Here is a 57,671-nt window from a genome sequence, read left to right as displayed (position 1 = left end):
TCCGCTGGAGCTGGCTGGCGCTGGTGGCCGGCTGCGGCGCGTTGCTGTGGCTGGCGCCGATGGCGCTGTTGCTGGCCACGGTGGGCTGGCAGCACACCTACACGCAGATGGCCTGGTTCTTCACCAAGGCCGCCATGCTGACCTTCGGCGGCGCCTACGCGGTGCTGCCCTACGTCTACCAGGGCGCGGTGGCGAATTACGGCTGGCTGAGCGCGACGCAGATGATGGACGGCCTGGCGCTGGGCGAAACCACGCCCGGCCCGCTGATCATGGTGGTGGCGTTTGTCGGCTTTGTGGGCGGTTATGGACAGGCGCCATTCGGCGCGGCGCTGCTGCCGCTGGCGGGCGCGGTGGCGGCGGTGCTGGTGACGTGGTTCACCTTCCTGCCGTCGTTCGTGTTCATCCTGGCCGGCGGTCCGCTGGTCGAAGCCACGCGCGACGACATCAGCTTCACCGCGCCGCTGACCGGCATCACGGCGGCGGTGGTCGGCGTGATCTTGAACCTGGCGCTGTTCTTTGCCTACCACGTGCTGTGGCCGGCGGGATTCGGCGGCGCGCCAGACTGGGGGGCGGCGTTGATCGGCGTGGGAGCGGCGGTGGCCTTGCTGCGCTACCGGCAAAAGGTGCCGCGCGTGATCGCCGCGTGCGCGGTGGCGGGCTTGCTGTTTAAACTGCTGGTGCCGGCATTGTGATTGACGGGCGGCGCCGCTGGCGCTCGCCCGTCAACACAGGCTTAGCCGCCGCAGGCGTCTTCGCAGGCGGTGAGCTCTTCGTTGCACTGGTCGGCAGGCTGGCCAGACTTCATGCACGCCTTATATTCGACGACGCAGTAATGGATGCAGCTGGCCATGGCCGGGGCTGAAGCTGCGCCGATACCGATTGCAAACAAAAACAGTTTCAGTTTCTTATTCATGTAGCTCTCTCCCAAGTGGCTGGACGTGGATGATGCCTGCAACCGTGCTGTCCACACACACGGTCCCCGAATCGGATGCCGCTCAGCCGCCGGCCGGCTTGAGTTGCTGGAGCGCGGCCTCGATGGCCGGCACCTTGTAACCGGTGATGCGGCGGTTGCCGATCAGGATCACCGGCACGGCGGTCTCGCCGAAGCTCTGGTAGTCCCGCTGGCCCTTGCCGCCCTGGCTGATGTCGATATCGGCGTAGGGGATGTGGTGCTCGCTCAGGTAGGCGCGCGTCTGGGCGCAGTAGGGGCAGGTCTTGGTGCCGTACACTGCCACCCTGGTGGCGGCGTCGGGATAGTAGGCCTGGTAGTTGCCTTCGACGTAGGACGGCGCCAGCCATTGCGGCACCCTGGAGGCCACGCGGCCCACACCCAGGCCCAGCGCGAGGATCGCAACGTAGACCAGGCCGGTCTTGATCTTGTTGATGTGCATGCTATTCATATGGCCCTTTGTAAGAGACAGAAGCACATGCCGGATAGGCATTATTGTCTTAGCGCATAAGATTATGCATTCTTCAATTATGCCGATTCTATTGAATTGTCACGCGGCGGCGCGGGTGTAGGAGTTCTGCAACACTTGCTGGAAGGTAGGGACGAAAAAAAACCCCGCAGGGCGAGGTTTTTCACATCTGTTGCTTAAAGAATTAAGCGGACTGGATGTTGGAAGCTTGCTTGCCTTTAGGGCCTTGCGTGACTTCGAATTGAACTTTTTGACCTTCTTTGAGGGTCTTGAAACCGTTCATGTTGATTGCGGAGAAGTGAGCGAACAAATCCTCGCCGCCGTCATCTGGAGTGATGAAGCCAAAACCTTTGGAATCATTGAACCACTTAACTGTACCTGTTGCCATAAAAAGAACTTTCAAAATTAAAACGGATCACACGAGCCATAAAAGCAAGAAGCTTCTTGCCCCCTCCTCACGCCTCACTTCTTATCACCTTGTACATTTCTGCACGCAGTCGATAACGCATTGTTAGCGGACCAAATTCTAAAGTCAAGCAGATTTGTATGCATTTTGCTACTTTTAACCTAATTGGCGAAAAAGCAACTCTTGATTTTGGCTAATGGGTCGCCATCTGCGTCAAGTTCAGAAAACGCGTAAGATGGAAAACAATTGGATGGGCAGTGTGAAATGCCCATTGCATCAACCCCGAAAGCATTAGAATATAAGCGTATGGCAACCAAGCATGACACCGAAACCCTCTTGGAGCGGCAAGCGCTGAAGCCGCCACCTTTGTACCAGGTGGCGTTGCTCAATGATGACTACACCCCGATGGAATTCGTGGTGGCCATCATCCAGGAGTATTTCAACAAAGACCGTGAAACGGCCACGCAGATAATGCTCAGTGTTCATCGCTACGGCAAAGGAGTGTGCGGCGTGTTCTCAAAAGATATAGCCTGTACCAAAGTGGAGTTCGTTTTAACGCATGCACGCAAGGCGGGGCATCCCCTGCAATGTGTGATGGAGGAAGTATGATTGCGCAGGAATTAGAAGTAAGTTTGCACATGGCGTTTGTCGAAGCTCGGCAGGCACGGCACGAATTCATCACGGTGGAGCACTTGCTGCTGGCCCTGCTTGACAATCCTTCGGCCGCCGAAGTGTTGCGCGCTTGCGCCGTCAACATTGAAGACCTGCGCAAAACCTTGACCAACTTCATCGGCGACAACACGCCGACCGTGCCTGGCACGGGCGAAGTGGACACCCAGCCTACGCTCGGCTTCCAACGCGTGATCCAGCGCGCCATCATGCACGTGCAGTCGGCGTCCAATGGCAAGAAGGAAGTCACCGGCGCCAACGTGCTGGTGGCCATCTTCGGCGAGAAGGACTCGCACGCGGTCTACTACCTGCACCAGCAGGGCGTCACGCGCCTGGACGTGGTCAACTTCATTTCGCACGGCGTGCGCAAGGACCAGCAGTCCGATGCCGCCAAGGCCTCGGAAGGCGTGGAAGAGGGCGCCCCGGGCGGCGAAGGCCAGACCAAGGAAAGCCCGCTCGACCAGTTCACGCAAAACCTGAACAAGGCCGCCGCCGAGGGCAAGATCGATCCGCTGATCGGCCGCGAAGATGAGGTCGACCGCGTGATCCAGATCCTGTGCCGCCGCCGCAAGAACAATCCGCTGCTGGTAGGCGAAGCCGGCGTGGGCAAGACCGCCATCGCCGAGGGCCTGGCCTACCGCATCACCCAGAACGACGTGCCGGAAATCCTGCAGAACGCCATCGTCTACTCGCTGGACATGGGCGCGCTGCTGGCCGGCACCAAGTACCGCGGCGATTTCGAGCAGCGCCTGAAGGCCGTGCTGAAACAGCTCAAGGACAATCCGAACGGCATCCTGTTCATCGACGAGATCCACACCATCATCGGTGCCGGCTCGGCCTCGGGCGGCACGCTGGACGCGTCCAACCTGCTCAAGCCAGCCCTGGCCAACGGCCAGCTGAAATGCGTCGGCGCGACCACCTACACCGAGTTCCGCGGCGTGTTTGAAAAAGACCACGCCCTGAGCCGCCGCTTCCAGAAAGTGGACGTCAACGAGCCGACCGTCGAGCAAACCGTGCAGATCCTGCGCGGCCTGAAGTCGCGCTTCGAGGAACACCACGGCGTGAAGTACTCGTCGTCGGCGCTGTCGACTGCAGCCGAGCTGGCGGCCCGCTTCATCAACGACCGCCACCTGCCGGACAAGGCCATCGACGTCATCGACGAAGCCGGTGCAGCCCAGCGCATCCTGCCGAAGTCGAAGCAGAAGAAAACCATCGGCAAGACCGAGATCGAGGACATCATCGCCAAGATCGCGCGCATCCCGCCGCAGACCGTCAACCAGGACGACCGCAGCAAGCTGCAGACCATCGACCGCGACCTGCGCAACGTGGTGTTCGGCCAGGATCCGGCAATCGAAGCGCTGGCCTCGGCGATCAAGATGGCGCGCGCCGGCCTGGGCAAGACCGACAAGCCGATCGGCTCCTTCCTGTTCTCCGGTCCGACCGGCGTCGGCAAGACCGAGGTGGCCAAGCAGCTGGCCTTCATCCTCGGTATCGAGCTGATCCGCTTCGACATGTCCGAGTACATGGAGCGTCACGCCGTGTCGCGCCTGATCGGCGCGCCGCCGGGCTACGTTGGTTTCGACCAGGGCGGCCTGCTGACCGAAGCCATCACCAAGAAACCGCACGCGGTGCTGCTGCTGGACGAGATTGAAAAAGCCCACCCGGACATTTTCAACATCCTGCTGCAGGTGATGGACCACGGCACGCTGACCGACAACAACGGACGCAAGGCCGACTTCCGCAACGTGATCATCATCATGACCACCAACGCGGGCGCCGAGAGCTTGCAGAAGACCTCGATCGGCTTCACCAATTCCAAGCAGGCAGGCGACGAGATGGCCGACATCAAGCGCATGTTCACGCCGGAGTTCCGCAACCGTATCGACGCCACCATCAGCTTCCGTGCGCTGGACGAGGAAATCATCCTGCGCGTGGTCGACAAGTTCCTGATGCAGCTGGAAGAGCAGCTGCACGAGAAGAAAGTCGAAGCGGTGTTCAGCGAGAAGCTGCGCAAGTTCCTGGCGAAGAAGGGCTTCGATCCGCTGATGGGCGCGCGGCCGATGGCGCGCCTGATCCAGGACATGATCCGCAAGGCGCTGGCCGACGAGCTGTTGTTCGGCCGCCTGGTCACCGGTGGCCGCGTGACGGTCGACCTGGACGACAAGGACCAGGTCAAGCTGGAATTCCCGGAACCGCCGGACGCCGCGCCGACGCTCCCGCCGGAGACCGTCGAAGTCGAATAAGCCGCCCAGGCTCGACAAGAAACCCGCCCACGCAAGTGGAGCGGGTTTTTTTTATGCCCGTTGCCATATCGCAAAAAGCATACGGGGTGAAATAAACGTTATTCCGTTTGCACAAAGCTGTGCCAGAATTGTCGTTCCATTTGACAAACATTGAAACTGTCCCATGACCCTGTCCCGCCCGCTCTCCCTGATGTTCATGTCCGCCGGCCTGCTGTCCGGCACCGCCTCCGCCGCTGACGCCTATTACCGCTATCCCGCCATCCGTGGCGAAACCGTGGTCTTCACCGCCGAGGGCGACCTGTGGAAGACCGGCCTGCACGGCGGCGCCGCGCAGCGCCTGACCACCCACCCGGCGGCCGAGACCAACGCCGCCATCTCGCACGACGGCAAATGGATGGCCTTCTCGGCCTCCTACGAAGGCGGGCAGGAAGCCTACGTGATGCCGCTGGACGGCGGCCTGCCCAAGCGCATCACGTTTGAAAACAGCGCGGTGAATGTGCTGGGCTGGACCGCGCAGGGCGAGGTGCTGGTGACCACGCTCGACACCAAGGGCCCGTCGCGCAACAACGTCATCGCGGCGGTCAAGCCGGGCGACCTGCAGCGTCGCGTGTTCCCCGTGGCCGACGCCAACGACGCCGTGCTCGACGACGCCGGCAAGACGCTGTACTTCACCCGCAACGGCCTGGCACTGACCAACGACAACGTGAAGAACTACCGGGGCGGCGCGCACGCGCGGCTGTGGCGCTACGACTTGTCCGGCGGCGCGGAAGCGGTGCCGCTGCTGGCCTCCGACGCCGGCAACAACAAGCGGCCTATGTGGTGGCAGGGCCGCCTGTATTTCATCAGCGACCGCGGCGGCTCCGACAACCTGTGGTCGATGGCGCCCGACGGCAGCGATCCGCGCCAGCTGACCAACCACACCGGCTGGGATGTGCGCAACGCCGCATTGGGCGACGGCCGCATTGCCTACCAGCTGGGCGCCGACCTGCACGTGCTGGACCTGGCGGCCGCGAAGGACGAGCAGCTGGCCATCAACCTGGTCTCGGACTTCGACCAGCAGCGCGCCCGCCAGATCCGCTCGCCGCTGGACAACCTGACCAACGTCCAGATCTCCGGCAAGGATGAACGCCTGGTGCTGACCGCGCGCGGCCGCGTGAGCGTGGCCGGCACCGGCTCGCTGCGCCGGGTTGAAATCGCCGTGCCGCCTGGCGCGCGCGCCCGCGAGGCGGTCTTCAGCCACGACGACAAGTGGGTCTACGCCATCGTCGACAGCACTGGCGAAAACGAGATCTGGAAATTCGCCGCCGACGGTTCCGGCAAGGGCGAGCAGCTGACCAAGGACGGCAACAACCATCGCTGGCAGCTGTATCCATCACCGGACGGCCGCTGGCTGGCTCACACCGACAAGAAAGGCCGCCTGTGGATGCTGGACCTGGCGACCAAGGCCAACACCGTCATCGACGATGGCAGCAAGGCCGGCAACGACCGGCACGAGGACATCCAGTGGTCCGGCGACAGCAAGAACCTGGCGCTGGTACGCGCCGCCAGCATCGAGCAGCGCAACCAGATCGGCCTGTACAACCTCGAATCGAAACAGCTGGCCTTCGTCACCGGCGACCGTTACAACTCGGTCTCGCCAGCGTTTTCGCCGGATGGCAAATGGCTGTACTTCCTCTCGGCCCGCAACTTCCAATTGGCGAACGGTTCGCCGTGGGGCGACCGCAACATGGGGCCGGTGTTCGACAAGCGCACCGGCGTGTACGCGCTGGCGCTCCAGCCGGGCAACCGCTTCCCCTTCAAGCCGGACGATGAACTGAACAAGCCGGGCGACAAGCCGGCCGAGGGCGCGGCGGAAAAGGCCGTCGAGCAGGCCGCCGAGAAGGCGGTGGAAAAAGCCGTGGCCAAGGCCGTGCCGGAAAAGAAAACCGGCAAGGCGCTGCCGGCCATCGTCTACGCGGGTCTGGCGGACCGGCTGTACGAAGTGCCGCTGGCCGCCGGTAACTACCGCAACCTGGAGCTGGACGAGAAGCGCCTGTACTTCCTCGACGCCGACGGCAACGATGGCAAGGCCAATTTGAAAACGCTGGCGATCGCCGCCAACGGCCCGCAGCCGGAAGTCTTCGTCAGCGGCGTGCGCGAATACGACCTGGCCTTCGACAAGAAGCACCTGTACTACCGCACCTTCGCCGCCAGCGGCCCTGGCGACATGCTGGTGGTGGAGGCGGGTGCCAAGGTGCCGGCCGACGTCTCCAAGGCCAAGGTCAAGGTGGATGACTGGACCTTCACCTCCAACCCGCGCCTGGAGTGGACGCAGATGTTCAACGACGCCTGGCGCATGCATCGCGACTTCCTGTACGACGCCAAGATGCGCGGCGTGAACTGGACCGGCGTGCGCGCCAAGTACGCGCCGCTGGTCGAGCGCGTGACCGACCGCGCGGAACTGAACGACGTGCTGGGCATGATGATCAGCGAAGTGGGCGCGCTGCACTCGCAGATCGCGCCCGGCGACGTGCGCCGTCCAGCGCCGGAAGGCGCGCCTGCAGGACTGGGCGCGCTGCTCACGCGCAGCGCGGATGGCTACCGCGTCGACCACATCTACCGCAGCGAACCGGAGCTGCCGTCCGAACGCGGCCCGCTGCTGCAGCCGGATGTGGACGTGAAGGAGGGCGACGTCATCACCGCCGTCAACGGCAAGCCGGTGCTGGAGGCGCGCGACATCGCCGACCTGCTGCTGAACCAGGCCGACAAGCAGATGCTGCTGCAGGTGAAGCGCAAGGAAGGCGGCACACGCTCGGTCATCGTCACGCCGGTCAACATGGCCAAGCAGGCAGGCCTGCGCTACAGCGACTGGGAGCAGAGCCGTGCGCGCCAGGTGGATGCCGCGTCCAAGGGCCGCATTGGCTACCTGCACCTGCGCGCCATGGGCCCGCGCGACATCGCCTCGTTCGCGCGCGACTTCTACGCCAACGTCAATCGCGAAGGCCTGATCATCGACGTGCGCCGCAACAACGGCGGCAATATCGACAGCTGGGTGATCGAAAAGCTGCTGCGCAAAGCCTGGGCCTTCTGGTCGTCGCCGGGCGCGCTGCCGGCGCCGAACATGCAGAACACCTTCCGTGGGCATCTGGTGGTGCTGGTCGATGAATATACCTATTCGGACGGCGAGACTTTCGCGGCCGGCATCAAGGCGCTGGGACTGGCGCCGCTGGTGGGCAAGCGCACGGCGGGCGCCGGCGTCTGGCTCAGCGATAACAACCGCCTGAGCGACAACGGCATGGCGCGCGTCGCCGAGAACGGCCAGTTCAACACCGCCGATGGCCAATGGCTGATCGAAGGCGTGGGCGTATCGCCGGACGTGGAGGTGGACAACCTGCCGCACGCCACGTACCAAGGCCAGGACCGCCAGCTGGAGGTGGCGCTGGAGCTGTTGGACAAGAAGCTGAAGGAGCAGCCGGTCAAGCCCTACCAGCCGCAAGCCATCCCCGCACTGAAATAGCCCCGGTCATTCCCGCGCACGCGGGAATCCATGCTGAGTCAATGAACACGCTGCCTATGGATTCCCGCCTGCGCGGGAATGACGGGCGGCTGAGGAGACGAAATGAAGCACATAATATCCGTCGCCGCCGCGCTGCTGACGATCAGCCACGGCGCGCTGGCGCTGCCCAGCACCACCGACACGCGCATGCTGACCGAGCCCGCGCTGTCGGCGCAGCACCTGGCCTTCATCTACTCGGGTGACGTGTGGCTGGCGAACCGCGACGGCTCGTCGCCGCGACGGCTGACCTCCGATCCGGGCGAGAAATCCAACCCGGTGTTTTCGCCCGACGGCAAATCGATCGCCTACAGCGCGCAGGTCGACGGCAATATCGACGTCTACCTGCTGCCGGTTGAAGGCGGAGTACCGAAGCGCCTGACCTACCACCCCGGCGCGGACGTGGTGCAAAGCTTCACGCCGGACGGCAAGGCGGTGATGTTCACATCCCCGCGCGCGGCGTTCAACAACCGCTATCGCAAGCTGTTCACAGTGCCGGTGCCTGGCGGCGTGGAGACCGAACTGGAAGTGCCGAACGCCGCCCGCGCCGGCTGGTCGCCGGACGGCAAGCAGATCGTCTACAACCCGTTCTCGCCGGCCTTCATGCAGTGGAAGCACTATCGCGGCGGCACCAACTCCATCCTGTGGCTGTTCAACCGCGCCGACAAATCGGTGCAGCAGATTCCGCAGCCCGCCACGCATTCGAACGACGTCGATCCGGTTTGGGTTGGCGACACCGTCTACTTCCGCTCCGACCGCGACGGCGAATTCAATCTCTACGCCTACGACACCAGGAGCAAAGCCGTGCGCGCGTTGACCCAGCATACCGACTTCCCGGTGCTGAACATCGCCGCCGGCGGTGGCGGCATCGTCTACGAGCAGGCGGGCTACCTGCACGCGCTGGACCTGGCCAGCGGACAGTCGCGCAAGCTCACCATCGGCGTGAACAGCGACCTGGGAGCCTCGCGCCCGCGCTGGGTCAGCGGCGCCAAGTACATCCGCAATGCATCGATCTCGCCGTCCGGCGCGCGCGTGGCGTACGAGTTCCGTGGCGAGATCGTCACCATCCCCGCGGATAAAGGCGATGTGCGCAACCTGACCCATACGCCGGCCGCGCACGAGCGCTCGCCGGCATGGTCGCCGGATGGCCGCTCCGTCGCCTACTTCTCGGACGAATCGGGCGAATACGCGCTGCACATCCGCGCGCAGGACGGCAAGGGTGAACCGCGCAAGTTCAAGCTCACCGGCGCTGGCTTCTACGACAACCCGGTCTGGTCGCCGGACAGCAAAAAGATCGCCTACACCGACAACGCCTGGACGCTGTATGTGATGGACGTCGCCACCGGCACGATCAAGAAGATCGCCAGCGAGCCGCTGTACGGCGTGAACAAGACGCTGCGCGCCGCATGGGCGCCGGACTCGCGCTGGATCGCCTACGCGCTCAATTCGATGACCTACACCCGCAGCGCCTACATCTACTCGCTGGAGCAGAACAAATCGTGGCCGGTGACGGACGGCTTGTCCGACGTTGTCGATCCGGTGTTCGACAAGAGCGGCAAGTACCTGTACTTTTTCGCCTCGACCAACGCGGGGCCCAGCAACAACTGGTTCTCGCAGCAGAACGAAGACAACCGCGTCACGCGCACCATCTGGATGGCGGTGCTGCGGCGCGACCTGCCGTCGCCTCTGATCAAGGAGAGCGACGAAGAGAAGAGCGCGGCTCCTCCCGCGCCGGCGGCCGCGAAGGAAGCGGCCAAGCCGGAAGCGCCCAAGGTCGATCCGAAGACGGGCCGCGACGATCCGAAAGTGGCGGTCGCGCCGGTGGCGCCGATCTCGATCGACTTCGACGGCATCGAAACGCGCATCGTCGACCTGCCGGTGCCGGCCGCCGCGCTGTCCGAACTGGGGACGGGTGAGGCAGGGCAGATCTTCTTCCTGCGCGAGAACGACGGCAAGAAAGCCATCCAGCGCTTCGACCTGAAAGACCGCAAGGCCGAAACGCTGCTGGCCGAAGCCGACGATTATGAAGTCTCCTCCGACGGCAAGAAGATCCTGTACCGCCTGAAGGAAGCCTGGGCCATGGGCAGCGCCACCGCCAAGGCGCTGACGCCGGGCGAAGGCAAGATCAAGGTCGAAGCGATCGAGGTCCACGCCGAGCCGCGTGCCGAGTGGCCGCAGATCTTCAACGAAGCCTGGCGCATCAACCGCGACTTCTTCTACGACCCCGGCATGCACGGCGCCGACTGGAACAAGATGCGGGCCAAATACGCGCAGTTTCTGCCCGAGCTGTCCAGCCGTGGCGACCTGAATCGCGTGATCCAGTGGCTGTGCAGCGAGATCGGCGTCGGCCACCATCGCGGTGGCGGCGGCGATTTCTTCAACGACGCCAAGCCGGTGCCGGGCGGCCTGCTGGGCGCGGACTATGAAGTCAGCGACGGCCACTATCGCTTCAAGAAAGTCTACGGTGGCTTGAACTGGAACCCGGCGCTGCGGGCGCCGTTGACCGAGCCTGGCCTGAACGTCAAGGCCGGCGAGTACCTGCTGGCGGTGGACGGCCGTCCGCTGCTGGCGCCGACGAACCTGTACAGCGCCTTTGAAAACACCGCAAATAAGGCTATCGACATCACCGTCGGCCCGAACGCGGACGGCAGCAAATCGCGCACCATCACCGTGGTGCCGGTGGCGACAGAGGACGCGTTGCGCAACCGCGACTGGATCGAAGGGAATATCCGCAAGGTGAACGCCGCCACCGGCGGCAAGGTCGCGTATGTGTATGTGCCCAACACCGCCACGCTGGGCCACACCTACTTCAAGCGCTACTTCTTCCCGCAGGCCGACAAGGACGCTGTCATCATCGACGAGCGCTTCAACGGCGGCGGCAGCGTGGCCGATTACTACCTGGAGATTTTGCAGAAGAAGGAAATCGCCTGGTGGACCATGCGCTACGGCGCCGACATGAAGACCCCGTCGGCCTCGATCCAGGGACCGCGCGCGATGCTGATCGACGAGACGGCGGGTTCGGGCGGCGACCTGCTGCCGTGGATGTTCCGCAAAAATCAAATGGGCCCATTGATCGGCAAGCGCACATGGGGTGGGCTGGTTGGCATTCTCGGCTTCCCCGTGCTGATGGACGGCGGCGGCATCACCGCGCCCAACCTGGCGTTCTGGACCCGCGACGGCGGCTGGGGCGTGGAGAACGAAGGCGTCGCGCCCGACATCGAAGTCGACCAGAATCCGGCCGACGTGATCGCCGGCCGCGACCCGCAATTGGAAAAGGCGATTGAAGTCATCAAGGCCGAACTGGCGAAGAACCCGCCGGTACGGCCGGTGCATCCCGCCTTCCCGATCAAGGTGAAGTAAGTGTTCGGAAGTGAACGTTATAGCTGTTCACTTCCGGACACCGGCCCCGCACAAGCAGCCGCCGGGGCGCACAAACAACCGTGGCATGGATGTTGCAAACGCCAGAGGTTTTCCATACACGGATTTTCGATCCATGAAGCTAAGAGACTTTCGCATCGGCTGGCGCGCGCTGATACAGGAACCGGCCTACACGCTGGCGGTGGTGCTTGGGCTGGGCGTGGGCCTGGCCGCGTGCCTGCTGCTGCTTGGCTTTGTGCGTTACTCGATGGAGTACGACGCGCACCTGCCGGACGTGGACAGGATCTACGTCGCCAAGCAGCATTTCAATATCGATCCCGCGTCGCCGCTGCACGAAGTGGTGCCGATGCTGCTGCGCGAGCCCGCGCTGAAGATGCCGGGCGTTACCGGCGCCGCGCTCTTTATTCCGGCGCGGCCGGAGATCACGCCGCTCACGGTACGCATCAACCGCGACATGTTCGCGGTGCGCGGCCTGACGGTGATGCCCGGCTTTACCGAAATGCTGGGAATGCGGGCAGTGCAGGGCGACCTGGCCGGCGCGCTGGACAAGCCTGACCGCTTTGTCGTCACCGAGGCCGGCGCGCTTCGCCTGTTCGGCACGACCAATGCGCTGGGCCGCACGATGCTGGCGGAAGGGAATGCGGTGCAAGTCGGCGCCGTGGTGCCGACGCCGCCGGCCAACACGACGATTCCGTTTGAGGTGATCTTCGGCGTCAATTCGGTGGTGGCGGGGCCGGACATACGGCACGAGATGCTGACCGGCGAACATGGCTGGATGGGCAAGATGCTGATACGCGTGCAGCCCGGTGCATCGCTGCCTGCCATCATCGACCGCTTGCAGAAAGTGGTGGATGCCGCCCCGAGCCTGCATCAGTACCCACCGGAGACCCGCGCGCGCCTCGGCACGCGCAAGGCGATCGAGCTGACCATGTCGCCGCTGCGCGACGCCTACTTCGACTACAAGATGCAGAACAGTTTCATATCGATGCCGGGCGACCGCGCCAATCCGGTGCTGGTGGCTGGCCTGGCGGCGCTTGCGTTGCTGATCCTGCTCATGGCTGCGATTAACTACGTCAACCTGAGCATGGTGCGCGTGCTGCGTCGCCAGCGCGAGGTGGCGATGCGCAAGGTGCTGGGCGCCGGCGTCGGGCAGATCATGCTGCTGTTCCTGTTCGAATCGCTGCTGGTGGCGATGACGGCCGCCGCGCTTGGATTGATGCTGGCGTGGCTGGCGCTGCCGGTCTTTTCGCAGCTGGTCAACCGACAGCTGGACGGCTTGTTCACGTTGCAGAATATTGTCGCGGCGTTTGGCATAGGCGGCTTGCTGGGTGTGCTGACGGCGATCTACCCGGCATGGGTGGCGCTGCGCGTGCATCCGACGCAGGTGCTGGCCGGTCGTCCCGATACGGAGTCCCGGGGCAGCATGCAATGGCGGCGCGCGCTGACGGTGCTGCAGGTGTCGGTGGCGATGGGCTTTGCCGCCGTGACCATCGCGGTGGCGTGGCAGACCCACTACGCGATGCACGTCTCGCCAGGCTTCGATCCTGGGCCGTTCGTCATCGTCGATATGCCCGAGCGGGTGAGGGACAGCGAAAAGGCGCGGCGCTTCTATTCGACCCTGGCGGCGCAGCCGGGCGTGGCCGGCGTGGCGATATCGGAGGATCCGGTAGGACGGCTCGATTGGGTTTGGTCCCGGGAGTTGAAGCGTCCTGGCGGCCAAGGGGCGACGATGGAGATGAAGTCGGTCAGCGCGAATTTCTTCGAACTGTATGGCATAGCCCCATTGGCCGGCCGCCTGTTCCAGGCCGCGTGGGACAAGGAGGACGACCGCGTGCCGGTGGTGCTGAACGCGGCAGCCGTGCGTGAGCTGGGTTTCGCCAGCGACGAAGCGGCGATTGGCCAGACGGTGCTGTTCACGGGGTTCGACAACAAGGTGATTTCAAAGCGCATCGTCGGCATCGCCCCCGATCTGCGATTCCATTCGCTGCACGATGCGCCGCGCGCGACCGCCTACGAACTGTGGACGGCGGGGACGGTGCTGAGCGTGCGCGCCGCAAGCGATCCGGCGGCGGTGGAGCGCAGCGTGCAAGCCTTGTGGCCAAGCTTTTTCCCGGATGCGATTCCCAAGGTGGTGCGCGCCGGCGACGTCCTGGCGCGCAATTATGCCGACGATGCCCGACTGGCCAAGCTGATGTCCGTCGCCACCGGTATCGCCCTGGCGATCGCCGCCTTCGGCACCTACGTGCTGTCGGCGAACACGGTGCAGCGGCGTGCCAGGGAGATCGTGCTGCGCAAGCTGCACGGCGCGCGCGGCGCTGACATCGGCGTGCTGGTGGTGCGTGAAATCGGCGCGCTGGTGCTGGCTGCGGCGGTGATAGCGTCACCGCTGGCGGTGGCCGCCATCCGCCGCTATCTCGCTGGCTACGTCGAACACGCGCCGATAGGGTATTGGACGCTGCTGATTGCGCTGTCGCTGACGCTGGCCATTGCCCTCATCGCCATCGCCCGCCACACCTGGATCGCCATGCGCATGGCGCCCGCCGAGGCGTTGCGCACTTAGAGGCTGGCCAGGCTTTTGAACTGGGCGGCGCGGCGGCGGGAGACTTCCACTTCGAGGTCGTCGCGCAGCAGCAGATCGAGGCCGCCGGCGTCGTTCGGCGTGACCTGGTCGACGTAGTCCAGGTTGACGATGTGGCGGCGGCTGGCGCGGAAGAAGCGTTGCGGGTCCAGCCGCTCTTCCAGCTGGTTCAGGGAACGCAGCATCAGCGGCTTGTGCTGGTCGAAATAGACGCGCGTGTAGTTGCCGTCCGATTCGAACAGCCGCACATCCTGCAAACCGACGAACCAGCATCGCTCGCCGTCCTTGATGAACAGCTTCTTGGCCGCCATCGGCGCCACAGCCGGCACGCCGGCCGCCGCATACGCCAGCGCGCGCCCATGGCGCAGCGAACAGCGCTGCAGTGCCGCCGCCATGCGCGCCGCCTGGATCGGCTTTTGCAGATAGTCCAGCGCATTGACCTCGAACGCCTGCAGCGCGTACTGGTCGAACGCCGTCGTGAAGATCACCTCGGGCGCCTCGTCCAGCGCGGCCAGCATATCGAAGCCGCTACCGCCCGGCATCTGCACATCGAGGAACACCAGGTCCGGTTTGAGGGCGGCGATCTGCTGGATGCCGTCGGCCGCGTTGGCGGCCTCGCCGACGATTTCCACCTCAGGATGCGCCGCCAGCAAACGGCGCAGTTCCGCGCGCGCCAGGCGCTCGTCGTCGATCAATATTGCGCGCATCAAGCGGCCTCCGGTAAAGTCATCGTGGCGCGCACCCAACCACTGTTTTCAGTCAGATCCAGGCTGGCATTCGAACCCAATGCCAGCGCCAGGCGTTTACGGGTGTTCACCAAGCCCACCTTGGTGGAATTGGCAAACGGCAGAATCGCGCCAAGGTTGGCGATTTCGATGTGGATCTTGCCGTCGTCCATGCGCTGCGCGCGGATGCGGATCTCGCTGCCGGTGGGGCTGGCCTCGACGCCGTACTTGACGGCGTTCTCCACCAGGGTCTGCAAAGCCATGGGCGGAATTCGCACCTGCTCAAGACCCAGGTCGATTTCCACGCGGACCCGCATGCGTTCCTCGAAACGGATTTTTTCAATCGCCAGATAGGCTTGCACGGCTTCGATCTCCGCCGCCAGCGGCACCGTATCGTGCTGGCCCGATTGCAGCGCATAGCGCATCACGCTTGCCAGCTGGTCGATCATCAGCGCGGCCGAATCCCTGTTCTCATAAATCAGCGCACGCACGCTGTTCATGCTGTTGAAGAAAAAATGCGGATTGACCTGCGCCTGCAGGGCGCGCAGTTCGGCGTCCTTGGCGCTGATCTCCAGCCGCAGCGCCTCCTGTTCCAGGCGATTGGCGCGGCGCAGCGACTGCACCGCCATGTAGAACGTGTTCCACACCAAATAGACGCCCCACCAGAACATCAGCGCGCCCGGCACCCAGGCCACGCCGTGCACTTCGCCGAAAGGCTTGATGACCAGGTAGCCGACCGTCTGCACGGCGGTATGAATGGTCCCTAATACCAGGATGGCGGCCATCATTGCTTTCCAGCTGGCGCGCACGCCGTTCTGGATCTGGCGCTTGAGCAGCCGGTGCCAGGTGTCCGAGATCACCAGGCCGGTCACCACGCCCCACATGGAGATGCCCAGCATGCGGGGCGTGTGGCTGTCGACCGGCGTCATGGCGATCAGCAGCACCGGCAGGAACAGCCAACCCGCCAACTGGAACAACCAGTACCAGTTCAGGCGCGCGATGAGTGGACGGTCGTCGGTCATGATGGAATCACTTCAAAAAGTTATCGATGCGATCATACATCCAAGCCGGATCGTCGTACATGATGAAATGGCGGGCGTTGTCGGCAAGCTCCACTTTGACGTTGGGCAGTTGCTGGTACTGGCTCTTGTACATCTGCTCGAACATCGGCTTGCTGCCATAATCCTTGTAGGCGATCCAGGAGCCCAGCACCAGCGTGGGCGCCTTGATGCGGCTAACCTCCGGGCGCATATCCTCGCTCATCATCTCGACCATCGCGTTGGTGACGGTGGCGGGGTCGGATTGCTTGCCCCAGGCAGCGGCGCGGTCGATGTCTTCCTGCTTGGTGATCATGGAATGCAGGGTCTTCATCTGGTTGGCGCGTTTGGCTTCCGCGTCCATGGACTCCATGCGGGTCCGCAGGCCGGCCGCCATTTCCTTCATCTGCGCGCCGGTAATGCTGGGCATCTGGACCGCGGCCAGCGCCGGCAAGGTGTCGACGATGACCAGGCGGCCCACCTGGTCTGGATGGTCGGCGGCCAGCTTCATGCCGACGAAACCGCCCAGGCTATGGCCGATGATGATGGGGTGGTCGAATTTATTGGCGGCGATGTAGTCGCTCAGTTGCTGTTCCACGGCCGGCAGCAGCGGGCCTTCGATGGCGGGCACGCCGGCAAATCCAGCCAGGGTGACGACGTGGCACTGGCGGCTGCCGCAGTAGTGGGCGACGGTGCCGTCCCACACTTCGCCGGACGATGCCAGGCCGGGGATCAGGATCACGGGCGCACCTTGGCCGGTGACTTGCACCTTGAAGGCGGGATGCGAAGGCGCGGCGGAAGCGCCGGCGGAGTAGGCCAGCGCCAGGCTGGCGGCAATGGTGGCGATACGTTTGATGAACGAGCGTGGCATGCTGACCTCCGTTGTTGTGATTAAGTGAGGCCATGCTATCGAACCGCCATCGCGCCGGCGACGGCTACTGGATGAGCGGTTTTTTGAAAGGATGAACGGTATCCGCCTAGCGCCGTCTGCGGCGCTCACGCAGCGGCAGGATGAACCAGAGCGTCAGCAGCAGTGCCAGCGACACCGCGGCGGCCGCAGTGCCTGCCACCACCGAGCCGGAGACCACATGGCAGACCACGAACATGTCCAGCGCCAGCCCCACCGCCAGTGGGAACAGCGCGGCGCAGATCATGCGCGAAGAGAGTTTGACGATCGATTCCGACACGCGCTGAGGCGACACGATGCGGTGCCAGGCGGCCGGCGTCATGATGAGGGCGATGGCGATGACCACCGTCGCCAACGCCAGCAGGTGCACGGTCTGCACGGCGGCGGGCAGGTCGTCGAAGCGCTGGTTGAAGACGGCGATGGTCTGGAAACCGAACAGCGCCTGTATGCCGGGCAGCACCATGCGCGCCTCTTCGATGATGTTGCGCAGTTGTTCCTTCAGCGAGTTGGGTTCCGGCGGCGTCATGCCGGAATTCTAGCGCTGGACACCTGGCGCCGGCGCACGGCTAGGCAGGCGCTATTCGCCGGCCTCGGCGCGCAGCTTGCGCCAGAGTGTGGTGCGGCTGATGCCGAGATAGTCGGCGGCCGCGTCACGCCGGCCGCCAAAGCGGGCCAGCACGTCCGTCGCGCTTTCGGCGGACCGGCGGGCAGCCGGTAGGGTGTGCGGCTGCGCGCCGGCGGCGGAATCGGAGGCGAAACCGGAGGCGGAACCGAAGGCGTCGCCGATGGCGGGACCGGCTGTGGAACCGGCGGCTAACGGCGGGGCCGCGCGCCTGCCCAGTTCCGGCGCCACGCTGAGGACGAAGGCGGGCGTCAACGCCTGCAGCGGCTCGGCGGCGAGGAACAGCGCCAGGCGCTCGGTCAGGTTGCGCAATTCGCGCACATTGCCCGGCCAGTCGTAATGCTGCAGCAGCGGCGCGCAGGCCGCCATCTCCGCATGCAGGTTGGGATGCGGCCGCGCGCCCAGTGACGCCAGCGCATTCTTGAGCGACAATTCGGCCAACGTCATCACGTCCTCCAGCCGCGCGCGCAGCGGCGGTATCGTCAGGCGCAGCACCGCCAGCCGGTAGAACAGGTCGGCGCGGAAGCGGCCCTCGCGCACGCGCTGTTCCAGGTCGCAGTGCGTGGCGCTGATGATGCGCACGTTGACCGCGATTGGCCGCGTGCCGCCCACGCGCACCACCTCGCGTTCCTCCAGCACGCGCAGCAAACGGGTTTGCAGCGTCAACGGCATCTCGCCTATCTCGTCGAGGAACAGCGTGCCGCGGTTGGCTGCCTCGAACAGGCCCGCATGACCGCCGCGCCGCGCACCGGTGAAAGCGCCTTCCTCGTGGCCGAATAACTCCGATTCCAGCAGCGACTCCGCGATCGCGCCGCAATTGACCGCGACGAAGGGGCGGTTCTGGCCCAGCGTGCGTGGGCTCTCGCGGTGGATGGCCTGCGCCACCAGCTCCTTGCCGCAGCCGGTTTCCGCCTGTATCAGCACTGTGGCTGGGGATTTCGCATACAGCACCACCGACTGGCGCAGCGCCTCCATCGCGGCGGAGTCGCCACGCAGGTCGTTGATGCCATGCTTGGCGCGCAGCGTGTCCGCCACCACCGCGCCGCGCGTGCGGCCGCGGTTCGATTCGAGCTGCGTCAGCCGCGCCATTTCCAGCGCGTCGTCGAAGGCGTGGCGGATCGAGGCGGCGGAGTAGACGAATACGCCGGTCAGCCCCGCTTCCTCGGCCAGGTCGGTAATCAGGCCGGCGCCGACGATGGCCTTGATGCCGGCCGCCTTCAGGTCGTTGATCTGCGCACGCGCGTCCTCCTCGGTGGCGTAGGTGCGCTGCTCGACGTCGAAGCCGAAGGTATTGGCGAATTCGGCCAGCTCCGGCAAGCGGTCCTGATAGGTGACGATGCCGATGCGGTCCGACACGCGGCGTGCCCGCGCCAATGCCTGCATCACATCGAAGCCGCTGAATTTGGCGATCACCACCGGCACCGACAACCGGCCCTTCAAATACGCGGCATTGGAGCCGGCGGCGATGACGGCGTCGCAACGCTCGGTGGCCATGCGCTCGCGGATGTGGCGCGCCGCCTCGTCGAAGCCCAGGTTGATCGGTTCGATCGTAGCCAGGTCGTCGTATTCCAGCGTGATGTCGCGGAACAGGTCGTACAGGCGCGAGACGGAAACCGTCCAGATCACCGGTTTGTCGTTGGCGTCGAAGGGCAGGGGCGTGGAATGGCGCATGTTTCAATTGTAGTTCATCTGTTTCGATGTTTCAAATTGAAACATCGCTGTAACATCATTATTTCGTAAGTCGTTGATTTATATGGTGTGTCTGTCTGGCACGCCGCTTGCAGAGCATAGCCCAACTTCACTGCAACATTGAAAGGTCAGAACATGAGTCAATACTCCGCAGGCGCCGCGTTCCGCAAAGCCGTCCAGGAAGAATCCCCATTGCAGGTGGTCGGCGCGATCAACGCCAACCACGCCCTGCTTGCCAAACGCGCCGGTTTCAAGGCGATCTACCTGTCGGGTGGCGGCGTGGCGGCTGGTTCGCTCGGCCTGCCGGACCTGGGCATCTCCAATCTGGACGACGTCCTGACCGACGTGCGCCGCATCACCGACGTGTGCGACGTGCCGCTGCTGGTCGACGTCGACACCGGCTTCGGCGCCTCCGCCTTCAACGTGGCGCGCACCGTCAAGTCGATGATCAAGTTCGGCGCCGCCGCCATGCACATCGAAGACCAGGTCGGCGCCAAGCGCTGCGGCCACCGTCCGGGCAAGGAGATCGTCACCAAGCAGGAGATGGTCGACCGCATCGCCGCCGCCGTCGATGCGCGCACCGATGAGAATTTCGTCATCATGGCCCGCACCGATGCGCTGGCCGTCGAAGGCCTGGACGCCGCCATCGAGCGCGCCGTCGCCTGCGTCGAAGCCGGCGCGGACATGATCTTCCCGGAGGCGATGATCAGCCTCGATATGTACAAAAAATTCGCGGCCGCCGTCAAAGTGCCGGTGCTGGCCAACATCACCGAATTCGGCTCGACGCCATTGTTCACCGTGGACGAATTGCGCGGCGCCGACGTGGGCCTGGTGCTGTATCCGCTGTCCGCCTTCCGCGCGATGAACAAGGCCGCGGAAAACGTCTACGGCGCGATCCGCCGCGACGGCACCCAGCAGAACGTGGTCGACACCATGCAAACCCGCGCCGAACTGTATGAACGCATCAACTACCACAGCTTCGAGCAGAAGCTGGATGCACTGTTCGCCGCGCAGAAAAAATAATCGATTCGAGGAGACCCTGAAATGACCGAAGCTACCTTCAAACCAAAAAAATCCGTCGCCCTGTCCGGCGTCACCGCAGGTAACACCGCACTGTGCTCCGTCGGCAAAACCGGCAACGACCTGCACTACCGCGGCTACGACATCCTCGACGTCGCCAACACCTGCGAGTTCGAAGAAATCGCCTACCTGCTGGTCCACGGCAAACTGCCGACCAGCGCCGAACTGAAAGGCTACAAAGCCAAACTGCGCTCGCTGCGCGGCCTGCCGCAATCGCTGAAAGCCGCGCTGGAAGCACTGCCCGCATCGGCCCACCCGATGGACGTGATGCGCACCGGCGTCTCGGTGCTCGGCTGCACGCTGCCGGAAAAGGACGACCACAATGTGCCGGGCGCGCGCGACATCGCCGACCGCCTGATGGCTTCCTTCGGCTCGATGCTGCTGTACTGGTACCACTTCAGCCACAACGGCAAGCGCATCGACGTGGAAACCGACGACGACTCCATCGGCGGCCACTTCCTGCACCTGCTGCACGGCGAGAAGCCTTCCGACAGCTGGGTGCAGGCGATGCACACCTCGCTGATCCTGTACGCGGAACACGAGTTCAACGCCTCCACCTTCACCAGCCGCGTGATCGCCGGCACGGGTTCGGACATCCACTCCGCCATCACCGGCGCGATCGGCGCGCTGCGCGGCCCCAAGCACGGCGGCGCCAACGAATTCGCCTTCGAGATCCAGAAGCGTTACGAAAACGCCGACGAAGCCGAAGCGGACATCCGCAACCGCGTCGCCAACAAGGAAGTGGTGATCGGCTTTGGCCATCCGGTGTACACCATCTCCGATCCGCGCAACGTCGTCATCAAGGAAGTGGCGCGCAATCTGTCGCAGGAAGCCGGCTCGATGAAGATGTTCGACATCGCCGAGCGCCTGGAGACCGTCATGTGGGACATCAAGAAGATGTTCCCGAACCTGGACTGGTTCTCGGCCGTGTCGTACCACATGATGGGCGTGCCGACCGCGATGTTCACGCCGCTGTTCGTCATCTCGCGCACGTCCGGCTGGGCCGCGCACATCATCGAACAGCGCATCGACAACAAGATCATTCGTCCAAGCGCGAACTACGTCGGTCCTGAAGACCTGAAATTCGTGCCAATCAAGGACCGCAAATAATGAACACCCAATTCCGCAAATCCCTGCCGGGCACCAAGCTCGATTACTTCGACGCGCGCGCCGCGGTCGACGCGATCCAGCCGGGCGCCTGGGCCAAGCTGCCATACACCTCGCGTGTGCTGGCCGAGAACCTGGTGCGCCGCTGCGATCCTGCGACGCTCAACGCCTCGCTGTCGCAACTGATCGAGCGCAAGCGCGACCTGGACTTCCCATGGTTCCCCGCGCGCGTGGTCTGCCACGACATCCTCGGCCAGACCGCGCTGGTCGACCTGGCCGGCCTGCGCGACGCCATCGCGCTGCAAGGCGGCGATCCCGCGCTGGTCAACCCGGTGGTGCCGACCCAACTGGTGGTCGACCACTCGCTGGCCGTCGAATGCGGCGGCTTCGACCCCGACGCCTTCGACAAGAACCGCGCCATCGAAGACCGCCGCAACGAGGACCGCTTCGATTTCATCAACTGGACCAAGAAGGCGTTCAAGAACGTCGACGTGATCCCGCCGGGTAACGGCATCCTGCACCAGATCAACCTGGAGCGCATGTCGCCGGTGATCCAGGCGGTGGACGGCGTGGCCTTCCCGGACACGCTGGTCGGCACCGATTCGCACACGCCGATGGTCGATGCGCTGGGCGTGATCGCCATCGGCGTCGGCGGCCTGGAAGCGGAGAGCGTGATGCTGGGCCGCGCATCGTGGATGCGCCTGCCGGACATCATCGGCGTCGAACTGACGGGCAAGCCGCAGCCCGGCGTCACCGCCACCGACACCGTTCTGGCGCTGACCGAATTCCTGCGCAAGCAGAAGGTCGTATCGTCCTACCTGGAGTTCTTCGGCGAGGGCGCATCGCACCTGACGCTGGGCGACCGCGCGACCATCTCCAACATGGCGCCGGAATACGGCTCCACCGCCGCGATGTTCTACATCGACGAGCAGACCATCAAGTACCTCAAGCTGACCGGCCGCGATGATGAACTGGTCAAGCTGGTGGAAACCTACGCCAAAGAGACCGGCCTGTGGGGCGAAGCCCTGAAGACCGCCGAGTACGAGCGCGTGCTGAAGTTCGACCTGTCGTCGGTGGTGCGTACCATCGCCGGTCCGTCGAACCCGCACAACCGCGTGCCGACCTCCGAGCTGGCCGCGCGCGGCATCAGCGGCGTGGTGGAGAACGAGCCAGGCCTGATGCCGGATGGCGCGGTGATCATCGCCGCCATCACCAGCTGCACCAACACCAATAACCCGCGCAACATGATCGCTGCCGGCCTGCTGGCCCGCAACGCCAACGCGCGCGGCCTGACCCGCAAGCCATGGGTGAAAAGCTCGCTGGCGCCCGGCTCCAAGACTGTGACGCTGTACCTGGAGGAAGCAGGCCTGATGCCTGAGCTGGAGCAGTTGGGCTTCGGCGTGGTGGCGTATGCCTGCACCACCTGCAACGGCATGTCCGGCGCGCTTGATCCGGTGATCCAGAAGGAAGTCATCGACCGCGACCTGTACGCCACCGCCGTATTGTCGGGTAACCGCAATTTCGACGGCCGCATCCACCCCTACGCCAAGCAGGCATTCCTGGCATCGCCCCCGCTGGTGGTGGCCTACGCCATCGCCGGCACGATCCGCTTCGACATCGAGAAGGATGTCCTGGGCATCGACGCCAACGGCCACCCGGTCACGCTGAAGGACATCTGGCCGACCGACGAAGAAATCGACGCGCTGGTCGCGTCCAGCGTCAAGCCGGCGCAGTACAACAAGGTCTACATCCCGATGTTCGCCAAGCAGGAAGACGACGGCGTGAAAGTGAAGCCGCTGTACGACTGGCGTCCGCAGACCACGTACATCCGTCGTCCGCCGTACTGGGAAGGCGCATTGGCCGGCGCGCGTCCGCTGAAAGGCATGCTGCCGCTGGCGCTCCTGGGCGATAACATCACCACTGATCACCTGTCGCCATCGAACGCGATCATGTTGAACAGTGCGGCCGGCGAGTACCTGGCCAAAATGGGCCTGCCGGAAGAGGACTTCAACTCCTACGCCACCCATCGCGGCGACCACCTGACCGCGCAACGCGCCACCTTCGCCAATCCGACGCTGAAGAACGAAATGGTGCGCGATGCCGACGGCAAGGTCAAAGCCGGTTCGCTGGCCCGCGTGGAGCCGGAAGGCAAAGTCACCCGCATGTGGGAGGCCATCGAGACCTACATGGAACGCAAGCAGCCGCTGATCGTGATCGCCGGCGCCGATTACGGCCAAGGCTCGTCACGCGACTGGGCGGCCAAGGGCGTGCGGCTGGCGGGCGTGGAGGCCATCGTGGCCGAAGGCTTCGAGCGCATCCACCGCACCAACCTGGTCGGCATGGGCGTGCTGCCGCTGGAGTTCCAGCCTGGCGTGAACCGTTTGACGCTGGGACTGGACGGCACCGAAAGCTACGACGTGATCGGCGAGCGCACGCCGCGTTCGACGCTGACGCTGGTGGTCAACCGCCGCAACGGCGAGCGCGTCGAAGTGCCGGTGATCTGCCGCCTCGATACGGCGGAAGAGGTGTCGATCTACGAAGCGGGCGGCGTGCTGCAGCGCTTCGCCCAGGACTTCCTTGAATCCGCGAAGGCTGCATGATCATGGCGCATCAACCGCAAATCAAGATCCCCGCCACTTATATGCGTGGCGGTACCAGCAAGGGCGTTTTCTTCCGGCTGCAGGACCTGCCGGAAGCCGCGCGGCAACCGGGCGCCGCGCGCGACGCCTTGCTGCTGCGCGTGATCGGCAGCCCGGACCCGTACGGCAAGCAGATCGACGGCATGGGCGGCGCAACCTCCAGCACCAGCAAGACGGTGATCCTGGCCAAGAGCAGCAAGCCGGATCACGATGTCGACTACCTGTTCGGCCAGGTCTCCATCGACAAGGCCTTCGTCGACTGGAGCGGCAATTGCGGCAACCTGTCCGCCGCGGTCGGCGCCTTCGCCATCAGCGGAGGCCTGGTGGACGCGGCGCGCGTTCCGCACGACGGCATGGCCGTGGTGCGCGTATGGCAGGCCAACATCGGCAAGACCATCATCGCCCACGTACCGATGACCAACGGCGAAGTGCAGGAAACCGGTGACTTTGAACTCGACGGCGTGACTTTCCCGGCGGCCGAAGTGCAGCTGGAATTCATGGACCCGGCGGCGGAGGAAGAGGGCGCCGGCGGCTCCATGTTCCCTACCGGCCAGCTGGTCGACGAGCTGGAAGTGCCCGGCGTCGGCACCATGAAGGCGACCATGATCAACGCCGGCATCCCGACCATCTTCGTCAACGCGGAAGATATCGGCTACCTCGGCACCGAACTGCAGGACGCCATCAACAGCGATCCCAAGGCGCTGGCGCGGTTCGAGCTGATACGCGCCCACGGCGCGCTGCGCATGGGCCTCATCAAGCATATCGACGACGCGGCCACGCGCCAGCACACGCCCAAGGTGGCCTTCGTCGCCAAGCCGGCGCCGTACACCTCGTCCAGCGGCAAGCAGGTCGCCGCCACCGACGTGGACCTGCTGGTGCGCGCCATGTCGATGGGTAAGCTGCATCACGCGATGATGGGCACGGCGGCAGTCGCCATCGGCACCGCCGCGGCGATCCCCGGCACGCTGGTGAACCTGGCGGCGGGCGGCGGCGCGCGCGAGGCGGTGCGCTTCGGCCATCCGTCCGGCACCTTGCGGGTAGGCGCGCAAGCGACGCAGCAGAACGGCGAATGGAGCGTAACAAAAGCGGTCATGAGCCGCAGCGCCCGCGTGCTGATGGAAGGCTGGGTACGCGTTCCCGGCGATTCGTTCTAAGACACAGCTAAGCGACACATACATAACGGAGGAGACATGAACTACGCTGATTTCTATCGGCGCTCTATCGACACGCCTGAACAATTCTGGCAGGACGAGGCAGCGCTCATCGACTGGAACGTCCCATGCACCAAGGTGCTGGATTATTCCCATCCTCCGTTCGCCAAGTGGTTCGTCGGCGGGCAGACCAACCTGTGTCACAACGCGGTGGACCGCTGGTGCGCCACGCAGGGCGACCGCGCCGCGCTGATCGCCATCTCCACCGAAACCAACACGGAGCGCAGCTACTCGTTCAACGAGCTGCGCACCGAAGTCGAACGCTGCGCCGCGATGATGCAAGCGCTGGGCGTCGGCCGTGGCGACCGGGTGCTGATCTACATGCCGATGATCGCCGAGGCGGCGTTCGCGATGCTGGCCTGCGCCCGCATCGGCGCCATCCACTCGGTGGTGTTCGGTGGCTTTGCCGCCAACAGCCTGGCCAGCCGCATCGACGACGCCAAGCCGGCGCTGATCGTCTCCGCCGACGCGGGTTCGCGCAACGGCAAGGCGATCCCCTACAAATACCTGCTGGACGAAGCGATCACGCTGTCCACCGCCAAGCCGGCCAAGGTGCTGCTGGTGAACCGCAACCTGGCGCCGATGGAAGTGGTGGCCGGCCGCGACGAGGACTGGGCCAGCCTGCGCGCCGCCCACATGGATGCGCACGTGCCCGTGACCTGGCTGGAATCGAACGAGCCTTCGTACATCCTCTACACCTCCGGCACCACCGGCAAGCCGAAGGGCGTGCAGCGCGACGTCGGCGGCTATGCTGTAGCGCTGGCCTCGTCGATGAAGTACAACTTCTGCGGCAATGCCGGCGAGACCTTCTTCGCCACCTCCGACATCGGCTGGGTGGTCGGCCACTCCTACATCGTCTACGGCCCGCTGATCGCCGGCATGGCGACCATCATGTACGAAGGCCTGCCGATCTGCCCGGACGCCGGCATCTGGTGGAGCATCGTCGAGAAGTACAAGGTCACGCGCATGTTCTCGGCGCCGACGGCGATCCGCGTGCTGCGCAAGCAGCCGCCGGAGTTCATGCGCAAGTACGACCTGTCGTCGCTGCGCGCACTGTACCTGGCCGGCGAGCCGCTGGACGAAACCACGTCGAAGTGGATTTCCGAAGAGCTGGGTGTACCGATCATCGACAACTACTGGCAGACCGAAACCGGCTGGCCCATCCTGTCGATCGCCAAGGGCGTCGAGGATCTGCCGACGCGCCTGGGCAGCCCCGGTGTGGCGATGTACGGCTACAAGGTCAAGCTGCTCAACGAATCCACCGGCGAGGAATGCGGCGCCAACGAGAAGGGCGTGGTGGTGATCGACGGCCCGCTGCCGCCTGGCTGCATGCAGACGGTGTACGGTGACGACCAGCGTTTCATCGACACCTACTGGTCCACCTTCGACAGCCAGCAGGTCTATTCGACCTTCGATTGGGGCGTGCGCGACGCCGACGGCTACTACTTCATCCTCGGCCGCACCGACGATGTGATCAACGTCGCCGGCCATCGCCTCGGCACGCGCGAGATCGAGGAATCCATTTCCAGCCATGCCAACGTGTCGGAAGTGGCGGTGGTCGGCGTGGAGGACAAGCTCAAAGGCCAGGTGGCGGTTGCCTTCGTCATCGTCAAGGATGCGACGCGCACCGCCGACGACGCGGGCCGCGCCGCGCAGGAGCGCGAGATACTCGGCGTGGTCGATCACCAGTTGGGCGCTGTGGCGCGGCCATCGCGCGTGTACTTCGTGCCGCAACTGCCCAAGACCCGATCCGGCAAGCTGCTGCGCCGTTCGATACAGGCCATCTGCGAAGGCCGCAATCCCGGCGACCTCACCGCGATCGAGGATCCGGCTTCGCTGCAGCAGATACAACACGCGCTGCATGGAGATGTGAAAAAGTAGTTGTGCGCGTAAGGGGCCGGTAAGCATGGCGGTTTATTGTGGAGTCAAGCTCGAAAAGAAAAGAGCATAGGCTGCAGATAAACTATAGGAGACAAGTCATGCATGACGATCTGGTTCAAAAAATAAAGCGCGACCCCAGCTACCACCAGCTGGTCAAGACGCGCTCCCGCTTCGGCTGGGCGCTGACCGCGGTAATGATGTTGGTTTATTACGGCTACATCCTGCTCATCGCTTTCGACAAGGAACTGCTGGCGTCGAAGACCGGTGGCGGGGTGATGACCTGGGGGATGCCGATCGGCCTGTTCGTGATCGTGTTCACGGTGCTGATCACCGGTGCCTACGTCCGCCGCGCCAACAAGCAGTTCGACGACCTGACCCAGGCCATCCACGAGCGGGTGAAAGCATGAACGCCGCCAAGCGTGGCTTGCTTAGCCTTCGCGGCCTTGCCGCCCTGACGCTGCTGGGCGCCAGCGGTGCGGCGCTGGCGGCCGGTGCGGATCTCGGCCAGGCGGTCAAGCAGCCGATCAACTGGACCGCGATCATCATGTTCGGCGCCTTCGTCATCTTCACGCTGTTCGTCACCAAGTGGGCGGCGGCCAAGACCAAATCGGCGGCCGACTTCTACACCGCCGGCGGCGGCATCACCGGTTTCCAGAACGGCCTGGCCATCGCCGGCGACTACATGTCGGCGGCGTCCTTCCTCGGCATTTCCGCCGCCGTGTTCCTGAACGGTTACGATGGCCTGATCTACGCCATCGGCTTCCTGGTCGGCTGGCCGGTGATCACCTTCCTGATGGCGGAGCGCCTGCGCAACCTGGGCCGCTTCACCTTCGCCGACGTCGCCGCCTATCGTTTCAAGCAGGCGCCGATCCGCATCTTCTCCGCCTCCGGCACGCTGGTGGTGGTGGCCTTCTACCTGATCGCGCAGATGGTCGGCGCGGGGCAGCTGATCAAACTGCTGTTCGGCCTTGAATACTGGATCGCCGTGGTGCTGGTCGGTACGCTGATGATGGTCTACGTGCTGTTCGGCGGCATGACCGCCACCACCTGGGTGCAGATCATCAAGGCCGTGATGCTGCTGGGCGGCGCCACCTTCATGGCGGTCGTCGTGCTGGCGCAGTTCAACTTCAGCCCCGAGGCGCTGTTCGCCAAGTCGGTGGAAGTGCACGCCAAGAAGGACGCCATCATGGGCCCAGGTACCTTCATCAAGGACCCCGTGTCGGCGATCTCGTTCGGCATGGCGCTGATGTTCGGCACCGCAGGCCTGCCGCACATCCTGATGCGCTTCTTCACCGTCCCAAGCGCCAAGGAAGCGCGCAAGTCGGTGTTCTGGGCCACCAGCTGGATCGCGTACTTCTACATCCTGACCTTCATCATCGGCTTCGGCGCCATCGTCTTGGTGAGCACCAATCCCGAGTTCAAGGACGCCGCCGGCAAACTGCTGGGCGGGAACAACATGGCCGCTATCCACCTGGCCAAGGCCGTGGGCGGCAACGTCTTCCTGGGCTTTATCTCCGCCGTGGCTTTCGCCACCATCCTGGCGGTGGTGGCCGGCCTGACCTTGTCCGGCGCATCGGCGGTGTCGCATGACCTGTATGCCACTGTTATCAAAAAGGGCAAGGCCACCAGCGCGAAGGAACTGTATGTATCGCGCCTGACCACCGTCGCACTGGGCATCGTCGCCGTGGTGCTGGGCATCGTGTTCGAGAAGCAGAACATCGCGTTCATGGTGTCGCTGGCCTTCGCCATCGCCGCCTCGGCCAACTTCCCGGTGCTGTTCATGTCGGTGCTGTGGAAGGATTGCACCACCCGTGGCGCCACCATCGGCGGCTTCGTCGGCCTGATCACCGCCGTGGTGCTGACCGTGGTGTCGAAATCGGTGTGGGTCGATGTGCTGGGTAATACCGACGCGCTGTTCCCTTATGCGTCGCCGGCCATCTTCTCGATGCCGATCGCCTTCGTCAGCATCTGGCTGGTTTCGCTGATGGACCGCAGCGCGCGTGCACGCATCGACCGCGCCGGCTACGAGGCGCAGGAAATGCGCTCCGAAACCGGCATCGGCGCCGCCGGAGCCAGTGCGCACTGATGTAATTGTCAAGCAGTCGGATGACAGCAATGCCCGGTTCGCCGGGCATTGTCGTTTTTAGGGCCGCCGCCGGTATGGGCGATGGCTAATGCGCCCATTGTGGTTTATGATCTGCCAACTATGCTGCCGAGAAGTAACTGGCAAGGTGGCATCTTAGAATGGGTGCCTTTGGTGTACATGAACCGAGTTTCGACCAATCCTGATTTTGTAGCCGAGGCGCTGGCGCTGATCGGCGTTCCCGCGTGCGCCTACGGCACCGATGGCATGGTGTTGGCCGCGAATCAGGAACTGGCGGACTTGCTGGGCTTCGACCCATGCGGCAAGCCATTGGCCGACCTGTTCGCGCGCCATGTGCGCGCCGCCAGCATGAAGGCGCTCGACGCGGCGCTGGGCGCGGCCAACGCGGGACAGCGCTGGGACAGCTGCCTGACCTGCGCCAGCGGCCAATACCTGTCGGTGCAGGCCTGGAGCAAGCCGCTGCCGGCCGGCGCGGCGGTGCAGGGCGCCACGGTGGTCTTCCACGACGTCAGCGCGGCGGAGCGCGACCAGCGCGCGTTGCGCAAGACGCTGCTGGAGCAGCAGGCCATCCTGGAGAATGCCGCCGTCGGCATCCTGTTCACCAAGGACGGCGTTATCCAGGAATGCAATATCCGCTGCGCCGAGATGCTGGGCTACAGCCGCCATGAGCTGGAGGGCATGGCCAGCGTGACCGTGTATCCGAGCGAGGCGGACTTCCTTGAATTGAGCCGCAACGCCCGCCCGCCGCTGTCGCAGGGCCTGCCCTTCATGCAGGATACGCGGATGCGGCGCAAGGACGGCTCGGTGTTCTGGGCCCGCCTGTACGGCCGCGCCATCGATCCCGTGCAAACCGCCGAGGGCACGGTGTGGATCATGGAGGACATCAACGATCACCGCATCGACGTCGAGAAGCTGCGCCGCGCGCTGCTGGAGATGCAGGCCATCATGGACAGCGCGCCGCTGGCGATCGGCTTCCAGCGCGATAACCGCATCCTGCGCTACAACCGCCGCTTCGCCGAATTCTTCGGCTTCAACGACGACAGCGGCGTGGGCCAGTTGACGTCGACGTTGTATCCGTCGCAGGACGCGTTCGACGCGGTGGTGAAGAAAGCCCGTCCGCTGCTGGCGCGCGGCAAACCGTACCAGGCCGAGATGGAGATGCGGCGCCAGGACGGCTCGACCTTCTGGGCGCACGCCTTCGGCTATGTGATCAATCCGGGCCGCACGCAGCAGGACACGATCTGGATCTTCGACGACCGCAGCGCGCAAAAGCGCCACGAGGAAGAGACCCGGCAACTGCTGCTGGAGCAGAAGGCGATCCTGGACAACGCCTCGGTCGGCATCCTGTTCAGCAAGGCGCAGATCATGTTGAGCTGTAATCCGCGCATGGCCGAGATGTTCGGCTATGACATCGACGAGATGCTGGGGCAGCCGTCGGCGATGGTGTTCCCGTCGGCGGAGCACTACGAGGAATTCGGCCGCGAGGCGGCGCCGCTGCTGGGCGCGGGCCAGCCGTTCGAGAAGACGGAATACCAGTTCAAGCGCAGGGACGGTGGCCTGTTCTGGTGCCGCGTGCGCGCCAAGGCGGTGGACGACGAGCATAGCGACGGCGGCACCATCTGGATCCTGGAGGACGTGACCAGCACGCGCCAGACCCAGATGGAGGTCGAGGCCATCATGACCAACGCCTCGATGAGCATCCTGTTTACCAAGAACCGCATCATCACGCGCTACAACCGCGGCTTCGCGGAGATGTTCCGCTACGACGGCGACTCCGGCCTGGGCCTGCCCGGACGCGCGCTGTACCCGTCGCAGGAATCGTACGACAAGCTGGGCGAGCAGGCCTATCCCTATCTGTCGGTCGGCAAGCCGTTCCAGGTCGAGATGGAACTGCGCCGCGCCGACGACACGACACTATGGGCGCAGCTGATCGGCTACGTGGTCAATCCCGACGATCCGACCCAGGGCACGATCTGGGTGATCGAGGACCGCACCGAGCAAAAACGCGCCGAGGAATCGCTGCGCAACGCGCTGCTGGAAAACCAGGCCATCCTGGACAGCGCGGTGCTGGGCATCTCGGTGGTGGAGCATGGCCGCAACCTGCGCTGCAACACCAAGATGGAGGAACTGTTCGGCTACGCGCCGGGCGAGATGAACCAGCTGAGCGTACAGGCCTTCTACGCCGACAAGGGCGCGTGGGAACAGGCGCGCGCCGCCACCGCGCTGGACTTCCACGCCGGCCGCGTGCACGCCTCCGAATACCAGCTGGTGCGCAAGGACGGCAGCACGTTCTGGGGCCGCCTGTCGGGCCGCCCGTTCGACCTGGCGCAGGCCACCGGGCGCTCGGTGTGGCTGGTGGACGACATCACCGAGCGGCGCGAGGCGGCGGAAGCGGTGAGCCGCGCGCGCGACGAGCTGGAAGTGCGGGTGCTGGAGCGCACCGCCGAACTGGCCGGCGCCAATGCGCTGCTGCAGGGCGAGATCGTCGAGCGGCGCCAGGCCGAGGCGCGCGTGCACCACATGGCTTACCACGACAGCCTGACCGGCCTGCCGAACCGCGCGCTGCTGTCGGACCGCCTGGACCGCGCCATGCTGGCGGCGCAGCGTTCGGAACGCCGCCTGGCCGTGATGTTCATCGATCTTGACCGCTTCAAGACCATCAACGATTCGCTCGGCCACATGACCGGCGACCAGCTGCTGAAGGAAGTGGCGAGCCGCCTGTGCCGCGCGGTGCGCGCCAGCGACACCGTGGCCCGCCTGGGCGGCGATGAATTCGTGGTGCTGGTGCCCGGCATCCGCTCGGCCGAGGAGGCCAGCCACGTGGCCGAGAAGATCATCGAGGCCTTGTCGGAGAGCTTCCCGCTGGAGGGCCGCAACCTGCACATCACGCCGTCGATCGGCATCTGCGTGTACCCGGACGACGGCGGCGACGTCGAGACGCTGATGCGCCACGCCGACGCCGCCATGTACCACGCCAAGGCCAGCGGCAGGAACAACTACCAGTACTTCAAAGAGGCGATGAACCAGACGGCGGCGCAGCACTTCGAGCTGGAGTCCAGCCTGCGCGGCGCGCTGGCGCAGGACGAGTTCGAGCTGCACTTCCAGCCCATCATGGACATCGGCACGCGCCGCCTGCACACGATGGAGGTGCTGCTGCGCTGGCGGCGCGGCGGCGGTACCGGCCAGCTGGTGCTGCCGGACCACTTCATCCCCATCATCGAGGAGAATGGCCTGATCGTGCCGATCGGCGAATGGGTGATACGCCAGGCCTGCCAGCAAAGCATGGCGTGGCTGCGCGCCGGGCTGGCGCCGGTGCCGCTGGCGGTGAACCTGTCGCCGCGCCAGTTCATGCATCGCGGCCTGATCGAGTCGATCCGCGCCATCCTCGACGAAACCGGCATCGATCCGTCGCTGATCGAATTCGAGATCACCGAGACGGCGCTGATGCAGCACGGCGAGCAGACGCTGGACATCCTGGGCCAGATCAACGCCATGGGCATCCGCTTGTCGATCGACGATTTCGGCACCGGCTATTCGAGCCTGGCGTATCTGAAGCGCTTCCCGGTCAAGAAGATCAAGATCGACCGCGCCTTCATCAAGGAGCTGGAGGAAAGCGCGGAAGACCGCGCGATCGTGGCGGCCATCATCGCGCTGTCGGACAGCCTGCAATTGTCGGTGGTGGCGGAGGGGGTGGAGACCGAAGGGCAGTATGCGTTGTTGCAGCGCAACGGTTGCCAGTACGCGCAGGGATATTTATTTTCGCAGCCGGTGCCGCACGCGACGGCCCAGCTGCTGCTGCCGCGTATCTAGTTAGTCGAGCGTGGCGATCACCGGCGCGTGGTCGGACGGCTGTTCCCATTTGCGCGGCACGCGGTCGATCACGCAGGCGCTGCAGCGGGCCACCAGGGCCGGCGACAGCAGGATGTGGTCGATGCGCAGGCCTTTGTTGAGGCGGAACCCCAGGGCCCGGTAGTCCCACCAGCTGAACGACTTTTCCGGCTGTTCGAACAGGCGGTAGGAATCGGTCAGGCCGATGTCGAGCAGGCGGGTGAGGGCGGCGCGCTCCTTGTCGGACACCAGCACCTGGCCCGCCCACGCGGCCGGATCGTGGACGTCGCGGTCTTCCGGCGCGATGTTGTAGTCGCCCAGCACCGCCAGTTGCGGGTGCAGCGCGGCTTCTTCCTTGATCCAGTCGTGGAAGGCGGACAGCCAGCCCAGCTTGTATTCGTACTTGTCGGAATCGACGCTCTGGCCGTTGGGCACGTAGGCGCACACCACGCGCACGCCGTCGATGGTGGCGGCCAGGATGCGCTGCTGCGCGTCCTCGTAGCGCGGGTTGTTCTTGATCACGTCGGTGATCGGCAGCTTGGACAGGATGGCCACGCCGTTGTAGGTCTTTTGTCCACTGTAGACCACATGGTAGCCGGCGGCCTCGATCGCGGCGGCTGGAAACTTGTCGTCAGTTAATTTTGTTTCTTGAATACAGAGGATATCGATGGGATTTTCCTCTAGCCATTTCAAGACGTGCGTCAGCCGAACGTTGAGTGAGTTAACATTCCATGTGGCTATTTTCATCTGGGTCAGTATCCTTGCGGGTTTTCGGGGAGGCGGTTGCCTACATGAACGAATCTTACAACATCTTGATTTAACACATGAGATTGTTAATTTGACGATTTTTATAAAAAAACATGAAAAACTCTTTCGTGCGCGCACTGACAGCGCCTAAAATGTTGCAAAATGTGTGAAATCAAAAAATAATTGCTAGGAGTGTCTCGTTGTTGTCAAAATAGAACGGTAAATAAAGACAAAGTAAGCAAAAGAGAAATATACTGATACAAATTACGCGGAGAACTTGTATTTCCGCAACGCAATTAAAAATAGTAGCTGGCCGGGGTCATTTTAGTGTTGTGGTTTAACAATAAATGGTACTATACGGAAATTACTTGTGGTTTTAACAGTGAATTGCGCGTAGCGCATTTACAAAGGAATAAAAAAATGCGAGCTGCATTTGAGACGTGGGCGCAGAAAGACGGTCACATCGTCCGACGCCGGGAAGACAAACCAGAAGAATACCTGGTTTTTGAAACGCAACGCCGCTGGGTCATCTGGCAGGCCGCGTTAGAGCACGGCAAAACGCCTGGCGGCCGCAAGACCGCCGCGCAAAAGGAAGCCGCCGCGCTGGAGAAGGCCAAGGCCGCCGTGCAACGGCCGCCTGTCATCAATTCCGACGAGGCTGCGGTGCGCAACCAGGTGCTGAACGAAGTGCTGGATGCGTTCTCCACCCTGGGCGGCGAACGCGGCATGGACGACATCCTGAAAGTGGTACAGGGTCTGAAGAAGAAGCAGCAGGAGCAGGCGGATGTTCGCACTGCGGCTGCCGCACCGGAACGGCATAACGCCTGATCCCGGATGCGTTTCAGGCACTACAAAGGGGGCCTCTACGAGCTGGTGTGCGAGGCCACCCTGGAATCCGATCTGAGTACCATGATCGTTTATCGCGCCGCCAACGGTTCCATCTGGACCCGGCCGAAAGACGTGTTTTTTGAAATCCTGGAAGTCGATGGCGTAAAAGTGCAACGCTTTACGCCCCTTGATTGACCATATAGATCCGCTTGCGGGCTGCTACACTGGTCTGACCCACTAACCCTGAGGCAGACCATGTATTTCCGCCCCGTTGCCGGCGTCTCCGCGCTGCTGGCCTTGCTGTCCGGCTGCGCTTCCCTGACTGAAACCACCCAACAAAACGTGCTGGTGCAAACCGTGCTCGACCACCGCGAAATCGCCGGTGTCGGCTGCGTGCTGTACAACGACGTCGGCAAATGGTTTGTGACCACGCCCGCGCGCGTCACCTTGCGCAAGAGCTCCGCCCCGCTGCGCATCGATTGCCAGAAGGAGGGCACCGCGTGGGCCTACGAAAAGGTCGACTCCAAGGCGGACGGCAACCTGTGGGGCAATGTGGTGCTGACCGCCGGCGTGGGCTATTTCATCGACAAGAACACCGGCGCCGGCTACGACTATCCGGCCACGCTGACGGTGGTGATGCACGCGGATGCCCAGCGCGATGGCTTGCCCCCGCCGGCCGCCGGCGTGACGCTGTACTGAGCCGTCGCCACGCCGTGCGTGTAGGATTATTCCTACTACAGTAGTCCAATTCCTATGCCTGAATAGGAAAATTCCTACATTTGCCACTCGGCAATATTTGTTACTATTAGTAATGTTGAATGTGTAAATATTATTAATTGTTACAGATATGAGGCGGTGTATGCGTGATTCGGGCATGAGGGTGGTAACACGGTTGGGCATGGGGTTTGGTTTGGTGGCGCTGTTGCTGGCCATCGTGACGATGTTCGGCATCCTGCGCATGGGGCGCATGCAGGAGCGGGTGGACGAGATCGTCGACGTCAACAGCGTGGAGTCCAAGCTGGTGGCGAAAATGGATTTGACGGTGACCGAGCGCGCGCTGGCGCTGCGCAACCTGATCCTGCTGCCCGAGGATCAGCGGGACGAGATCCAGATCGAGCTCAAGCGCATCGCGGCGCAGAGCGATAAATACGACGAAGTGCAGAACAAGCTGGGCGAGATGTTCTCCGCTCACAACAGCGCCACGCCCGAGGAGGCCGCGTTGTACGCCAAGATCCGCGCTCAGGCGTTGCTGGCCGCGCCCTTCATCGCCAAGGCGAAGGAGCTGATCCAGGAAAAGAAAAACAGCGAGGCCTATCAACTGCTGCGCTTCGAGTTCCGTCCGGTGCAGAAAAAGTGGTGGGAGCTGCTACGCGAACTGGCCGCCATCGAGGAAACACAAAACGTCGACGGCGCGGCCGCCATCAAGCAGGCCTACCAGGAAACCCGCTCGCTGATGCTGGTGCTCGGCGCGCTGGCGCTGCTGTGCAGCGTTATCGCGGCGGTGCTGATCACGCGCAGCCTGCTGCGGCAACTGGGCGGCGAACCGGCGTATGCGGCCGGCATCGCCACGCGCATCGCGGCCGGCGACCTGAGTGTCGCCATCGACACCGCGCCGCAGGACCGCTCCAGCCTGGTGTTCGCGATGAAGACCATGCGCGACAGCCTGGCCGGCATCGTCGGCCAGGTGCACGACCGTTCCGGCGCGATCGAATCGGCGTCGGTGCAGATCGCGGCCGGCAATCTCGATCTGTCTTCGCGCACCGAACAGCAGGCCGCCGCGCTGGAGGAAACCGCGTCGTCGATGGACGAACTGGCGTCGACCGTCAAGCAGAACGCCGACAGCGCGCGCCTGGCCAATGACCTGGCCATGTCGGCATCGGCCATCGCGCTCAAGGGCGGCGACGTGGTGGCGCAGGTGGTCGGCACCATGGGCTCGATCAACGAATCGGCCGGCAAGATCGGCAACATCATCGGCGTCATCGACGGCATCGCCTTCCAGACCAACATCCTGGCGCTGAATGCTGCGGTGGAGGCGGCGCGTGCCGGCGAGCAGGGACGCGGCTTTGCCGTCGTCGCCACCGAGGTACGCAACCTGGCGCAGCGCAGCGCGGCGGCGGCACACGAAATCAAGGTGCTGATCGGTGATTCGGTGGAGAAGGTGGAGGCGGGATCGAAGCTGGTCGACCAGGCCGGCGCCACGATGGGCGACATAGTTGACAGCATCCAGCGGGTCACCGACATCATGGGTGAGATCACCACGGCCACGCAGGAGCAGAGCGCAGGCATCGACCAGGTCAGCCAGGCCATTACGCAGATGGATGAGGTGACGCAGCAAAATGCCGCGCTGGTGGAGGAGGCCAGCGCCGCCGCCGCGTCCTTGCAGGATCAGGCGGCGGGACTGGTGCAGATGGTTGGCGTGTTCAAGCTGGAAGGAGGACGCGCCGGCGCACCGGCGGCGGTGCTGCCCCTGGTCCGCAGGGCGCCGGCCAAGCCGGCCAGCCTGCCGGCGCCGGACCGGCTGGCGCGCGGCCGCATGGCAGCCGGCGCCGAAGGGTGGGAAGAGTTCTGACCGTGCTTACGCGCGGTTGATCAGGAAGTTCGACAGCAGCGGCACAGGGCGGCCGGTAGCGCCTTTCGCGCCGCCCGATTTCCATGCGGTGCCGGCGATGTCCAGGTGCGCCCAGGTGTACTTGCGGGTGAAGTTCTCCAGGAAGGCCGCAGCGGTGCACGACGCGCCGCCCGGCGTGCCGATGTTGGCCAGGTCGGCGAAGTTGGACTTGAGCTGCTCGTTGTACTCCTCGCCGATCGGCAGGCGCCACGCGGTGTCGCCTGCTGCCTTACCGGCCGCCATGATCTCGTCGGCCAGCTTGTTGTGCACCTCGTCGTCGCGCGTGAACAGGCCGCTCTTGTGGTGGCCCAGGGCGACGATGCAGGCGCCGGTCAGCGTGGCGATGTCGATCACCGCGGCCGGGTTGAAGCGCTCGGCGTAGGCCAGCGCGTCGCACAGCACCAGGCGGCCTTCGGCGTCGGTGTTGAGGATCTCGATGGTCAGGCCGTTCATCGAGGTGACGATGTCGCCCGGCTTGGTGGCGCGGCCGGAAGGCATGTTCTCGCAGGCGGCGATCACGCCGATCACGTTCAGCTTCAGGTTCATCTCGCCGATGGCGCGGAAGGTGCCCAGCACCGAGGCGGCGCCGCCCATGTCGTACTTCATCTCGTCCATGCCAGGACCGGCTTTCAGCGAGATGCCGCCGGTGTCGAAGGTGATGCCTTTACCGACCAGCACCACCGGCGCGTCCTTCGGTTTGCCGCCCATGTGCTTGAGGATGATGAACTTCGGCGGCTGCTCGCTGCCGTTGGTCACCGACAGGAAGCTGTTCATCTTCAGCGCTTCGAGCTGTTTGCGGTCCAGCACTTCAACGTCGAACCTGTAGTCCTTGCCGAGTTTTTTGGCGGTGTTGGCCAGGTAGGTCGGGGTGCAGACGTTGGCCGACAGGTTGCCCAGTTCCTTGGTCAGGTCCATGCCGTTGGCGATCGCCACGGCCTGGGCCAGCGCCAGCTTGGTGGCGGCGGTGTTCGGGACCGCCAGCGCGATTTTCTTCACGCCGGCCGGCGCAGGATCCTTCTTGCTCTTCTGGCCGTCGGTGCGGAACACGCTTTCGTGCGCGCTTTGCACCACGCAGCGGATCGCCCAATTCACATCGCGCTCTTTCACTTCGGTCATCGGCAGTGCGATAATAGCGTCGCTCGCGCCCAGCGCGGAGAAAGCCTTCAGCGCCGCGGTCACGCCGCTGGCGAAATTCTTCTCGCTGACGGCATCGTCGCTACCCAGGCCCACCAGCAGCACGCGCTCGGCGCTCGCGCCTTTCGCGCCGCGCAGCAGCAGGGTGGTGCCGGCCTTGCCGGAGATGTCGCCGGACTTCAGCGCAGCCGTGATTTCACCGGAACCGTCCAGCGCCTTGGCGGCCTGCGACAGCTTCTTGTTCTCAAAGACCGCGACGGCGACAACGCCGGCTTTGGCCGAAGCGATGGTGTTTTTTGTGTCGAATGCTTTTATGCTAAAGTCCATTTGATTCTCCGTGTCGTGTACGAATTGCCAGCCTGTTTGTCAGGCTGTTATTTAAACTTGTGGCCCAGTGAGGCCCTTAACTACCGAATTATAACTTTCGAATGATCTTTCAACGCGCCTTGAGACGTGAAATGGCAAGTGCCGCCGGCGCCACCTTCACCGTATTGTTCAGCATCTGCGTCACCTGGACCCTGATCACTGTCCTCGGCATGGCCGCCGGCGGCAAGGTGGCCTCCGGCGACGTGCTCGCGCTGATCGCTTTCGCAGCCTTGAATTATCTGCCAACTCTTGTGATCCTCACCAGCTTTATTTCGGTGCTGATGGTCGTCACGCGCACCTATCGCGATTCCGAGATGGTGGTGTGGTTCGCCTCGGGGCTGAGCCTGACCCGCTGGATCGCGCCGGTGCTGGTCTTCGGCCTGCCGCTGGTGCTGGCCACCGCGGCGCTGAGCTTCATCGCCACGCCATGGGCCAAGCAGAAAAGCTCGGAGTACGTGGAGCGCTTCGAAAAGCGCGAGGACTTGCAGAAGGTTTCGCCGGGCCAGTTCAAGGAGTCGGCATCGGCCAACCGCATCTTCTTCGTTGAAGGCGTGGCCGGCAAGAGCGCCGTGGTGCAGAACGTGTTCGTCAACACGATCGACGAACACGGCACCGCTGTCATCGTCGCGCGCGAGGGCGTCGTCAACACCGGCGCCAAGGGCGAACGCTATCTGGTGCTCAAGAACGGCCGCCGCTACCAGGGCACGCCCGGCCAGTCGGACTTCCAGACCATGGAGTTCGAAAGCTACAGCATGCGCGTGACCAACCAGACCCAGGACCTGGAGTCCGAGCGCAATGTCGCCGCCGTGCCGATCATGGAGCTGCTGTACGACGCCACGCCGGCCGGCCGCGCGGAACTGTTGTGGCGCATCGCCTCGCCGGTCACCTGCCTGGTGCTGATACTGCTGGCGATTCCGCTGGGCTTTGTCAATCCGCGCGCGGGCAGCTCGGCCAACCTGATCATCGCGGTGCTGATCTTCTTCAGCTACAGCAATCTGGTCAAGCTGGTGGAGGCCAACGTCAAGCAGGGCAAATCGGTCTTCGCGCTGTCCTGGTGGCCGCTGCACCTGATCGTCATGCTGCTGGTGGTCGCGCTGTTCGCGTGGCGCCTCAATCTCAACCATCGTTACCATCCGCTGGCGTTGCTGGCGGCGCTGAAGCGCTCGCGCGCCGCTGACAAGAAAGCCGTATCGCCATGAAGATCCTGCAACGCTATTTCGCCGTCACGATTTTCCAGGCGGTGGCATTCCTGGTGGTCGCCCTGCTGGCGCTGCAGGCGTTCTTTGACCTGACGGGCGAGCTGCCGTCGGTCGGCAAGAACGGCTACACCATCCAGTACGCCTTCCTGTATGTGCTGGTGCGCCTGCCGGCCCACGTGTACGAGGTGATGCCGCTGGCGGCGCTGATCGGCACCATCTACACCATGGCGCAGTTCGCGGCGACGTCCGAGTTCACCATCATGCGCGCGGCCAGCATGTCGACCGGAATGGTGGGATGGATGCTGGCCAAGATCGGCTTCGTGCTGGTGATCGTCACCTTCATCTTCGGCGAGCTGGTGGCGCCGCGCACCGCGCCGCTGGCGGAGAAAATCAAGTTGAGCGCGCGCGGCGCCGCGATCTCGTCGGAGTTCCGCTCCGGGCTGTGGACCAAGGACATCGTCAAGTCGGACGGCATGAGCGGGACCGTGACCGGCTCGCGCTTCTTCAACGTGCGCCAGGTGCAGCCGGACGGCACGCTGGTCGACGTCAAGCTCTACGAGTTCGACACCAGCTTCCGGCTGCGCTCGATCACGCTGGCCAAGATGGGCACCTTCAAGGGCAACAACAGCTGGCAGCTGTCGGACGTGACGGAAAATATCTTCACCAATCCAGCGCTGCTCAAGCCGGGCAGCGAGGCTAACCTGGCCAACAACTTCGCCCAGGACACCAGCCTGATCGAAACCCGCCACAGCGCCACCAAGGACCTGCTGTCCGAGGTCACGCCGAAGATCCTGTCGGTGGCCGGCTCGGATCCCGAGCGCATGTCGGCCAACGAGCTGGCCGTCTACACCCGCCACCTGCAGGAGAACAAGCAGGAGACGGAGCGCTTCAAGATCGCGTTCTGGAAAAAGCTGTTCGACCCGCTGGCCATCTTCGTGCTGATGGCGCTGGCGCTGCCGTTCGGCTACCTGCACACGCGCAGCGGCGGCGTGAGCTTGAAGATCTTTGTCGGTATCATGATCGGCGTCAGCTTCCAGCTGGTGAACTCCCTGTTCTCCCACCTGGGCATGCTGAGCGCCTTCCCTGCGATCGTCACGGCGATCGCGCCAAGTATATTATTCCTGCTGCTGGCCCTTGGGGCCTTGTGGTGGGTGGAGCGACATTAGCAATGACCAAGCAAGCCCTGATCCTTTTCGCTCATGGCGCCCGCGCCGCATCCTGGGCGGCGCCGTTCGAGCGGCTGCGCGAGCTGACGCAGGCGCGCACGCCCGGGGTGCGCGTGTCGCTGGCCTTCCTTGAGCTGATGACGCCTCAGCTGCCGGCGCTGGTGGCCGAGCTGACCGCCGACGGCATCACGCAGATCACCGTGGTGCCGGTGTTCCTGGGGCAGGGCGGCCATGTGCTGCGCGACCTGCCGCTGATGATCGACCAGTTGCGCATCGATCATCCGCAAGTCGGCATCAACGTGGTGGGGGCGGCCGGCGAGAACGCGGCCGTGCTCAATGCGCTGGCCGACTATTGCGTGGACTCCCTGTCAGCGCAGGCGGCGCCAGACTGACAGCGGAATATGCCCGTCCGGCCTGGCCGGCACGCGGTAGCTGAGTTCATCCCCGTTCAATTCGTAGCTGCGCTTCTGCTGCGTTCCCTCCCAATTTGAAAAGGCCGCGCTGGCGATGCTGAAGGTCAGCGTGCGCGCATCGCTGTCGACGGCGACGGTGCCGAAGTGCGTGCTCGACCCGAGAACGGCAGCCTCGAATTCGGCTGGCGTGCCGCTCTTCTTGTCGCCGCCGGCGAAGCGCGGCCGGTCGGAGCGGTAGATCTGCACGCTGTAGCGGCCCTGCCGGTCAATCATCATCAGGCCGGCGGGCGCTTCGCCGTAGTCGCGCACGCGCGTGCCGTCCGGCAGCAGCTGGTCGGCGGCGACCAGCGTCCAGGTACCGGCCAGCGGACAGTCCGGCGCGGCGCCGGCGGCCTGTGTAGCCGGCACCCACATGACGAGGCAAAATAATCGGTTCAGCAGTTTCATGGCGGTCTCCCTGGTGGCGATACGGTCACGATAACGGCAAAACCGTCTGAGCGAAATTGGCGAAATTTTCCCAATATGTGTGCATAATTGCACAATGAACCAACCGGACTGGGACCACCTCCGCTACTTCCTTGCGCTGCACGACGCCGGCACGTTGAGCGGCGCCGCGCGTGCGGCCGGCGTCGAACACACCACCGTTGCGCGGCGCATCGAGGCGCTGGAAGCGGCGTTGGCGGTGACGCTGTTCGACCGTTTTCCCAGGGGCTGGTCGCTGACGGCGGCCGGCAGGGCGCTGGTGCCGCACGCGCGCATGATGGAAGAGAGCCTGCATGGGCTGATGCGGGCGGCCAGCGGCGCTGCGCAATTGAACGGCAAAGTGCGGGTATCGGCGCCGCCGGCGCTGGCGGCCTACCTGCTGGCGCCGCGCCTGAAGCCTGCGTTAGTGCGCCTGCCTGGCATCGAACTGGATTTGCGCGGCGAGTCGCGCGAGACGGACCTGATGCGGCGCGAATCGGACATCGCGCTGCGCTTCAGGCGCCCCGAAGCTCCGGGGCTGGTGGTGCGGGCGCTGACGACGGTGGCTTATCGCCTGTATGCCAGCGCGGACTATCTGGCTGCGCGCACGCCGGAGCAATGGGAGTTCGCCGGCTACGATGAGCTGATGCAGGACACGCCGCAGCAGCAATGGCTGGAGAAGATACGCGACGGGCGCCGTTACTGCCTGCGTTCCAACGACCTGGGCGCCTTGTACCAGGCCACGCTGGCCGGCTGCGGGGTCGCGGTGCTGCCCGAATATTTGTCCGCGATGCAGCGTGGCGGCCTGGTCGCCATCGACGCGCCGGCCTGCCCGGTCAGGCGCAAGCTCTGGATCGTCATGCATGAAGATGTGCGCCGGGCCGCGCCGGTGCGAGCGGTGGCCGACGAATTGATCGCGCTGTTTACTTCCTAGGTACGATTTTGATCTCGTACAGCTTGGGCCACAGCTTGCCGGTGACGAACAGGCGCTTTTTCTCGGCGTCCCATGCGATGCCGTTCATGACGTTCTCGCCGTTCAGGCCTTTGCCTGCGGCCGGATACAGCTTGCCCAGGTCTATCCAGCCGGTGATCTTGCCGCTGGCCGGGTCGATGCGGGCGATGGTGTTGGTGTGCCACAGGTTGGCGTAGATTTCGTCGCCCACCACTTCAAGCTCGTTGACCTGGTCGACCGGGATGCCGTCCGCCGTCACCTTCACGCGGCGCACTTCAAGAAAGGTCTTGGGATCTAGGAAGCGCAGCGTGGCCGTGCCGTCGCTCATGATCAGTTCCTTGCCGTTCTGCGTCAGGCCCCAGCCCTCGCCGGGATAGGCGAACTGGCCGCGCATCTCGAAAGTGGCCAGGTCGAACACGAAGCCGGTCTGCGTTTGCCAGGTCAGGCCGACCAGGGTGTCCTTCCATACCGTCAGCCCCTCGCCGAAGTACTGCGGCGGGATATCCCTGGTTTTCAGGACCTTGCCGGTCTCCAGGTCCACTTTGCGGATCGACGATTTGCCATTCAGGCCGGTGCTCTCGTACAGGAAGCCGTCGCGGTACAGCAGGCCCTCGGTGAAGGCCTGCGGATCGTGCGGATAGGTGTGGACGATCTTGAAGTCGTAGGTCGGGATGGCGGCGAATGCGCCGGCGGCGGCCGGCATCAATGCGAGGAGGAGCAGGGTCTTGGCGCAGTTTGTTTTCACTATTCGGTCGCTGATGAGTTTTCGAGTTCGATCATGGCGTCGAGCGTCGTGCCGGGGGCGTCGAGTTCCGCCTGGACGCAGGCGCGCGCTTCGGGCGACTGCACCAGCGTCACCGCCTGTGCGCGCGCCGCTTCCGCCGCAGCAGTATCGCCGCAGCCGGCCAGCAAGTCCAGTACCAGCGCCAGCTCGGTGACGTAGTTGTACACCTCGGCCAGCAGCGCGGATATGCCGTCGGTGGTGAGCACGTTCAGGCCGGCGCGCCGTTCGTTGAGCAGGGCGGCGGCTTGCGCCAGGTGCTGCTCCGGGTGCGGAAAGTGGCGCCTGGCCAGCGCGTAGTCGCCGCACACGATCAGCGACGGCAGCGCCGAGCGGGCGCATTGCGCGGCCAGCGCTTCCGGTAGTTGCTGGAACAGGTGCCAGGTGTTTTGCAGGTCGCCCAGTTTGTCGTTGATGGCGCGGATGTCGTTGAACAGCGCGGCGGCGTCGACGTTGGCATCGCCGGTTTGCGCCAGCAGGCGCTGGCTGTCGCGGTCGCGCAGCTCGACCAGCGCATGGCGCGCCGGCAGGTGCTCTTCCGCCAGCTTGGCCCAGGCGCTCAGGATGTAGGAAAGGCGCAGCGGCGCGCTGTCGGCGTCGGCCGCGCTGGCGTCGAACAGCCAGATATAGTCGGCCAGCGCGTTATCGAAGGCGCCCTCGGAGTGGGCCTTCCACGCGCGTTCCAGCACTTCTTGAACAGTGTCCATCGCTACCTCGGTTGGTGTGTATGGACATTCTATTACGGATCAGGCGCGCAGTTGCTCTTCAGCTGAAGGGAGTTGCGGGTGTTCGATGTTCTGGTGGGGGCGGGTGGTCATCGCTTCGCCCAGCATCACCAGTACCGGTCCGTGGGCGGCGCAAAGGCCGCGCGCCAGCGAGGCGATGGTCAGGCGGCGGATCCGCTGGTCCGGCCGGCTGCAGTTTTCGATCACCACCACCGGCGTATCGGGGCGGCGGCCCTGCGCCAGCAGGCGTTCCGCCGTGGCGATGGCTTCGCGGCCGCCCATGTACTGCACCAGCGTGTCGGTGTCCGGGATGGCGTCGTGCGTCGAGTGCTCCGGCGCGGTGGAGGAGGTGAAGAAGGCGACGCTGCGCGCCACGCCGCGCTTGGTCAGCGGCTGCTTGCTGGCCGCCGCCGCAGCCAGCGCGGTGGTGATGCCGGGGACGACTTCGACCTCGATGCCGGCTTCTTCAAGCGCGCGCAGTTCCTCGTCGGCGCGGCCGAACAGCATCGGGTCGCCGCCCTTGAGGCGCACCACCAGCTGCACCTTGTGCGCGTAGTCCACCATCTGCTTGTTGATGAACTGCTGCGCGGCCGACAGCTGGCCGTAGCGTTTACCGACCAGGATTTTTTCGGCTTGAGGGCACAGTTCCAGCATCTCCGCGGTCACGAGCGCGTCGTGCAGCACCACGTCGGCTTGCGCCAGCAGGCGCGCGCCGCGCAGCGTGATCAGGTCCTGGGCGCCGGGGCCGGCGCCGATCAGGTAGACTTTTCCACGGGATGCCATCGCTGTTCCTGCTGCCTTACTCGCCGAGACGGATCATGCCCGCCGCCACCGTCTGGTGCGTGACTTCATCGATCAGGATGAAGGCGCCGGTCGCGCGGATGTCGTCGTAGGCATCGGCCGCCAGCGGCTGCTGCACGGTCAGGCCGATGCGGGCGATATCGTTCAGCTTCAGGCCTTCGGCGCTGTGGCGCTGTTGCGTGTTGATATCCAACAGCGATTCGATGCCGGTGATCTTGGCCGAGGTCTGCTTGGTGCCATGCTTGATCCAGTACTTGCGGCGCTGGTCCAGCGGCTCGTCGGACATCCAGCACACGTCCGCCTTCAGCTGCTTGAGCAGGGTGGCCGGTTGCGCCGCGCTGGCCAGCAAATCGCCGCGCGAGATGTCCAGGTATTCGTTGAGCAGCAGCGTGACCGACTGGCCCACCACCGCCGATTGGTGCGAGCCTTCCAGCGTGACGATGTCCTTGACGGTCGCGCTCTGGCCGGACGGCTGTACCACCAGCTTGTCGCCGACCGACACCTTGCCGGCTTCGATGCGCCCCATGTAGCCGCGGAAGTCGTTGGCTTCGTGGCCATTGTGGCGCGCCACCAGCTGCACCGGGAAGCGGAACGGCGCGTTGTGCGATTCTTCGTAGACGGACAGCGATTCGAGCAGCTCGATCAGCGTCGGGCCCTTGTACCAGCTCAGTTTTTCGCTGGCGTCGACCACGTTGTCGCCGGTCAGGGCGGACAGCGGGATCGGCGTGATGTCCTTCAGGCCCAGGCTCGCGGCGAATTCGCCGTAAGCCTTGACGATGCGGTCGTAGATGGCCTGGTCGTAGTTCACCAGGTCCATCTTGTTGACGGCGACGATCACGTGCTCGATCTGCAGCAGGTGGGCGATGGTCGAGTGGCGCTTGGTCTGGATCAGCAGGTCCACGCCGCCGTCCTCGCGCAGCTTCACTTTCGACACGTCGATCAGGATGATGACCGCGTCGGCGGTGGATGCGCCGGTGACCATGTTGCGGGTGTACTGCTCGTGGCCCGGCGTGTCGGCGATGATGAACTTGCGTTTGGGCGTGGCGAAGTAGCGGTAGGCCACGTCGATGGTGATGCCTTGTTCGCGTTCGGCTTCCAGGCCGTCGGTCAGCAGCGACAGGTCGACCGCTTCGCCGACGGTGCGCTTGTGCTTGGAGCGCGACATGGCGTCCAGCTGGTCGGCGAAGATGCCTTTGCTGTCGAACAGCAGGCGGCCGATCAGCGTGGATTTGCCGTCGTCGACGGAACCGGCGGTGATGAAGCGCAGCAGGCCGCGCTCAGTCAGATTCTCATTCAGTGCGTTCATTTAGAAGTATCCTGCTTTTTTACGTTTTTCCATCGATGCTTCGGAGGTCTGGTCGTCCATCCGGGTGGCGCCGCGTTCGGTGATTTGCGTGACCGCGGTTTCGGCGATGATCTGCTCCACCGTGGCCGCATCCGACGACACCGGGCAGGTGCAGGAGATGTCGCCGACGGTACGGAAGCGCACCACCTGGGTCTCGACGGTTTCGCCTTCGCGCGCCGGGGTCAGGTCGGTCAGCGGCACCAGCAGGCCGTTGCGCGGAATGACCTGGCGTTCGTGGGCGAAGTAGATCGGCGGCAGTTCCAGCTTTTCGCGGGCGATGTACTGCCACACATCGAGCTCGGTCCAGTTCGAGATCGGGAACACGCGCATGTTCTCGCCCGGATGAACGCGGGTGTTATACAGGTCCCACAGTTCCGGGCGCTGCGATTTGGGATCCCACTGGCCGAATTCGTCGCGGAAGGAGAAGATGCGCTCCTTGGCGCGGGCCTTCTCTTCGTCGCGGCGGGCGCCGCCGATGCAGGCGTCGAAGCCATGTGCGGCGATGGTCTCCAGCAGCGTGACCGCCTGCGCGGCGTTGCGCGAATCGGTCTGCGGATTACGCAGGCGCACCGTGCCTTTTTTGATCGACTCTTCCACCGAGCCGACGATCAGGCGTTCGCCCAGTTCGGCCACGCGCTTGTCGCGGAAGGTGATGACTTCCTCGAAATTGTGGCCGGTGTCGACGTGCACCAGCGGGAAGGGGAATTTGCCGGGACGGAAAGCCTTCTCCGCGATGCGCAGCAGGACCACCGAGTCTTTACCGCCGGAGAACAGCAGGGCGGGGTTGCTGCATTCGGCCGCCACTTCGCGCATGATGTGGATCGCTTCCGATTCCAGTGCGTCGAGGTGGCGCGAGTTCATTTGCGTTGCATGCGCGGCGGGGTTTTCAACAATAGCGTTCATGGACTATGCCTATTTTTTCTGTGTGGCGCGGGCTTATCAAGCCGCCACGGATTTAATGCGTATCAGTTTGCCATCGACCATGTGCAGGCCGCATTCCTTCGAGTCCGGATTCTCCCACCACCAGCGGCCGGCGCGGACGTCTTCGCCCGGTTCGATGGCGCGCGTGCAGGGTGCGCAGCCGATCGATGGATAGCCCTGGTCGTGCAGTGCATTGTACGGCACGTTATTGTCGCGGATGTAGTTCCAGACGTCCTGCTCCGACCAGTCGGCCAGCGGATTAAACTTGGTCATGAAGTGGGCCGGATCGTCCTCCTCCACCATCAGCGAGGTGCGGGTGGCCGATTGCGCGCGGCGCTGGCCGGTCACCCATGCCTTGTTGCCGGCCAGGGCGCGGCCCAGCGGCTCGACCTTGCGGATGCGGCAGCACTCGCGGCGCATCTCGACGCTGTCGTAGAAAGCGTTCAGGCCATTCTGCGCGACGTAGGCGTCGACCGCTTCCGGCTGCGGCTTGTACAGCGCGATCTCGTAGCCGTCGTAGTGCTCCTTCACGCGGTCCAGCATGGCCAGCGTCTCGGGATGCAGGCGTCCGGTCTCAAGCGAGAAGATGCCGATATCCAGTTTGGATTTCAGGATCAAATCGGTCAGCACCATGTCTTCGGCCGCCAGGCTGGAGGCGAAGACCGCCGGGCTGTGATCCTTGACGATGCGGTCCAGCGTGGCGCGGGTGTCCGCAATCAGCTTGTTCATGTCGCTCATCGCCGCTCCCTCAGATGCCGAAGCCGTCGTTGTTGGCGCCGACGCCGACATTGCGGGCGTGGCGGCGGAACAGCGGCACCTTCTGGTCCACCGACGCCTGGTAGGTCTCCGAGAAATCGGACAGGCCTTTCAGCGCTTCGTGGATGCTGCGGTCCGGACGCGTGGCGTAGGCATTGAAGCCGACGCGCCGCATCGAGAACAGCTGGTCGCGCAGCACGTCGCCGATGGCGCGCAGTTCGCCGGTCCAGCCCAGGCGGGTGCGCAGGTTGTAGGCGATCGAGTAGCCGCGGCCATCGGTGAATTTGGGGAAGTCGACGGCGATCAGCGCGAGCTTGGACAGGTCGTCCTTCAATGCTTCCGGGCGCTCGTCGCTGGCGATCCAGACGCCGATCTCGCCGGCGGCGGCGCGCGCGGCCAGCAGCTCGCGCTGCACCAGCCAGAGGCTCAGCGGAACAATGAATTTACCCTCGGGGACGGCGATGGTGGCCGGGTCGTGCTTGGGCGCGCCATCGACCGGCTCGGCCAGGCGCAGCACCAGCCAGTCGTCTTCGACGATTTCATGGCCCTTGATGATCAGGTTCTTCACTGCTTCAGACATATTCATCCTCTCCAACCAGGCGACCGGCTTCGACGATCGGCGTGGCGTACACAAATTCCTTGAACGGCGCGATGCCCAGGCGCTGCGCGCAGTCGGCGAACGATTCGCCTTCGTAGCGGTCGCGCACATACACGTGCAGCAGGCGGCCTATCACCTCCGGCATCTGCAGCGCGGAGAACGACGGTCCGATGATCTTGCCGATGGCGGCGTTGTTGCCCTGCGCGCCGCCGATCGACACTTGATACCATTCGCTGCCGTCCTTGTCGACCCCCAGCACGCCGATGCTGCCGACGTGGTGGTGGCCGCAGGCGTTGATGCAGCCGGAGATATTCAGTTCGATCTCGCCGATGTCATGCTGGAAGTCGATATTGTCGAAGCGCTCCGCGATGGCTGCGGCGATCGGCAGCGATTTCGCATTGGCCAGCGAGCAGAAGTCGCCGCCCGGGCAGCAGATCATGTCTGTCAGCAGGCCGATGTTCGGCGTCGCCAGGCCCTTGGCCTTGATCTGTTCCCACAGCGTGTACAACTGCGACTGCTCGACATCGGCCAGGATGATGTTCTGCTCGTGCGTGACGCGCAGTTCGCCGAAGCTGTAGCGGTCGGCCAGGTCGGCCATGAAGTCCATCTGCTCGGCGGTGGCGTCGCCCGGCGGCACGCCGGTCTTCTTCAGCGACAGCACCACGGCCGCGTAGCCGGGCTGCTTGTGCGGCTTGACGTTGCGGTTGACCCAGTTGGCGAAGGCCTTGTTGCCGGCGTGCGCCGCGACCACGTCGCTGTCGTCCAGCTGCTTGTAGGCCGGCGGCTGGAAGTAGTCGATCACGCGCTGCATCTCTTCGACGGTCAGCGTTTCCGGGCCGTCCTTCAGGTCCGCCCATTCGGCTTCGACCTGGCGGGTGAATTCCTCGACGCCGATGGCCTTCAGCAGGATCTTGATGCGGGCCTTGTACTTGTTGTCGCGGCGGCCGTACTGGTTATACACGCGCATCACGGCTTCGGTGTAGGTCAGCAGGTGCTGCCATGGCAGGAAGTCGCGGATCACGCTGCCCAGGATGGGCGTGCGGCCCATGCCGCCGCCGGCCATGAACTTGAAGCCGATCTCGCCGGCGTCATTGCGCACCACGGTCAGGCCGATGTCGTGCACGGCGATGGCGGCGCGGTCCTCGACGGCGCCGTTGATGGCGACCTTGAACTTGCGCGGCAGGGCGATGAATTCAGGGTGGAAGGTGGACCACTGGCGCAGCACCTCGGCGTACGGACGCGGATCGATGATCTCGTCGGCGGCCACGCCGGCGAACGGGTCGGAGGTGGTGTTGCGGATGCAGTTGCCCGAGGTCTGGATGGCGTGCATCTCCACCGAGGCCAGGTCGGTCAGGATGTCCGGGGTCTGTTCCAGCTCGATCCAGTTGAACTGGATGTTCTGGCGGGTGGTGAAGTGGCCATAGCCACGGTCGTACTTGCGGGCGATCTGCGCGAACATGCGCATTTGCTTCGACGCCAGCAGGCCGTACGGCACGGCGATGCGCAGCATGTAGGCGTGGCGCTGCATGTACAGGCCATTTTGCAGGCGCAGCGGCAGGAATTCGGCTTCGGTCAGCTCATCGGACAGGCGGCGGCGCACCTGGTCCCGGTACTGGGCGATGCGTTCGCGGACGATGAGATGGTCATATTGGTCGTATTGATACATATTCTTCCTAGATAGTCGCTTGCTAGAACCCCCAAACTAGCGCTAATAGTAATAAACTTCGTCTTTATTCCATACGACTTAGTCTTTATTTGCTTATATACGTATTGGGTATAAGCATGCACGTTAATAATTTATGATGGGCCTGGATCTGCAATGAACCTTCACCAACTGCGCTTCGTGCGCGAAGCTGTACGCCAGAACTACAACCTGACCGATGCCGCCAAGGCGCTGTTTACGTCGCAGCCCGGCGTTTCCAAGGCGATTATCGAGCTGGAGGAGGAGCTGGGCGTCGATATCTTCACCCGGCACGGCAAGCGCATCCGCGGCCTGACCGAACCGGGGCGGCTGGTGCTGGAATCGGTAGAGCTCATTATGCAGGAGATCGACAGCCTCAAGCGCATCGGCAAGGAATATGCGGCCCAGGACAGCGGCAGTTTTACCATCGCCACCACACACACGCAGGCGCGCTACACGCTGCCGAAGGTGGTGCAGGCCTTCATGCTGAAGTTTCCCAAGGTAAGGTTATCATTGCTGCAAGGCAATCCCCAGCAGATCGCCGAGATGGTGCAGCGCGACCAGGCCGACCTGGCGATCGCCACCGAATCCATTGCCGGCGTGACCGGCTTGATAACCTTGCCATGTTATCAATGGGAGCACGTGGTGGTGGTGTCGCCGGACCATCCCTTGCTCAAATCCAGGCAGGTGACGCTGGAAGAAATTGCCGCATTCCCGATTATCACTTACGATGGCGCCTTTGCCGGCCGCAGCAAGATCGACCATGCCTTCTCCCTGCGCGGGCTGAAGCTGGACGTGCTGCTGGAAGCCATCGACGCCGACGTGATCAAGACTTATGTGGAGTTGGGCATGGGGATTGGTATCATAGCGGGCATGGCCTTCGATGCCGAGCGCGACAAGAACCTGCGCGCTATCCCTGTGGGCCACCTGTTCGGCATGAATGTGTCGCGGGTGGCGGTCAAGCAGGGGGCTTACCTGCGCAGCTATATCTACACCTTTATTGAACTGCTGACGCCTACGCTCAACCGCAAGTTGATCGAGCAGGCCATGAGCGGTGAAAAAGAACACTACGAACTGTAAATTAGAAAGTAAGACATGATTACCAATCAGTTGGCACAATTTTATGCCGTCAACGCCGACAACTATGACCAGGTCTATGCGCAGGAAGAGCGCTTCGACGATCTGGATGACTTGCAGGAAATGGTCGCCGAGCTGTTCCAGGGGCACAAAGTGCTGGAGCTGGCCTGCGGCACCGCTTACTGGACTGACCTGATCGCGGAAGTGGCGGAATCGGTGCACGCCACCGATCTGGTGCCGGAAATGATCGCGCTGGCCGAAACCCGCGGCCTGGACGAGGATGTGGTGAGCTTCGGCGTGATGGATGCCTTCAACCTGCCGGACGGCCTGGAAGGCAAGTACACGGCGGTGTTCGCGGCCGGCCTGTGGGCGCACGTCAAGCGTGAAGACCAGGAAAAATACCTGAAGACGCTGCGCGCCAAGCTGGGCAAGGATGTGTTGCTGGTACTGCTGGATGAGTCTTATGTCGATGGCAACAGCATGGTGTTCGCCCGCACTGACCTGGAAGGCAATACCTTCCAGATCCTGACCGCAGACGACGGCCAGCGCTATGAAGTGATGAAGAACTACCTGACCGACAGCACGCTGCGCAAGCGCTTCGCCACGTCGGCGCGGCAGATCCGCGTCGAGCGGCTGGAGTATTACTACCTGCTCAGTTGCCGGTTGAAATAAGCATTCCCGTCAAAAGCCGCTTTTAGCGGCTTTTTTTATATTGATGCTGATTTACAACAAATGGTCGATGTCACATTGTTGAAGTAATTGATAGGCAAGATACGCCGCGTAGATTCATTACATGCAATTACTTCTTTCAACCTCAAGTAGAGAACATCAAGTGAAAAAACTTACTCTGGTAGCAATGATCATCGGCGGTTTCGCAGCTCAGGCACATGCTCAATCGAATGTCACGATCTATGGCCTGGTCGATGCCGGCCTGGTCAGCGAGCGCGGCGGCGCTGCAGGCAGCGTGACCAAAGTCACCAGCGGTATCGGCGGCCAGTCCCGTCTGGGCTTCCGCGGCACCGAAGACTTGGGCAACGGCCTGTCGGCCATCTTCACCCTGGAAACCGGCCTGAAAGTGGATGACGGCAAGCTGGACAACGCAGACAGCGCCCTGTTCAACCGCCAGTCCTTCGTCGGCCTGAAGAGCAAGGACGCCGGCACCCTGACCATCGGCCGTCAATACACCATGCTGTACAACGCCATGAGCCAGGTCGCCGACCCGTTCGGCGCAGGCTACGCTGGCAGCATCAAGAACCTGTTCCCAGCCGCCGGCGCGAACACCCGCACCAGCAACGCCCTGGTCTACGCGACCCCGGTGATGGAAGGCTTCAGCGCCGAAGGCCTGTACTCGCTGGGCGAGCAGGCTGGCAGCTCGACCGCCGGCCGCCAGTTCGGCTTCGGCCTGAACTACGCCAACGGTCCGCTGAACGCGCGCCTGGTGTACAACAACCGCAACAACGACACCGCCGCCGTCGGCGCGACCCCTGCCAAGCTGCAGGACACCGGCCGCAACACCCTGTTCGCGATCAACTACGACTTCCAGGTTGTCAAAGCCTTCTTCGCCTACGGCGCGGACAAGGGCGTGAACAGCGCGGCACTGCCGGTGGCCAACGCCTACGGCTACGCCGTGGCGCCTAAAGCCAGCATCGACAGCAACGACCTGCTGATCGGCGTGCAAGTGCCGGTCGCTCCGAGCGGCACCATCATGGCTTCGTACATCCGCAAGAACGACAAGACCGTCAACAACCAGGACGCCGACCAGTGGGCGCTGGGCTACCTGTACTCGCTGTCGAAGCGTACCGGCATGTATGTTGCCTACGCCAAGATCAAGAACAAGAACGGCGCCGGCTACACCGTTGGTAACAACAACGAACCTGGTAGCGGCGACAAGGCCTTCAACGTCGGCATCCGTCACGCGTTCTAAGCGGGATCAGGCGGCGTTTTCCTGAGGTGGCAGCGGCAGCCGGATCGTGATCCGGGTGCCGCCGTCGCTGACGATGGAGATGTCGCCGTGTAGTGCCCAGACGCGTTCGCGCATCCCGATCAGGCCGAAGGACGATGCCTTGTCCATGTCCTTTTCGGCGATGCCGCGGCCGTCGTCGTGGATGGTGATTTTCAGCTGTCCGTCAACGCGATACAGCGACAGCATGACCTTGCTCGCCTCGGCGTGGCGGGTGATGTTGGTCAGCGCTTCCTGCGCAATGCGGAAGATGGCCGTGCTGTAGGCGTCGTCCAGTATCAAGTCTTCTTCATTCGCGTCCAGCGTGCAGGCGATGCCGTAGCGCGCGACGAACTCCTGGCGCAAGCTTTCCAGTGCAAAATACAAGCCTCCCTCATCGAGCGCGCGCGGGCGCAGATTGCTGGCGATGCGCCGCAGCGACGTGATCGCCGACATCAGCAGCTCGTCCATGCCGGCCTGGAGCTTGCGGGCCGCCGCATCGTTGTTGTGCTGTTGTTGCAGCAGCGCCAGATCCACCCGCAGCGTCGCCAGTAGCTGGCCCAGGTCGTCATGCAGTTCGCGGGCGATGTGCTTGCGTTCCTCTTCCCGTATCGTCTGCAGCGCGGCCGACAGTTCGCGCAGCTGCGAATAGGATTGTTCCAGCTGCTCCTGCACCAGCTTGCGCTCGGTGATGTCGCGCAGGATGATGGTGTAGATGCGGTGGCCGTTTTCCGCCAGCGACGAGATCGACCCCTCCAGCGGGAAGTGCTGGCCACCCGTCTTGAGTCCGGTCACCGCATAATCGCTGGCGCGGCGGCCTTTCATACGCAGGCGGATGCCGGTGTTGCCGAAGTAACGGGTGGAGGCCGGTTCGTTGCTCAGACGCTGGTCGCGCGGGATGAATTGCTGCAGCGGCGCGCCCTCCATCGCCTGCACCGTGGTGCCGAACATGGCGGCCGCCGAGGGGTTGGCTTGCAGGATGCGCTGGCGCTCGTCGGTGGAAATGATGGCATCGTTGGCGTGCTGGATGATGCCGCGGCTGCGCTTGTGGGCGGCGGCGGTGCGCGCGCATTGCCAGCCCATGCGCCAGGACAGCCGGCTGGCGAGCGCGATGGCGCCGGTGAGTAACAGTAGTGATCGGGTTCGCCCCATGCACGCCTCCATGCGGCCGGCGGCCGCGTGGAGTCACACTAAAGCAAGCGCGTGGCTAGGGTTTGATATGCCGCAGACGTGCGGGACGTCGGCGGCGGTATTACATCTGCTTGAACAGGTGCAGGAAGCTGCGGCTCACTTCCAGCTTGTCCGGCTTGCCCTTGATCATGACCAGGTGGCGGCCGCGGATGTCGCGCGTTACGCCCTCGATGGCGTTGACGTTGACCAGCGTGGCGCGGTGAATTTGCCAGAACAGTGCCGGGTCCAGCTCCTCGGCCAGGTCGCGCACCGGCTTGCGGATCAGCGCTTCGTAGCGTTCGGTCTGCACGCAGGTGTACTTTTCGTCCGAGCGGAAGAACAGGATTTCCTCGACCGGGATCATGCGCAGGTCCTGGCCGATGCTGGCCTGGATCCACTGCAGATAGGTGGGCTTGGGCGTGGCGATCTTCTCCGCCAGCTGCGACAGCATGGCCGTCACGCTGGCATTGACGTCGGCGGCCGCACCTGGCTTGCTCATGCGGGTCTTGAGACGGTCGACCGTGATCTGCAGGCGCTCCTGCTCGGGCGGTTTGAGCACGTAGTCGACCGCGCCGCGTTCGAAGGCTTCGACCGCGTAGGCGTCGTAGGCGGTCACGAACACGATGTGGCTCTTGTTGCCGATGACCGTGGCCGCTTCCATGCCGGTCTTGCCGGGCATGCGGATGTCGAGGAAGGTGAAGTCCGGCTTGAGTTGGTCGACCAGTTCGATCGCCTCATCGCCATTCTTGGCTTCGCCAATGATCTCCAGCTCGGGCCAGACCTGGCCCAGGCGCATGCGCAGTTGGTCGCGCATCAAACGTTCGTCGTCGGCAATGATTGCTGTAGGCATGTGGGTGTATTCTGCAATGTTAATTATTTAAACAATTAATTATTCAACGAATCGCTGTAATAATCAATCGATCTTATTTGGACAGCTGGTACGGGACTTCGATCGTGGCGATGACGCCGCTCGGGCTGTTGGCGGCGATCAGCAGCTGGCCTTGGTCGCCGTGCAGCAGTTTCAGGCGTTCGCGGATGGTCATCAGGCCCAGGCCGGTGCCGTCGCTGGGCACGGCGCCGAAGCCGAGGCCGTTGTCGGTGACGATCACCCGCAGCTTGTTGTGGGCCACGTCGGCGCGTACTTTCAGCGTGCCGCCCTCGGGCTTCGCTTCCAGGCCGTGCTTGATGGCGTTTTCCACCATCGATTGCAACATCATCGGCGGGAAGGCGGCGGTGCGCAGGCCGTCGGGGATGTCGAAGTCGACGGTCAGGCGTTCTTCCATACGCATTTTCAGCAGGTTGAGGTAGGCCACCACCATGTCGGCTTCGCGGCCCAGGTTGGTGATCAGGGCATTGTCGCGCATCTGCGGCAGCACCGCGCGCAGGTATTTGATCAGGCTGCGTTGCATGGCCGAGGCGCGCGGCGGGTCGGTTTCGATCAGGTGCTCGACCGAGGCCAGGGTGTTGAACAGGAAGTGCGGCTCGACCTGGGCTTGCATCATTTGCATCTTCGCTTCGCTGAGCTGGCGCTGCATGGATTCGCGTTCGACGGCGGCGTTGGCGGTCAGGGTTTCGGCCTCGGCACGTTTTTTTCCGCCCATCAGCGCCTTGGTGCCGAACAGCGCGAGCACCAGCAGCGAGACGAAGCTCTTGAACCAGGTCGAGGCTTGGCGGTGGTAGCGGGTGACTTTTTGCTCGGCGGCGTCGTCGACCGCTTCTTCGATGGCGTTCGACAGTTCTTCGCCGATCTGCGGCGGCAGGTCGATGTGGACTTCCTCGCCCGGCAGGGTGGGTAGGGCAGGGACGGATGCCGCGCCTGGCTTGCCCATTTTTGCGGCCGGGGCCGGAGGGGCTGGCGGCGCTGCCGGCGCCGCGTCGGCGGGTTCGGCCGGTGGCGCTACCGGCGGGACGTGGGGCGAATTACTGTCTTCGTTGCTGGAGTCGGAGTCGTTTTTATCGGTTTTGTCGGCATCCTTGTTGCGGATCTTGCCGCGCGGGTTGAAGTGGATGCCGCTGTCGTCAATCAGGATATTGGTGTCGCCGTTTTTGCGCTTGGGATGCTTGTCGTTCTTGATCACGACTTCTTCGTCCGGGCTGGATGAGAACAGCTCGTCCTGCAGGATGGAGCCGGCGATCAGCGTCAGCACCGCGAAGACCAGGAACTTCCACCACGACAGTTGAGTAACCCAGGTAGCGGTCGCATCGAAACCGCGGTGCAGCCAGGCGCCGGCGGTTTTCAGGGTGTCTTGGGTTTTAGGCATCGGAAACATGTGAGGCTTTCGTTCTATGAATTGTCGTGCAAGCGGCAAGTGTAGCTTAGCGATCAACTATTATTGGGCAAAGCTATTGGGACGATGCAACTGTAAGGGATTGTGGGCATGGGAGCTAATCCCATGCGACAGTCTGCAGAATAACGGGGATGGGAGGCGGAGATAGGGGAAGGGCGGCCACGCGTTGCGGCGCAGCACTTGCGGAATTCATTTTCGTTTGCTATAGTTCGCCCCCTCGCAGAACACAGCACATGTTGCTGAGTGAAACGAGAAAAAAGAAGGGGTTGACGAAACGATCTAAACGCTTCATACTCTTTCTTCTTCGCTGACGGACACAACGCTTCGCAGCAAACGCAGTACCGAATAAAGTTCTTTAAAAATTAACAGTCGATAAGTGTGGACGTTTGATGAAGGTGCGCAGCAGACTAGTTCTGCTGATACTTAAAATATCAAATGTTCACAAAAAGTAATGAAATAGGCGCTATGAAAATAGTGGCCTGTCAGTATTTTGAGTGAGCGACCCGTGAGAAATCACGGTGCTACGAAAGTAGCAAATAAACAGAGATTAAACTGAAGAGTTTGATCCTGGCTCAGATTGAACGCTGGCGGCATGCCTTACACATGCAAGTCGAACGGCAGCGCGGGGCAACCTGGCGGCGAGTGGCGAACGGGTGAGTA

Annotated in this window: 47 protein-coding genes and 1 rRNA gene (1 of these 48 running past the window's edge); 26 read left to right on the top strand and 22 right to left on the bottom strand. The window is 63.7% G+C overall.

The window, feature by feature from the left end; all coding sequences use genetic code 11:
- Nucleotides 1–692: part of a chromate transporter coding region (locus tag GTP90_RS20810; protein ID WP_161085328.1), annotated on the top strand (this coding region is incomplete at its 5' end). The annotated region extends 85 nt beyond the left edge of the window; the window shows 692 of its 777 annotated nt.
- A gap of 41 nt (nt 693–733) precedes the next feature.
- On the opposite strand, the gene GTP90_RS20805 is transcribed toward GTP90_RS20810, so the two are convergent.
- The 3 genes from GTP90_RS20805 to cspE all read right to left on the bottom strand — a co-directional run bounded on the left by GTP90_RS20805 (nt 734) and on the right by cspE (nt 1,806).
- Complete coding sequence (locus GTP90_RS20805; RefSeq protein WP_161085327.1) at nt 734–913, bottom strand: hypothetical protein; 180 nt, start codon at nt 911–913, stop codon at nt 734–736.
- A gap of 82 nt (nt 914–995) precedes the next feature.
- Entirely contained in the window at nt 996–1,400 is a 405-nt protein-coding gene (locus tag GTP90_RS20800) for a glutaredoxin family protein (RefSeq protein WP_161085326.1), read from the bottom strand.
- A 202-nt stretch (nt 1,401–1,602) separates the two neighbouring features.
- Complete coding sequence (cspE, locus tag GTP90_RS20795) at nt 1,603–1,806, bottom strand: transcription antiterminator/RNA stability regulator CspE (protein WP_008446468.1); 204 nt, start codon at nt 1,804–1,806, stop codon at nt 1,603–1,605.
- A 324-nt stretch (nt 1,807–2,130) separates the two neighbouring features.
- On the opposite strand from cspE, the gene clpS reads away from it, so the two are divergent.
- The 5 genes from clpS (at nt 2,131) to GTP90_RS20770 (ending at nt 14,206) form a co-directional block, all read left to right on the top strand.
- Entirely contained in the window at nt 2,131–2,433 is a 303-nt protein-coding gene (clpS, locus tag GTP90_RS20790) for an ATP-dependent Clp protease adapter ClpS (protein ID WP_090315375.1), read from the top strand.
- Nucleotides 2,430–4,736 carry an ATP-dependent Clp protease ATP-binding subunit ClpA gene (clpA, locus tag GTP90_RS20785; protein ID WP_161085325.1) on the top strand — a complete coding sequence of 769 codons (2,307 nt, stop codon included), beginning with the start codon at nt 2,430–2,432 and terminating at the stop codon, nt 4,734–4,736. The genes clpS and clpA overlap by 4 nt, the downstream gene beginning before the upstream one ends.
- A 163-nt stretch (nt 4,737–4,899) precedes the next feature.
- Nucleotides 4,900–8,232, top strand: a complete 3,333-nt coding sequence (locus GTP90_RS20780) for a S41 family peptidase (protein WP_254451968.1) — start codon at nt 4,900–4,902, stop codon at nt 8,230–8,232.
- A 102-nt stretch (nt 8,233–8,334) separates the two neighbouring features.
- Nucleotides 8,335–11,628: a S41 family peptidase gene (locus GTP90_RS20775; protein ID WP_161085324.1), complete on the top strand. Its 3,294-nt coding sequence runs from the start codon at nt 8,335–8,337 to the stop codon at nt 11,626–11,628.
- Between the two features lie 133 nt (nt 11,629–11,761).
- Nucleotides 11,762–14,206: an ABC transporter permease gene (locus GTP90_RS20770; protein WP_161085323.1), complete on the top strand. Its 2,445-nt coding sequence runs from the start codon at nt 11,762–11,764 to the stop codon at nt 14,204–14,206.
- Here GTP90_RS20770 and GTP90_RS20765 read toward each other — a convergent pair.
- From GTP90_RS20765 to prpR, 5 genes are all read right to left on the bottom strand, one after another.
- A complete protein-coding gene (locus GTP90_RS20765; protein WP_161085322.1) occupies nt 14,203–14,931 on the bottom strand; it encodes a LytR/AlgR family response regulator transcription factor in 729 nt (242 codons plus the stop codon). The genes GTP90_RS20770 and GTP90_RS20765 overlap by 4 nt on opposite strands.
- Nucleotides 14,931–15,971, bottom strand: coding sequence for a sensor histidine kinase (locus tag GTP90_RS20760; protein WP_161085321.1), 1,041 nt, complete (start codon nt 15,969–15,971; stop codon nt 14,931–14,933). The genes GTP90_RS20765 and GTP90_RS20760 overlap by 1 nt, the downstream gene beginning before the upstream one ends.
- A gap of 7 nt (nt 15,972–15,978) precedes the next feature.
- Nucleotides 15,979–16,857, bottom strand: a complete 879-nt coding sequence (locus GTP90_RS20755) for an alpha/beta fold hydrolase (RefSeq protein ID WP_161085320.1) — start codon at nt 16,855–16,857, stop codon at nt 15,979–15,981.
- 106 nt (nt 16,858–16,963) lie between these two features.
- Nucleotides 16,964–17,419: a DUF6328 family protein gene (locus GTP90_RS20750; protein WP_161085319.1), complete on the bottom strand. Its 456-nt coding sequence runs from the start codon at nt 17,417–17,419 to the stop codon at nt 16,964–16,966.
- 51 nt (nt 17,420–17,470) lie between these two features.
- Nucleotides 17,471–19,186: a propionate catabolism operon regulatory protein PrpR gene (gene prpR, locus GTP90_RS20745; RefSeq protein WP_161085318.1), complete on the bottom strand. Its 1,716-nt coding sequence runs from the start codon at nt 19,184–19,186 to the stop codon at nt 17,471–17,473.
- 153 nt (nt 19,187–19,339) lie between these two features.
- Between prpR and prpB the strand changes: the two genes are divergently transcribed.
- The 8 genes from prpB (at nt 19,340) to GTP90_RS20705 (ending at nt 33,036) form a co-directional block, all read left to right on the top strand.
- Entirely contained in the window at nt 19,340–20,227 is an 888-nt protein-coding gene (gene prpB / locus GTP90_RS20740; RefSeq protein ID WP_161085317.1) for a methylisocitrate lyase, read from the top strand.
- 21 nt (nt 20,228–20,248) lie between these two features.
- Nucleotides 20,249–21,394 carry a bifunctional 2-methylcitrate synthase/citrate synthase gene (gene prpC / locus GTP90_RS20735; protein WP_161085316.1) on the top strand — a complete coding sequence of 382 codons (1,146 nt, stop codon included), beginning with the start codon at nt 20,249–20,251 and terminating at the stop codon, nt 21,392–21,394.
- Nucleotides 21,394–23,991 (top strand): Fe/S-dependent 2-methylisocitrate dehydratase AcnD, encoded by a 2,598-nt coding sequence (acnD, locus tag GTP90_RS20730; RefSeq protein ID WP_161085315.1) that lies wholly within the window; start codon nt 21,394–21,396, stop codon nt 23,989–23,991. The genes prpC and acnD overlap by 1 nt, the downstream gene beginning before the upstream one ends.
- Before the next feature lie 2 nt (nt 23,992–23,993).
- Entirely contained in the window at nt 23,994–25,184 is a 1,191-nt protein-coding gene (gene prpF / locus GTP90_RS20725) for a 2-methylaconitate cis-trans isomerase PrpF (protein ID WP_161085314.1), read from the top strand.
- Nucleotides 25,185–25,220: 36 nt separating this feature from the next.
- Nucleotides 25,221–27,122, top strand: coding sequence for a propionate--CoA ligase (locus GTP90_RS20720; RefSeq protein ID WP_161085313.1), 1,902 nt, complete (start codon nt 25,221–25,223; stop codon nt 27,120–27,122).
- Nucleotides 27,123–27,220: 98 nt separating this feature from the next.
- Nucleotides 27,221–27,529 carry a DUF485 domain-containing protein gene (locus GTP90_RS20715; RefSeq protein WP_161085312.1) on the top strand — a complete coding sequence of 103 codons (309 nt, stop codon included), beginning with the start codon at nt 27,221–27,223 and terminating at the stop codon, nt 27,527–27,529.
- Entirely contained in the window at nt 27,526–29,208 is a 1,683-nt protein-coding gene (locus GTP90_RS20710) for a cation acetate symporter (protein ID WP_175048167.1), read from the top strand. Before GTP90_RS20715 ends, GTP90_RS20710 begins: the two co-directional genes overlap by 4 nt.
- A 177-nt stretch (nt 29,209–29,385) precedes the next feature.
- A complete protein-coding gene (locus GTP90_RS20705) occupies nt 29,386–33,036 on the top strand; it encodes an EAL domain-containing protein (protein ID WP_161085311.1) in 3,651 nt (1,216 codons plus the stop codon).
- Here the strand turns inward: GTP90_RS20705 and xth are convergent, their stop codons facing one another.
- Nucleotides 33,037–33,801 carry an exodeoxyribonuclease III gene (xth, locus tag GTP90_RS20700; protein ID WP_161085310.1) on the bottom strand — a complete coding sequence of 255 codons (765 nt, stop codon included), beginning with the start codon at nt 33,799–33,801 and terminating at the stop codon, nt 33,037–33,039. It abuts the gene before it with no gap.
- A gap of 327 nt (nt 33,802–34,128) precedes the next feature.
- On the opposite strand from xth, the gene GTP90_RS20695 reads away from it, so the two are divergent.
- From GTP90_RS20695 to GTP90_RS20680, 4 genes are all read left to right on the top strand, one after another.
- The gene (locus GTP90_RS20695; RefSeq protein ID WP_371875100.1) at nt 34,129–34,629 is read left to right on the top strand and encodes a phiTE_015 family protein; all 501 of its coding nucleotides are present in this window, start codon (nt 34,129–34,131) and stop codon (nt 34,627–34,629) included.
- Nucleotides 34,630–34,635: 6 nt separating this feature from the next.
- On the top strand, nt 34,636–34,824 hold the full coding sequence (locus GTP90_RS20690) for a DUF1653 domain-containing protein (protein ID WP_161085309.1): 189 nt from the start codon (nt 34,636–34,638) through the stop codon (nt 34,822–34,824).
- Nucleotides 34,825–34,884: 60 nt separating this feature from the next.
- Complete coding sequence (locus tag GTP90_RS20685; RefSeq protein WP_161085308.1) at nt 34,885–35,328, top strand: hypothetical protein; 444 nt, start codon at nt 34,885–34,887, stop codon at nt 35,326–35,328.
- 175 nt (nt 35,329–35,503) lie between these two features.
- The gene (locus GTP90_RS20680; protein ID WP_371875099.1) at nt 35,504–37,198 is read left to right on the top strand and encodes a methyl-accepting chemotaxis protein; all 1,695 of its coding nucleotides are present in this window, start codon (nt 35,504–35,506) and stop codon (nt 37,196–37,198) included.
- 6 nt (nt 37,199–37,204) lie between these two features.
- On the opposite strand, the gene GTP90_RS20675 is transcribed toward GTP90_RS20680, so the two are convergent.
- Entirely contained in the window at nt 37,205–38,698 is a 1,494-nt protein-coding gene (locus GTP90_RS20675) for a leucyl aminopeptidase (RefSeq protein WP_161085306.1), read from the bottom strand.
- Between the two features lie 131 nt (nt 38,699–38,829).
- Between GTP90_RS20675 and lptF the strand changes: the two genes are divergently transcribed.
- Genes lptF through GTP90_RS20660 form a run of 3 tightly spaced genes read left to right on the top strand, consistent with a single transcriptional unit; the run spans nt 38,830 to nt 41,494 of the window.
- Nucleotides 38,830–39,936, top strand: coding sequence for an LPS export ABC transporter permease LptF (gene lptF / locus GTP90_RS20670; RefSeq protein WP_254451967.1), 1,107 nt, complete (start codon nt 38,830–38,832; stop codon nt 39,934–39,936).
- Nucleotides 39,933–41,102 (top strand): LPS export ABC transporter permease LptG, encoded by a 1,170-nt coding sequence (lptG, locus tag GTP90_RS20665; RefSeq protein ID WP_161085304.1) that lies wholly within the window; start codon nt 39,933–39,935, stop codon nt 41,100–41,102. Before lptF ends, lptG begins: the two co-directional genes overlap by 4 nt.
- Before the next feature lie 2 nt (nt 41,103–41,104).
- Nucleotides 41,105–41,494 carry a sirohydrochlorin chelatase gene (locus tag GTP90_RS20660; RefSeq protein ID WP_161085303.1) on the top strand — a complete coding sequence of 130 codons (390 nt, stop codon included), beginning with the start codon at nt 41,105–41,107 and terminating at the stop codon, nt 41,492–41,494.
- On the opposite strand, the gene GTP90_RS20655 is transcribed toward GTP90_RS20660, so the two are convergent.
- Nucleotides 41,471–41,962 (bottom strand): lipocalin-like domain-containing protein, encoded by a 492-nt coding sequence (locus tag GTP90_RS20655; RefSeq protein WP_161085302.1) that lies wholly within the window; start codon nt 41,960–41,962, stop codon nt 41,471–41,473. The two genes, GTP90_RS20660 and GTP90_RS20655, sit on opposite strands and share 24 nt — an antisense overlap.
- Nucleotides 41,963–42,056: 94 nt before the next feature.
- Between GTP90_RS20655 and GTP90_RS20650 the strand changes: the two genes are divergently transcribed.
- Nucleotides 42,057–42,911, top strand: a complete 855-nt coding sequence (locus GTP90_RS20650) for a LysR family transcriptional regulator (protein WP_161085301.1) — start codon at nt 42,057–42,059, stop codon at nt 42,909–42,911.
- Here GTP90_RS20650 and GTP90_RS20645 read toward each other — a convergent pair.
- From GTP90_RS20645 to GTP90_RS20610, 8 genes are read right to left on the bottom strand one after another with little or no spacing between them, the layout of a single operon-like run.
- Complete coding sequence (locus GTP90_RS20645) at nt 42,901–43,674, bottom strand: glutaminyl-peptide cyclotransferase (RefSeq protein ID WP_371875098.1); 774 nt, start codon at nt 43,672–43,674, stop codon at nt 42,901–42,903. The two genes, GTP90_RS20650 and GTP90_RS20645, sit on opposite strands and share 11 nt — an antisense overlap.
- Complete coding sequence (locus tag GTP90_RS20640; RefSeq protein WP_161085300.1) at nt 43,674–44,417, bottom strand: hypothetical protein; 744 nt, start codon at nt 44,415–44,417, stop codon at nt 43,674–43,676. Before GTP90_RS20640 ends, GTP90_RS20645 begins: the two co-directional genes overlap by 1 nt.
- A gap of 39 nt (nt 44,418–44,456) precedes the next feature.
- Nucleotides 44,457–45,218 carry a uroporphyrinogen-III C-methyltransferase gene (gene cobA, locus GTP90_RS20635; RefSeq protein ID WP_161085299.1) on the bottom strand — a complete coding sequence of 254 codons (762 nt, stop codon included), beginning with the start codon at nt 45,216–45,218 and terminating at the stop codon, nt 44,457–44,459.
- A 16-nt stretch (nt 45,219–45,234) separates the two neighbouring features.
- Nucleotides 45,235–46,542: a sulfate adenylyltransferase subunit 1 gene (locus GTP90_RS20630; RefSeq protein WP_161085298.1), complete on the bottom strand. Its 1,308-nt coding sequence runs from the start codon at nt 46,540–46,542 to the stop codon at nt 45,235–45,237.
- The gene (gene cysD, locus GTP90_RS20625) at nt 46,543–47,484 is read right to left on the bottom strand and encodes a sulfate adenylyltransferase subunit CysD (RefSeq protein ID WP_161085297.1); all 942 of its coding nucleotides are present in this window, start codon (nt 47,482–47,484) and stop codon (nt 46,543–46,545) included.
- A gap of 36 nt (nt 47,485–47,520) precedes the next feature.
- Nucleotides 47,521–48,240 (bottom strand): phosphoadenylyl-sulfate reductase, encoded by a 720-nt coding sequence (locus GTP90_RS20620; protein WP_117014593.1) that lies wholly within the window; start codon nt 48,238–48,240, stop codon nt 47,521–47,523.
- Nucleotides 48,241–48,250: 10 nt separating this feature from the next.
- On the bottom strand, nt 48,251–48,838 hold the full coding sequence (locus tag GTP90_RS20615) for a DUF934 domain-containing protein (protein WP_161085296.1): 588 nt from the start codon (nt 48,836–48,838) through the stop codon (nt 48,251–48,253).
- A complete protein-coding gene (locus tag GTP90_RS20610) occupies nt 48,831–50,522 on the bottom strand; it encodes a nitrite/sulfite reductase (RefSeq protein ID WP_161085295.1) in 1,692 nt (563 codons plus the stop codon). The genes GTP90_RS20615 and GTP90_RS20610 overlap by 8 nt, the downstream gene beginning before the upstream one ends.
- Before the next feature lie 153 nt (nt 50,523–50,675).
- On the opposite strand from GTP90_RS20610, the gene GTP90_RS20605 reads away from it, so the two are divergent.
- The 3 genes from GTP90_RS20605 (at nt 50,676) to GTP90_RS20595 (ending at nt 53,538) form a co-directional block, all read left to right on the top strand.
- Nucleotides 50,676–51,617 (top strand): CysB family HTH-type transcriptional regulator, encoded by a 942-nt coding sequence (locus GTP90_RS20605; protein WP_161085294.1) that lies wholly within the window; start codon nt 50,676–50,678, stop codon nt 51,615–51,617.
- Nucleotides 51,618–51,632: 15 nt separating this feature from the next.
- On the top strand, nt 51,633–52,286 hold the full coding sequence (locus GTP90_RS20600; protein ID WP_161085293.1) for a class I SAM-dependent methyltransferase: 654 nt from the start codon (nt 51,633–51,635) through the stop codon (nt 52,284–52,286).
- Nucleotides 52,287–52,446: 160 nt separating this feature from the next.
- Complete coding sequence (locus GTP90_RS20595; protein WP_503826772.1) at nt 52,447–53,538, top strand: porin; 1,092 nt, start codon at nt 52,447–52,449, stop codon at nt 53,536–53,538.
- A gap of 6 nt (nt 53,539–53,544) precedes the next feature.
- Here GTP90_RS20595 and GTP90_RS20590 read toward each other — a convergent pair whose 3' ends face one another.
- The 3 genes from GTP90_RS20590 to GTP90_RS20580 form a co-directional block, all read right to left on the bottom strand.
- Entirely contained in the window at nt 53,545–54,705 is a 1,161-nt protein-coding gene (locus GTP90_RS20590) for a sensor histidine kinase (RefSeq protein ID WP_161085292.1), read from the bottom strand.
- A gap of 100 nt (nt 54,706–54,805) precedes the next feature.
- Nucleotides 54,806–55,573: a LytR/AlgR family response regulator transcription factor gene (locus tag GTP90_RS20585; RefSeq protein WP_161085291.1), complete on the bottom strand. Its 768-nt coding sequence runs from the start codon at nt 55,571–55,573 to the stop codon at nt 54,806–54,808.
- A 73-nt stretch (nt 55,574–55,646) separates the two neighbouring features.
- The gene (locus GTP90_RS20580; protein WP_161085290.1) at nt 55,647–56,993 is read right to left on the bottom strand and encodes a sensor histidine kinase; all 1,347 of its coding nucleotides are present in this window, start codon (nt 56,991–56,993) and stop codon (nt 55,647–55,649) included.
- A 567-nt stretch (nt 56,994–57,560) separates the two neighbouring features.
- On the opposite strand from GTP90_RS20580, the gene GTP90_RS20575 reads away from it, so the two are divergent.
- Nucleotides 57,561–57,671 (top strand): 16S ribosomal RNA (locus tag GTP90_RS20575); the annotation flags it as partial.

The organism is Duganella vulcania (assembly GCF_009857655.1).
In the GTDB taxonomy this organism is placed as follows: Bacteria; Pseudomonadota; Gammaproteobacteria; order Burkholderiales; family Burkholderiaceae_D; genus Rugamonas; species Rugamonas vulcania.
The sequence above is the reverse complement of the archived record's forward strand: the minus strand, read 5'-3'. Positions and strand labels throughout refer to the sequence as shown.

Coding starts and splice junctions, on each gene's coding strand:
- GTP90_RS20655 (WP_161085302.1), bottom strand. CDS start 41,962: ATGAAACTGCTGAACCGATTATTTTGCCTCGTCATGTGGGTGCCGGCT.
- GTP90_RS20675 (WP_161085306.1), bottom strand. CDS start 38,698: ATGGACTTTAGCATAAAAGCATTCGACACAAAAAACACCATCGCTTCG.
- GTP90_RS20640 (WP_161085300.1), bottom strand. CDS start 44,417: ATGGACACTGTTCAAGAAGTGCTGGAACGCGCGTGGAAGGCCCACTCC.
- prpC (WP_161085316.1), top strand. CDS start 20,249: ATGACCGAAGCTACCTTCAAACCAAAAAAATCCGTCGCCCTGTCCGGC.
- GTP90_RS20605 (WP_161085294.1), top strand. CDS start 50,676: ATGAACCTTCACCAACTGCGCTTCGTGCGCGAAGCTGTACGCCAGAAC.
- cysD (WP_161085297.1), bottom strand. CDS start 47,484: ATGAACGCTATTGTTGAAAACCCCGCCGCGCATGCAACGCAAATGAAC.
- GTP90_RS20690 (WP_161085309.1), top strand. CDS start 34,636: ATGCGTTTCAGGCACTACAAAGGGGGCCTCTACGAGCTGGTGTGCGAG.
- cspE (WP_008446468.1), bottom strand. CDS start 1,806: ATGGCAACAGGTACAGTTAAGTGGTTCAATGATTCCAAAGGTTTTGGC.
- GTP90_RS20780 (WP_254451968.1), top strand. CDS start 4,900: ATGACCCTGTCCCGCCCGCTCTCCCTGATGTTCATGTCCGCCGGCCTG.
- acnD (WP_161085315.1), top strand. CDS start 21,394: ATGAACACCCAATTCCGCAAATCCCTGCCGGGCACCAAGCTCGATTAC.
- GTP90_RS20710 (WP_175048167.1), top strand. CDS start 27,526: ATGAACGCCGCCAAGCGTGGCTTGCTTAGCCTTCGCGGCCTTGCCGCC.
- GTP90_RS20775 (WP_161085324.1), top strand. CDS start 8,335: ATGAAGCACATAATATCCGTCGCCGCCGCGCTGCTGACGATCAGCCAC.
- clpS (WP_090315375.1), top strand. CDS start 2,131: ATGGCAACCAAGCATGACACCGAAACCCTCTTGGAGCGGCAAGCGCTG.
- cobA (WP_161085299.1), bottom strand. CDS start 45,218: ATGGCATCCCGTGGAAAAGTCTACCTGATCGGCGCCGGCCCCGGCGCC.
- prpR (WP_161085318.1), bottom strand. CDS start 19,186: ATGCGCCATTCCACGCCCCTGCCCTTCGACGCCAACGACAAACCGGTG.
- lptG (WP_161085304.1), top strand. CDS start 39,933: ATGAAGATCCTGCAACGCTATTTCGCCGTCACGATTTTCCAGGCGGTG.
- GTP90_RS20715 (WP_161085312.1), top strand. CDS start 27,221: ATGCATGACGATCTGGTTCAAAAAATAAAGCGCGACCCCAGCTACCAC.
- GTP90_RS20720 (WP_161085313.1), top strand. CDS start 25,221: ATGAACTACGCTGATTTCTATCGGCGCTCTATCGACACGCCTGAACAA.
- GTP90_RS20590 (WP_161085292.1), bottom strand. CDS start 54,705: ATGGGGCGAACCCGATCACTACTGTTACTCACCGGCGCCATCGCGCTC.
- GTP90_RS20705 (WP_161085311.1), top strand. CDS start 29,386: ATGAACCGAGTTTCGACCAATCCTGATTTTGTAGCCGAGGCGCTGGCG.
- clpA (WP_161085325.1), top strand. CDS start 2,430: ATGATTGCGCAGGAATTAGAAGTAAGTTTGCACATGGCGTTTGTCGAA.
- xth (WP_161085310.1), bottom strand. CDS start 33,801: ATGAAAATAGCCACATGGAATGTTAACTCACTCAACGTTCGGCTGACG.
- GTP90_RS20580 (WP_161085290.1), bottom strand. CDS start 56,993: ATGTTTCCGATGCCTAAAACCCAAGACACCCTGAAAACCGCCGGCGCC.
- GTP90_RS20620 (WP_117014593.1), bottom strand. CDS start 48,240: ATGAGCGACATGAACAAGCTGATTGCGGACACCCGCGCCACGCTGGAC.
- GTP90_RS20600 (WP_161085293.1), top strand. CDS start 51,633: ATGATTACCAATCAGTTGGCACAATTTTATGCCGTCAACGCCGACAAC.
- lptF (WP_254451967.1), top strand. CDS start 38,830: ATGGCAAGTGCCGCCGGCGCCACCTTCACCGTATTGTTCAGCATCTGC.
- GTP90_RS20760 (WP_161085321.1), bottom strand. CDS start 15,971: ATGACCGACGACCGTCCACTCATCGCGCGCCTGAACTGGTACTGGTTG.
- GTP90_RS20765 (WP_161085322.1), bottom strand. CDS start 14,931: ATGCGCGCAATATTGATCGACGACGAGCGCCTGGCGCGCGCGGAACTG.
- GTP90_RS20660 (WP_161085303.1), top strand. CDS start 41,105: ATGACCAAGCAAGCCCTGATCCTTTTCGCTCATGGCGCCCGCGCCGCA.
- GTP90_RS20685 (WP_161085308.1), top strand. CDS start 34,885: ATGTATTTCCGCCCCGTTGCCGGCGTCTCCGCGCTGCTGGCCTTGCTG.
- GTP90_RS20680 (WP_371875099.1), top strand. CDS start 35,504: ATGAGGGTGGTAACACGGTTGGGCATGGGGTTTGGTTTGGTGGCGCTG.
- GTP90_RS20805 (WP_161085327.1), bottom strand. CDS start 913: ATGAATAAGAAACTGAAACTGTTTTTGTTTGCAATCGGTATCGGCGCA.
- GTP90_RS20630 (WP_161085298.1), bottom strand. CDS start 46,542: ATGAACGCACTGAATGAGAATCTGACTGAGCGCGGCCTGCTGCGCTTC.
- GTP90_RS20755 (WP_161085320.1), bottom strand. CDS start 16,857: ATGCCACGCTCGTTCATCAAACGTATCGCCACCATTGCCGCCAGCCTG.
- GTP90_RS20770 (WP_161085323.1), top strand. CDS start 11,762: ATGAAGCTAAGAGACTTTCGCATCGGCTGGCGCGCGCTGATACAGGAA.
- GTP90_RS20750 (WP_161085319.1), bottom strand. CDS start 17,419: ATGACGCCGCCGGAACCCAACTCGCTGAAGGAACAACTGCGCAACATC.
- GTP90_RS20610 (WP_161085295.1), bottom strand. CDS start 50,522: ATGTATCAATACGACCAATATGACCATCTCATCGTCCGCGAACGCATC.
- prpB (WP_161085317.1), top strand. CDS start 19,340: ATGAGTCAATACTCCGCAGGCGCCGCGTTCCGCAAAGCCGTCCAGGAA.
- GTP90_RS20585 (WP_161085291.1), bottom strand. CDS start 55,573: ATGCCTACAGCAATCATTGCCGACGACGAACGTTTGATGCGCGACCAA.
- GTP90_RS20650 (WP_161085301.1), top strand. CDS start 42,057: ATGAACCAACCGGACTGGGACCACCTCCGCTACTTCCTTGCGCTGCAC.
- GTP90_RS20615 (WP_161085296.1), bottom strand. CDS start 48,838: ATGTCTGAAGCAGTGAAGAACCTGATCATCAAGGGCCATGAAATCGTC.
- prpF (WP_161085314.1), top strand. CDS start 23,994: ATGGCGCATCAACCGCAAATCAAGATCCCCGCCACTTATATGCGTGGC.
- GTP90_RS20800 (WP_161085326.1), bottom strand. CDS start 1,400: ATGAATAGCATGCACATCAACAAGATCAAGACCGGCCTGGTCTACGTT.